Below are 57,671 nucleotides of genomic sequence, written 5' to 3'. Positions count from 1 at the left end.
TCCCGCCGACGTCCGCCAGCTCTTCCGGCTCGTCGAACTCGCCGGTCAACACACTGGCCGGGTGCAAGGTGCCGGCTTCATACAACGCCCACATTTCCTTGGCGTACTTGGTGCGTTTCAACTCCGGTGCAAAACGACCGAAGTAAGACGCCATGTTGCCCACGTCCCGCTCCAACATGTTGAACGCGTGGTTGTTGCCCGCCGCATCCACCGCTTGAGGCAAGTCGATGATGACCGGGCCGGTCGGCGTCAGCAGTACGTTGAACTCGGACAGGTCACCGTGCACCAGGCCGGTACACAGCATCAGCACGATCTGCGAAATCAGAAACGCGTGATATTCGCGCGCCTGGTCCGGCTCCAGCACCACATCGTTCAAACGCGGCGCGGCATCGCCGTACTCGTCGGCCACCAGCTCCATCAGCAGCACGCCTTCGAGGAAGTCATACGGCTTGGGTACTCGCACACCGGCACCGGCCAACCGGAACAACGCCGCCACTTCGGCATTCTGCCAGGCGTCTTCGGTTTCTTTCTTGCCGAACTTGGAGCCCTTGGCCATCGCTCGAGCCTGCCGGCTGTTGCGCACCTTACGGCCTTCCTGATACTCGGCCGCCTGACGAAAACTGCGTTTATTCGCCTCCTTGTAGACCTTGGCACAACGCAGCTCGTTGCCGCAGCGCACCACATAAACAGCTGCTTCTTTACCACTCATGAGTGGGCGCAGCACCTCGTCGACCAGACCGTCCTCGATCAGGGGTTCAATGCGTTTTGGAGTCTTCATCAGCTTTTATTGTGGGTCCTTTATTACCAAACACGCGAAAGTCATTCGTTATACGGCAATCCACTCATTCGCGGGAGGGGTTGCCGACCTATGAACGTTCCCATGAACATCAAGAAGCACACAATGTGCCGGATTAATCAGACACAACTCATCGACCGCTCAGGATCATAGCTGAGCCTGCGCCACTTGTTTACGAAGGGCTACAAGGGCATTTGCGACAGAATCTGACACGTAGATCCCTACCCTTCGCCGGATTTTTCTCAACAGGCCTCAATTTCCACGTTCCTCAGCCGAAGTCATTAGAGAGAAAAGGAATTGTCCGACAATCGCCCCGACAATGATAACGAGGGCGCACTCAAGGATCGGGGTATCTAACGTTTTCGGCTGCCAATAATCCGCGAGTCATCTGCACTGCGTGGGCCTACAAGAAAAAACTGGAGCGCGGATGAACATCAAACAGAAGTTGACCTGGGCGTTTGCAATCATCGCCTGCTTGCCCGTGGTGCTGGTCGCCACCCTCGTGGTGCTGAACTTGCGCAGCGATGCCAAGGATAATTTTGTCGATGGCAGCGGCCGCGAGATTCGTCAGGTCAGCAATGCCATGCAGCTGTTCTTTGACGGCATCAGCCAGAACGTCGATTACCTGGCCACCCAACCGCTGATCAAGAACTCCGACGACAGCCTCAAGACCTACATGAGCGCCAACGCCGAGAGTATTCCCCAAGGCGAGTCGGACAAAAAGGTTTTCGCCCTCCTTCAGGACCTGGGCAACAGCCACCCGGCCTACGCCTACGCCATCCTAGGTACGGCGGCGGGCGGTTACGTGTCCTGGCCGGACGATGCGAAGCTGAGCAATTACGATCCGCGCCAGCGCCCGTGGTACAAAGCCGCGCAGGCCAAACCCGGCAAACCGTTTCGCACCGAGGCCTATTACTGGGCTCAGGATGACGCGACTTACGTCAGCACCGTGCGCACCATCGACAACAAACTGGGCACCAACGGCGGCGTGGTCAGCATTGATGTGACGCTCAAACAGCTCACCGAAATCGTCAAACAGATCAAACTCGGCGAAACCGGCTACCTGATGCTGGTGGAAAACACCGGCACAGTACTGGTCGATCCGAAGCAACCAGCAAACAACTTCAAAGCCCTGACCAGTCTCGGCGACGGTTACGCGCAACTGGCCAAGGCCGGCAAAGGCCTGGTAGAAGTCGAGCTCAATGGCGAGCGCTACATGGCCAACGTCTGGCCGTCGGAACAACTGAGCTGGACCTTTATCGGCCTGATCAAGCAGACCGACGTGATGAGCTCGGCCACTCAACTGACTTGGCTGATCGCGATCATCGCGGCGGTACTGGCGGTGTTCTTCGCCATTGTCGGCGCCAGTTTCGCCAGCCTGATCGTGCGACCGATCCGTAGCGTGGCCAGTGGTCTGGAAGGCATCGCCCAAGGTGAAGGCGACCTGACCAAGAACCTGCAAATCCGTGGCAGCGACGAAACAGCTCAACTGGCCAACTGGTTCAACCAGTTTCTGGCGGCAATTCGCAACCTGATTCAAAGCATCGGCGGCGCCGCGACCAAGATCCTCGCCACCTCCCAGAGCTCGACGCAGGTGTCCAGCGACATGGCCGAAGCCGCCGGGCGCCAGCGTGAAGCAGTGGATATGGTGTCCACGGCGTTCCACGAAATGGTCGCCACCGCCAACGAAGTCGCGCGCTCCTGCAGCCAGGCCGCCGAGTCGGCCGACAGCGGTCAGCGCCAGGCGCGCGAAGGTCAGCAGCAGATCGATGCCGCAGTGAGCAGTGTTGATCGCTTGAGCCAGGAAATCGAACAGTCGGCGCAATCGATGCAACAGCTTGAGCGCGATAGCAACGACATTCAGTCGATCCTCGGGACCATTCGTTCCATCGCTGAACAAACCAACCTGCTGGCCCTGAACGCCGCCATCGAAGCGGCCCGGGCCGGTGAACAGGGTCGTGGTTTTGCGGTAGTGGCGGATGAAGTTCGCGCCCTGGCCAAACGGACGGCCGATTCCACGGCGGAAATCGACGGGCTGCTGGGCAACCTGGCCAAGCGCACCAGCCAGGTGACGCAGCAGATGCATGCGAGCCTGGAAGTGTCGCAGCAATCGGTGACCCGCATCGGCGAAGCGCGCAGCAGCTTCGGGCAAATTCGTGAATCGGTGGATGTGATTCGCGACATGAACACTCAAATCGCCACGGCGGCGGAGCAACAGCATCAAGTGGCAGAAGACATCAATCGCCACATCAGCCAGATTCATGGCGATGCGCAGTTGGTGGCGGAACTTGCGAACTCGGCGCGCCTGGATTCGCAGAGCCTGGCCGGGTTGTCGAATGAGCTGGATGGGTTGGTTCGGCGGTTCAGGACCTGAGGTTGCTGATCTAACTGGTCGAAACCGATACCTGTGGCGAGGGAGCTTGCTCCCGCTCGGCTGCGAAGCAGTCGTAAACCGGCAAACGCGGACTATCTAATGCACCGCGTTGGTTGAATTGGGACCGCTTCGCGCTCCAGCGGGAGCAAGCTCCCTCGCCACAATTACTGCTTGAACAATTCGCCGGGGGTAAACCCGAACAACCCCTTGAACGCCGCAATAAACGCCGACGTCGAGTCATACCCACAAGACAGCGCGGCATTGGTCACGCTGTTCCCCTCCTCCAGCAAACTCAGCGACGACAGCAGCCGCATGCGCTGGCGCCAACCGCGGAAACTCAACCCGGTTTCACGCTGGAACAAGCGCATCAAGGTTTTCTCCGACGTGCCCAAACGCTCGGCCCATTCCTGCAAGGTCGCATTGCGCTCAGGGCTGTCGATCAGCTCGTTGCACAAGCCCAACAAACGTTCATGCCGGGGCAGCGGCAGGGAAAACTCCACCTCGGGCAGACTCGCTAACTGATCCAGCAGCACGCCCACCAATCGCGCCTCCTGGCTGTCGCCCTGTGGATATTCCACGGGAAGCAGGCAAAAGCGTTTGATCAGCTCCCGGGCCAATGGCGTGACTTCCAGCACCCGGCAACGCCCGTCCGCCCATTGGCAGTCCTCGCGGCGCACGTACAGGCTGCGCATCTCGGCACGCATCGACGTCACGACCTGATGCTCGAGATCCGCCGGAATCCAGATCCCCCACTGCGGCGGCGCAAAGAAGCTGCCTTCGGCGGTATGCACACCGAGAACGCCGCTGATGGCGTAGGAAAACTGCACCCAATCGTGACGATGCGGCGGCGTCCATGAACCGGCGTTCAGACTTTCCGCCCGCGCATACAACGGACGCGGCAACGTCGTTAGCGCCGGGATCGTGCGTTCGAGGGAAAGTTGTCCGTTAGTCGGCATTGATTGGCCTTATGTCGCAAGACGGCTAATGGAGCCGACGTTAGGCTAAGTCATCAATTCTTACAAACGTATTCGGTGCCCATCATGCATGCCTTCAAACACCTTAAACGCGTGGTCACCGACTGGTTCTTGTGCGGCATGCTGATCGCCACGCTGCTGGCGTATTTTTTCCCGACCTTCGGCGCCACCGGCGGCGGGATGCACGCGGAGTACGTGATCAACGTCGGCGTGTTTCTGGTGTTCTTCCTCCATGGGGTCAACCTCTCCAGCGAGCAGATCCGCCACGGGCTGAAGAACCGGAAGCTGCACGTGATGGTTCAGGCCTTCACCTTTGCGGTGTTTCCGTTGATCTGGCTGCTGAGCGACAAACTGCTGGGTTCGCACATCCCCTCACTGCTGATGCTCGGCTTCCTCTACCTCTGCGCCCTGCCCTCGACCATTTCCTCGTCCGTGGCGCTCACCGGCAGCGCGGGCGGCAACGTACCGGCAGCAATTCTCAACGCGAGCCTGTCCAGCGTGCTGGGGATTTTTCTGACACCGTTGCTGGTGAGTTTCGTGGTCGGCAACGGCGCTGGCGGCATCGATCTGGGCTCAACCCTGCTCGACCTGTGCGCCATGCTGCTATTGCCGCTGGTGCTCGGGCAATTGCTGCGACCGTTACTGGGCAAGTTTTTCGCTCGGCACAAACGCTACACCAACATCGCCGACAAACTGGTGATCCTGCTGCTGGTGTACTCGGCGTTCTGCAACTCGATGGTCTCGGGGATGTGGCAGCAACAGGGCAACAGCGTGATTCTGACTGCACTGATGGGCAGTGCGATTTTGCTGGCAATCATCCTGTGGATGACCACCCGCACCGCTCGCGCGCTGAAGTTCAGCCCTGCCGATGAGATTGCCGCGGTGTTCTGCGCCAGCAAGAAATCCCTGGCGGCCGGCGCACCGATGGCGGCGCTGATCTTCGGTGCCAACCCCGGCCTTGGCCTGATTCTGCTGCCGATCATGATCTATCACCCGTTGCAACTGATCGTCTGCTCGGTGATGGCCGAGGGTTACGCCAACCGCAACCGGGAACTGGCCGCGCATCAACGCGCGGCAGTGCTCAACCCCCAGTAATCCGCAATCAGCAATCAGCGCTCGATAATCGCCGTCACGCCCTGACCGCCGGCGGCGCAGATCGAGATCAACCCTCGGCCCTTGCCCGCCGCGTCCAGCAGCTTCGCCAGGTTGGCGACGATGCGCGCACCGGTGGCGGCAAACGGATGCCCGGCGGCCAGTGAGCTGCCCTTGACGTTGAGCCGGCTGCGGTCGATGGAGCCCAACGGTGCGTCGAGCCCGAGGCGGGTTTTGCAGAACTCCGGATCTTCCCAGGCCTTCAACGTACACAGCACTTGCGCGGCAAACGCTTCATGGATTTCGTAGTAATCGAAGTCCTGCAAGGTCAGGCCATTGCGCGCCAGTAACCGCGGCACGGCATAAGCCGGCGCCATCAGCAGGCCCTCGGCACCGTTGACAAAATCCACCGCCGCCGCTTCGCCGTCACGCCAATAGGCGAGGATCGGCAAGCCGCGCTCTTTCGCCCATTCTTCACTGCCCAGCAGCACCACCGACGCGCCATCGGTGAGTGGCGTGGAATTGCCCGCGGTCAGGGTGCCCTTGGCGCTTTTCTCGAAGGCCGGTTTCAGTGAGGCGAGTTTTTCCAGGGTCAGGTCCGGGCGCAGGTTGTTGTCCCGGGTCAGGCCGAGGAACGGCGTCATCAAATCGTTGTGCCAGCCTTCGGCGTAGGACGCGGCCAGTTTCTGATGGCTTTGCTGGGTCAGCTGATCCTGCTCGTCACGCGGGATGCTCCAGGTTTGGGCCATCATTTCACAGTGTTCGCCCATCGACCGGCCGGTGCGCGGCTCGCCGATGCTTGGAAAGTCGGGCATCAAGTGGCGGGGACGCAGTTGCAGGAAAGTTTTCAGTTTGTCGGCGGTGCTTCGGGCGCGGTTGGCTTGCAAGAGGATCTTGCGCAGGCTTTCGTTGACACCGATCGGCACGTCCGAGGCTGTGTCGACGCCGCCGGCAATGCCACATTCGATCTGACCCAGGGCGATTTTGTTCGCCACCAGCAACGTCGCCTCCAGCCCCGTGCCGCAGGCTTGCTGGATGTCATAGGCCGGCGTCATCGGCGACAACCGCGAGCCGAGCACGCATTCGCGGGTCAGGCCGTAATCACGCAAATACTTGAGCAGCGCTCCAGCCGCCACTTCACCCATGCGCACACCGTGCAGGTTATAGCGCTCGATCAAGCCTTCCAGCGCTGCGGTGAACATCGCCTGGTTACTGGCAGTGGCGTACGGCCCGTTGGACCGGGCAAAGGGGATACGGTTACCACCGATAATCGCGACGCGGCGCAGCTGAGTCATGAAAAAGCTCTCCTTCCTGATATTCAATTGTGAACACATACCCCTGTGGGAGCGCTCCCCGAAAGTCCCATTACAAACTAACCTGCAATGATCAAGCGTAGGCCGTATCTCGTGGGTCGAACGACTAATTGCCATTCCTGATCCACACTTTTAACCCCAGCTGCTGGAGCGTGATCCATGTCTGACCGCTATATCGACTTCGCCAATTCGTCCATCGGCCATCGCGTGGTCGGTGCCCTGGGTCTGCCGTCGCCGGTACGACTGGAACGCTGGCAAGCAGGCCGGCTGCGGCCTATCGAGGGAGCGCTGTTGATTGGCGGTGGCCCGCTGACAGAAAAGGTCAGCAGCCTCGCCAACCGCCTGACCGACACGATTTACAGCTACGGCGCCGATCCGACCCTGGCCACCGCGTGGATTCCCGGCCACGGCCAGAAACTCAAAGCCGTGGTGTACGACGCCAGTGACCTGGTGCAGGTCGATCAGCTGAAACAGCTGCGCGAGTTCTTCCAGCCGCTGATGAAAAACCTCGATCATCATGCGCACCTGGTGATTCTTGGCCGGGCGCCAGAGACCTTGAGCGACCCGTTCGCCGCCAGTGCCCAACGCGCCCTTGAAGGTTTCAGCCGTTCGCTGGCCAAGGAACTGCGCAGCGGCGGCACGTTGCAGCTGATCTATGTCGGCGAAGGTGCCGAAGATCAACTGGAAGGCCCATTGCGGTTTTTCCTCTCGCCCAAAAGCGCGTTCATTTCCGGACAAGTCATTCGCCTGAAAGCGTGTGAGGTGCAGGTGACGGACTGGAGTCGCCCCTTGTCAGGGCGCAAGGCTCTGGTGACGGGCGCGGCGCGCGGCATCGGCGCTTCGATCGCCGAAACCCTGGCCCGCGACGGCGCCGAGGTGATCCTGCTCGACGTGCCACCAGCCAAAGCCGATCTCGAAGCCTTGGCCGCACGCCTCGGCGGGTGCGGCATCACGTTGGATATCTGCGCCGAAGACGCCGCCACGCAACTGATCGAACATCTGCCCGACGGCATCGACATCGTGGTCCACAACGCAGGCATCACCCGGGACAAAACCCTGGCCAACATGACCCCGGAATTCTGGGACGCGGTGCTGGCGGTCAACCTCAACGCGCCGCAAGTACTGACCAAGGCGCTGCTCGACAGCGGCACCTTGCGCGACAACGGCCGAGTGATCCTGCTGGCGTCCATCAGCGGCATCGCCGGCAATCGCGGGCAAACCAATTACGCGGCGAGCAAGGCTGGATTGATCGGCCTGGCCCAGGCCTGGGCGCCGCTGCTGAGTGAGCGCGGCATCAGCATCAATGCCGTGGCGCCAGGGTTCATCGAAACCCAGATGACCGCGCACCTGCCCTTCGGCCTGCGCGAAGCCGGGCGACGCATGAGTTCATTGGGCCAGGGCGGCCTGCCGCAAGATGTCGCCGAAGCCGTGGCCTGGCTGGCACAACCGGGCACCGGAGCGTTTACCGGGCAAGCGTTGCGCGTCTGCGGGCAAAGCGTTTTGGGAGCCTGACCATGACCACCGACTGGCACACTCTCCATAGCGAACCGGGCCTGCAAACGCTGTATGTGAAGGCGGCAACGCGCCGCAAAATCACCGGCACCACTCTGCCTGACCTGGGTTATCACTGCTGGGTCAATGTCGATCCGAAACGCCTGGAGGCTTATCGAAAAGTCTGTGGTTTCGCCGACAACGGGCTGCTACCACCGACGTATCCACACATCCTGGCGTTTGCCTTGCAGATGCAATTGCTTACCGCCAAAGCATTTCCGTTCCCGCTGTTGGGGCTGATTCACTTGAGCAATCGCATCCGCATCTTGCGCCCCATGGGCGGTGTGCACCGGGTGCGGGTCAGCGTGAACGTGCAGAACCTGCAACCTCATGCCAAGGGGGCGACGTTCGATTTGGTGACGACGCTCGACGATCAGTTGGGCGTGCTGTGGGAGGCGGAAAGCAAGATGCTCTGTCGCGGCGTCAAACTGGAAGGCGAGCCGGTCGAGGAAGCGTTTGCATCGACGCTGTCGCTGACCGAAGTGGCTCACTGGAAAGCACCCGCGGACATTGGCCGGCGGTACGCCAAGGTGTCCGGAGACTACAACCCGATCCACCTGAGTACGATCAGCGCGAAACTCTTCGGTTTCCCTAGTGCCATCGCCCATGGCCTGTGGAACAAGGCGCGTACGCTGGCAGCCCTGAGCGATCATTTGCCGACGGCAAACGTCGAGATTGCGGTGCAGTTCAGGAAACCGGTGCGCCTACCCAGTGAAGTGACGCTGATGTCCAGTGCGGCGGGGTCCAGCGGGGATTTTCAGTTGATGGGTGCGGGGGAGATTGAGCATATGGCGGGGCAGTGGAGGCCTGTTGCCTGATGGTTCGGTCTGATCGTTCCCACGCTCTGCGTGGGAATGCAGCCCGGGACGCTCCGCGTCCCAAGAGCCGAACGCAGAGCGTCCGTAGAGGCGTTCCCACGCAGAGCGTGGGAACGATCAAAAATCCTCATACCGCTCTTCATCTGGGGATTGGCGAGGGGGCCGACTCAGGAACTGACCACCCCTGGAAACAAATTATTCAACGTCTCCAACAACCGCACGTGATAAATCGGCTTGCGAAACAAATCCAGCACCTGCAACCGCAACATATCACTCACATCATCCATATCCGCATGCCCCGACGTCACAATCACCGGTAAATGCTGGCGAGCCGTATGCTCACGCAACCGCTTGATCAACGACATGCCACTCTCCTCCGGCATCCGCAAATCAGTAATCACCAGCGCAATATCAGGGTGACAAGTCAAATGATGAAGGGCGAGTTTGACCGACGTTGCCGTAAAACAACTAAAGCCCTCGCCCTCCAGCAACTCCGCCAGTTCCAGCAGCGCATCCTCCTCATCGTCGACCAGAAGCAGCTGTTGGCGTAGCAGCGCGGGAGCATTCATAAATAAACACCTGCAATGGACTAAGCGTTGACGTTAGAACCGCCCTGGCAGGTTAGCAAGCTGTCGGCATCAAGGAGCAGGAGGCACTAGCGAATCCCGGAGCACGGTAAAAATATCGGTTACCGCTCCCGAAATAGGTTCCATGAACACCACCAATGCAACCGCTGCCATACCCGCAATAATCGCGTATTCGATGCCCGAGGCACCTTCCGTATCTTTGGCCAGGTATTTGAACAAAATGATTTCGGATTTGATCTTCTGAACCACTTTAGTAAAGGGCATGACGTGTCTCCTATGACAGGAGGGTGTTGCACGGCCGCAACATGATTCCCCTATGCCAGCATCAGCATTGTCGGCAAACCCTAGACCAACAACTGTAAGAACCTATTAATACTTAAGTAATAACCGGTTCACTGGCGTCATAAAACAGTGCTTTTGGCTTCAGTCCGTTACTTTTGTCAGATATTTATCGCCCTGTAATGGCTTTTTGCTCTACCTGCGCTACCGTCAAATAGCGAAATAGTTCGATGTTCATAGCTGCCTGATTGCGAAGTCATCTCATTAGAAGTCTTGGGGGCGTTACGCAGCAGGAAAGGGAGAGCCGTCATGAACAGCCGCGTCACCATGGGCCTGGCCGGGCTGTTTCTGGTAGGCGCCATCATTGCCGGTTACTGGGGGCTGGCGCTGAGTCGCCAACCGGCACCCGAATCCGTCGCGCAATCCGGCACGTCATCGGCCCCGATATTGGCACCGGCAGACGACCCGACTCGCCAGCCAGTGGTTGTGCTGCTGCGTGACATCGCGCCGTTCGAGCAAATCAGCGCCGCCGACGTGACTCTGGAGAAACTCCGTACCGCCCCGGCCGGCAGCCTGTCCCGTCTCGATCAAGCCATTGGCCGTACGCCCTGGCGCACGCTGACTGCCGGCAGCTGGCTCAATGATGAAAGTTTCGAAACCGGCGGTGCGCTGGCGCGAATGATCCGCCCCGATGAGCGTGCCCTCGCCGTGGCGGCGGATGACGTGGTCAATGTCGGTGGTCAACTGAGCCCCGGCGACTATGTCGACGTCTTGCTGTTTCTGCGCATGGACACCAACAACCTCCAGCAATCGGCCCAGGTCGTGGTCCCGGCGTTGCGGGTGCTGGGTGTCGGCGACCAGTTGGGGCTGATGAACGATGGCCTGCCTGCCAACCCGGCGCGCAGTCACGAAGAACGACTCAAGCAAGAACAACTGCGCGCCAGCGCTCGCACCGTTTTGCTTGCCGTCCCCGAACCCCTCTTGAGTCGCCTGATGCTCGCGGCTCAGGTCGGGGTTTTGCGCCTGGCCGTGCGCAGCGCCGAGGAAAAACGTCTGAACCAATACTGGGCTGGCAACCGCGATTCAAAGGCGAGCCTGGCCAGTGCCAATCGCGAACTGGTGCAGTTCAGTCAACTGGCCCTGGCCGGCACACCCAAACCCGCCACCGGCGGCGCAGCACCGCGCAAGACGAGCGTGGAAGTCATCCGCGGCAATGAAGTCACCCAACAAACGCCCTGAATCGAGCGAGGACGCTTCTCCATGCGCAGACGTTTCACGCAGTACTTGCTCGACAACGGCTGCTTCGATACATGCGGTGGGTTATTGCAATGAGCCAGCCCCAGAACCTGAGTCAGACGTTCCTCGCGATCACGCGCAACAGCACCGACTTCGAGTGGCTGCAAGGTGCGCTTGCCCCTTTGGGCCGAGTGATCAGCGCCGGTGGCGGCAACCTCGATGAACTCTTGACGCTGGTGGACGTGACCTTCGCCAGCCTGGTGTTCGTGGGTCTGGACCGGGAGCATGTGGTGGCCCAGAGCGCGTTGATCGAGGGTGCCCTGGAAGCCAAACCGATGCTGGCAATCGTTGCCTTGGGCGACGGCCTGGACAACCAACTCGTGCTCAATGCCATGCGCGCCGGTGCGCGGGACTTCGTTTCTTACGGTTCACGTTCCAGTGAAGTTGCCGGCCTGGTGCGACGCCTGAGCAAACGCCTGCCGACCGTGACGCCGAATATGCAACAGAGTCAACAGGGTGGCCTGACCGTGCTTTACGGTGCGCAGAGCAATGCCGACGGCGCCTTGCTCGCCAACCACCTGGCGCACGTGGTGCAAAAGAGCGGACAGCAGACATTGTTGCTGGACCTGGGGCTGCCACGTGGCGACAGCCTTGCGTTGCTGGGGCTGGAGAGCTCATTTCATTTTGGCGATGCGTTGCGCCATCTGCGGCGCCTGGACGCGACGCTGATCGACAGTGCCTTCACCACGTGTGACGCCGGGCTGCGGATTCTCGCCTACGCCAGCAACGACGAACCGCTGGAACAGACCAGTGCCGCCGAGCTGTACATGCTGCTCAGCGCCTTGCGCCAGCATTTCCAGCACATCGTGGTGAACCTCACTGGCCAGTCGGACAGCGAAGCGTTGCGTACCTTCGTCAGCCATTGCGACAAGTTGCTGTGGTACACCGATCAGAATGTGCTCGACTGCCGACGCAACCTTGAGGTGCTCGGCCGCTGGCGCGAAAAAGGCCTCAAACTCGAACACGCCAGGTTGCTGGTTGACCGCTATCTGCGCAATGTCGCGCCAGACTCCGATACCTTGAGCAAAAGCTTTGGCATGGAGGTTATGGCGGTCCTTGCCTACAGCCCGGAAGTACGGCTCAACGCCAAGAATCAGGGGGTGAGCCTGTTCGAGCTGGCCCCGCGCGAAAACCTGACCCAAAGCCTGCGTGCCCTCGGCGAACGACTGGCCAAACGCTCCGAAGACCTGGACAAACCCAAGGCTGGCTGGTTCGACCGATTGAGGGGCACGCCATGAGCGGGGAAAAACTTTTCGGCGCCCCCTCCCACGGGCCGGCCGGCAATACCGACCATGAAGGCCTGAAACTGGTACTGCACCGCTACATCATCGACGCCATCGAAGAGTCCGGGAAAAACCTGCTGGAAGGTTCGCGGCAAATGCTGTCGCAGTTCGTCATCGACAAAGTCGCCGAGTACATCGCCCGTCTGCACCTGGCGATTTCCCGTTATGAGATGGAGCGACTGGCTGAGGAAATCGTCGACGAGCTCACCGGTTTCGGCCCCCTGGAGGTACTGCTGCGTGACTCGACGGTGACCGAAATTCTGGTCAACGGCCCGCACCGGGTGTTCGTCGAACGCGAAGGTGTGTTGCACCTGAGTGACCTGCGATTCATCGACGACCACCACGTCGAACGGGTGATGCAACGGATTCTCGCGCCCCTGGGCCGACGGCTCGACGAGTCTTCACCGATGGTCGATGCGCGTTTGCCCGATGGTAGCCGGGTCAATGCAATCATCCCGCCCATTGCCCTCGATGGCCCGTGCCTGTCGATTCGAAAATTCCGCAAGGACATGCTCAAAAGCTCCGATCTGATGGCGATGCAAACCATCGATCAAGCGATCTTTGAGTTTATTCAGGAGGCCGTGGGCAAGCGCTGCAACATCCTTGTCAGCGGCGGTACCGGCACCGGCAAGACCACGTTGCTGAACATTCTCAGCCAGTTGATCGCCCCTCACGAACGCCTGGTCACCATCGAAGACGTCGCCGAGCTGCAACTGGGCCATCCTCATGTGGTACGCCTGGAAACCCGACCGCCGAATGCCGAAGGCCACGGCGAAGTGAAGGCCAGCGACCTGATTCGCAACGCGCTGCGGATGCGCCCGGACCGGATCATCCTCGGCGAGATTCGCGGCGTCGAAGTGGTCGACGTGCTCACGGCGATGAACACCGGGCATGACGGTTCCATGAGCACCGTGCACGCCAACAATGCCCAGGATGCGCTGTTGCGCCTGGAGACCCTGGTGGGCCTGACCGGACGCACCATCGCTGAGCGCACGCTGCGGCAAATGATCTGTGCGGCGCTGGACGTGGTGATCCAGTTGACGCGCCTGCCCGATGGCCGCCGCTGCGTCAGTGAAGTGGTGGAGGTCGTGGGTATTCGTGATGACGTGTATGTGACCAATACGCTGTTCCGCTTCGACCGACGCACCGGTTTCGGTTTTCTGCGCGAAGCGGTCAACCCCGCCGGCGAAAAGCTGCGTCGCGAATCGGCGCTCTCTCCCTTATCGCACTAAGGATCACGGCATGCTCAAACCGGCGCTGCTCATCCTGATTTGCCTGGCATTGCTGGGTTTATCGATCCGTTTGTTCTACAACGGCCTGCGCCAGACCGGCATCGATCGAACCCTCGGTCGCTTGATGCAGGGACAACCGCAACTGGCGGTGGCGAAATCATCCTGGGCTGGCCTGGAACGGGCCTTTCTACGCGCCGGCCTCGGTCGTCCCACCGAGCGCCTGAGGTTGTGGCTGTTGCTCTGGGCCGTGGGCATTTTGCTGGGGTTTGCCCTCGCAAGCTGGATCGGTTTGCTGGCGTTGTTGCTGATGCCACCTCTGGCTCTGCGGCTGTACATCAGTTGGTGCTACCAGCGCCGGCTCAAGCGCATGATCGAACAACTGCCGCCGTTGCTCGATCACACCGTGCGAAGTCTGAAGTCCGGACGCACCCTGGCCGATGCGGTGCTGGTCGCCATCGACGCCGCCGAAGACCCACTGAAGAACGCCATGGGCCGGGTTCAGCGCAATGTGCACCTGGGCGTCAGCCTGCCTGACGCTGTCACGGACTTCGCCGAACTGTACGAGAAAGACGAGTTTCGATTGTTTGCGCTGGGCCTGAAGGTCAATCACCGCTACGGCGGTAATGCCAGTGAGCTGTTTGAGAACCTGATTAAAATGGTCCGTGAACGCGACCAGGCTGCGCGCCAACTGCGCGCCATGACGGGCGAAACCCGCATCACGGCGATGGTGCTGGCCCTGATGCCTGTGGGGCTCGCCGGCTACTTCTTGCTGTCCAATCCGAAATACCTGCTCGCCATGTGGAACAGCAGCTCGGGGCAAATGATGCTCGCGACCGCGTTTGGCCTGCAGGTTGTGGGTTGCCTGGCGCTGTGGCGCATGTTGCGCAGCGTATGAAAATAGCCCTGCTGATCAGCGCACTGTTGTTTCTCGGGGCCACGCTGTTGCTGCTCAGTGGGCTGCTGGACCAACATCGGCGTGCTCGCCAAGTGGCTCAACGACTGGACGGCAAACCGCTGAACGACCATCGCGTCAGTCACTGGTTGCAAGCGCTGGGCAACAGCCGCATCGGTCAGCGCTCGGTCAAACTGGACAACGAAACCCAAATGCTGCTCAACCGCCTCGGCTGGCGCAGCGCCCGGCAACGCTCGCTGTTCGCTGCCTGCCAGATCGGCATACCGGTGCTTGCGTTGGTCCTGAGCCTGTTGATCCAGAGCGTGTTCTTCCCGCAGGTGAACAACCACTGGATCACCCCGGCCTTCGCCACCGCCCTCGGTTACTTGCTGCCCAAACGCTTGCTGGCCGCCGCCGCGTACCGTCGGCAAAGACAACTGGCGATCGAGATTTCGACCTTCATTCCGCTGCTGCGCATCCTGTTCGAATCCGGCATGGCGGTGGAGCAGTCGCTGCGAGTACTGAGCATCGAAGGCAAACAGTTACTGCCGGCCCTGACCCATGAGCTGCGCCTGATACTGACCCGGGTCGATTCCGGCCTGGAGCTGGGCGAAGAACTGAACAAGGCCACCCAGTTACTGGCGGTGGACGAATTCACCGACACCTGCGTGATACTTCAGCAATTGATCCACCAGGGCGGCGGCGCCATGAAATCACTGCTGGGACTCAAAATGCTGCTCGATGACCGGCGCCTGACACGCTTGCAGGAATACATCTCCAAGATGTCCGCGAAAATGTCCGTGGTGATGATGTTGTTTCTCTTCCCGGCGCTGCTGATCGTACTCGCCGGCCCCAGCTTCACCGCATTGGCCCGGGCCTTTGGTCGTTGAAAGCTCACTGTGGCGAGGGGGCTTGCCCCCGTTGGGCTGCGAAGCGGCCCAAAAATCTTTGGTGTACTAAAGATCTTGTGAGTGCTACGCACTCAAACGGGGGCAAGCCCCCTCGCCACAGATCGCTCCTACAGGGGATCAGCTGTGTGGCGCGGGTTTTGGTATGGCCACGTTATCCAGCATCCGATTCACCGCCAGTTCTGCCAGCATGACGATTTGTTGAATCGCCATCGCCGTGTGCCGGTGCGGCCCTTCCAGATACCCCGCAAAATCACCCGCCATCACACTGGCCTGGGCCAACGATTCACAGGTGTGGGCTAGCAGGTCTTCGTCTTTGATATCCGGCGCGACCATATACATCGTGCTCGGCTTGCGGGCCGCGGGGGATTTGAGGGCGGAGGGGTTGAGGTAGTGATCAAGCGCGCGGTTAGCGGCGTCGTGGAGTTTTTTCGAATCGAGGGATTCGTAGGGGGAAACGTCGTCGGTTTCTGGGGGATTTGGGGTTGCTTTGAACATGGTGACACCTCCGGGATGAAATGGAGCCACTTCCAAATTGCCGCGACGCAATTTGGGGTGGCAGCTGTACGCGGGTTCGCGGACCGATCCCAGAGGCATATCTCGGCATACCCGAAGGTATCCCGCGCACAGTCGCCATGACACGAAACGACAGACACCCAAAAGTGTTGTGGTTTGGTGGAGCGATTATGCCTCAAGAATCGAGCCGCGACGCCCGGACGCTGAATTGTCAGCGACGGACAAAGGCTAGAGACGCAGCGTCCGACGGGCAACCTGAAAAACATGTGGGAAGGTTCTGATGTTTTTACTGATCGATAAACATCGTTGCCTCTGAGGCCGCCTTCGCGAGCAAGCCTCGCTCCTACAGGGAATTGCGTTGGTGAACGTGCTTTTCGTAGGAGCGAGGCTTGCCCGCGAAGAGGCCCTTCGGCAGCTCCACAATAGAGCGGCGTACACCCGAAATTCAGTGCGCAGTAAGCCGCCGCACACCAGCATTACCAGGCGACAACGCCAACGCCACTTGCGTGCGGTTATGCATATGCGTCAACCGCAACACCTGCGATACATAAAGCTTCACCGTGTTCTCGGTAATCCCCAATTCACAAGCGATCTGATAATTGGTCTGCCCCTTGCCCACCAACCGCGCCACCTCCAGCTGCCGCGGCGACAGCTGATTGAAAACCGCCGGCATCTCCACCCGCTCCGCCTCACTGAATGCACCGCCAGCCGAATCCGGCAAAGGCACAGAGGATGGCCCCCGACGAACCTTGTCCAGATCCTGATACAGCTCGTCGATCGACTCACAAAGGTACTGCAGCTTCTGACTTAAATGCCCCAACTGCAGGTTTTTCTGCCGCTCTTGCAAGACCACTTCCTGGCGCTGCAAACCTTCGAGCAACTCATCCAGATCAATCGGTTTCTGATAGTAGTCGGCGAACCCGGCGCGCAAGGCCTTGATCACGTCCTGCTTGTCTGCGCGGCCGGTGAGCATGATCGCCTCGAACGCCCGATGCTTTCCGGACAGCCGTTGCAGCGCCTGGACAAGCTGAATGCCATCCATGTCAGGCATCCGCAAATCACAGAGCACCAGACCGATATCCTCGTATTCACTGAAACGCTCGATCGCCTGCTTGCCGGACTGGCAAGGAACACAGCGATAACCATTGCGCTCGATGAACTCGCAAAGTTCTTCGACAATCAATGGTTCGTCATCGACCACAAGGACTTTTATTGCCGAGATAAGCTTGTTCACGTGTCACTCCATGCCAAGTATGGCTTGACCGTTCCTGTCCCCACTACCCACAGGCTGTACAACAACTGTTTTGAAAGTAGACGCACTTTCCAACTATGTATATAGAACGAGTGGCGCCCGGCGACTAATACATCCAGACCAGCGTGAGCAACATGCCCACCAATACGAACGGCGCAAAGGGCTGTTTTTTTGACGTTCCCGGTCCCAGGTAACGAAGTCGATCCCTAAGCCCCTGCCCCATATACAGCCAGAGTCTTGGCGCCAGCAGCAGCCAGAATGCACTGGCCAATCCGGCGCCGATGAAACCGCCGAGCAGGTGCATACCGTCCGTCGCAAGGCCCAGCGTCGCCATCAGTTTCACGTCGCCCGCCCCCAGACGTTTCAATGCATAACCGGGCAAGGTGAAGGCCAGTGCCAACAACAAAGCCCAGCCGCCCTGCACCGCCTCGGCCCCCAACCATGTGGTGCCCGTCCACAACAGATACGCCAGCGCCAATACACCCGCGCCAAGGGTCAGGCCATTGGCGATGTGCCGCTCTCGGACATCCTGTGCTGCGCAAAGCGTCAGCCAGATAAGTAGGACAAAGTTCTGCATCCGGTAAAAAACGTCCGTTTTGGCTGAATGATTCTATGCTGATACTACGTCGTGATGGTCAGGGTAGACGCACTCATGAAAACAGGCCTCCCCCGCAAACAAAAAGGTGCCGTGGCGATTGAGTTCGCTTTGGTGTTCATCATCTTTTTCGCCGTGTTTTATGGGCTGGTCAGTTACAGCCTGCCGTTGTTGCTGATGCAATCGTTCAATCAATCGACGGCCGAAGCGGTGCGCCGCAGTGTGGCGCTGGACCCGAGCACCGCCAATTACGACACCGCCGTGCGAACCGTTGCCACCAACGAACTGACCCGGCAACTGGCCTGGATTCCTGCCGCGCTGAACTTCAATGTGGCCACCGACGCCAGTGCCACCTACATCGGTGGCGTGCTGACGGTCACCATCAATTACCCCACCAGTAAACTGAATCAGGTCCTGCCGTTTCTGGTGCTGCCGGGGATCGGCTCGGTGCCCAATCTGCCGGCGACCCTTACCGCCCGCTCGAGCCTGCAATTTTGAGTTCCGGGGACAAGCTCTTCGGGCGCCTGCTCAATCGCCAACCGCAGCAGCCCTCGACCAGTGCTGACCCTGCGAGCGTGCAACGTGTCGGTTTGCAGCTGCATCTGGATGACGAAGGCCGAGTGACTCAGCTGAACGGCCCGCTGCGGCATCTGCTGGCGCAACAAATGCCCGGCGCGCAGACACCGCATCTGCTCGATTACCTCATGCCCCATAGCGGCCTGTCGGTCGAAGGCACGCCTGCCGAGTGGCAGGGACAAAGCCTGGACCTGGATTTTTTCAGCCTCGGCGAACAACCGCTGCATCTGCGTGGCTGGGTGCAGCCGTTGGGCGAAAACTGGCTGTTGCAGTTGATCGACATCGGCGACCTGCTGCTCGAACGTCGACAAGCACGCAGCCGTGAACAATGCCAGTTACTCGCGGCGCAGGTCAGTGAACAGTTGCGCCTGTGCAGCCTGACGCGCTTGCCCGAGGTGCTGGCGGAGCAACTGCAAGGTCTGGCCCAGCGCTTTCAGATCCCCTGCATCGCCATGGCTTTGCTCGATGAACAGGCCGAGGGTTGGCTGATTCACCAGCATTACGCAGCCTTCGATGCGCCACTGTTGTGGGAAATCAATCAACGTCTGGGTACCGGCCTCGACAGTTTGAATGGCTCCGCCCCTCAGCCGCTGATTCCCAGCGAACACCCCCGCCTGCAAGGCATCTTCGGCAATGCCGAAGGGTTCGCGGTGCCTTACCACAATGCCCAGGGCGTGGTGGCCTGGCTGCTCTGTGGTTTTTACCCGGTGCAACAGCGTGCCCCGGATCTGAGCGAGCGCGACTGGTTGCAACTCACCGCCGCCCTGGCCGGCCCGCTGCTTGAGCGCTTGCACGAGCATCAGCACCATCTGCAACTGGAGCGGCTGGAGTCTCTGCAAGCCTTGCTCGGCACCGGCTGGTGGGAGGTCTTCAGTGACAACGCCGAGGTGCAATTGGCGCCATCGCTGGCCGGTACGCTCAACCTTGCGAGCACGCGTTTTCCGCTGCACGACTGGCTCGACCAGATCCACCCCGCCGACCGTGAAGAGCTGACGATTCGCCTGCAAACCTTGCAGGATGAAGGCGCACCGTTGCTGCTGTGCGTACGCCTGCATCGTCCCGACGCGGCACAAACGCCGATCTGGTATCGGCTGCAAGGTCAGGCCCTGGGCATCGGCAGAAACCGGCGGCTGGTGGGTTTCATGCTCGACATCAGCGACATCAAGAATCAGGAGCAGAACGCCGCTGCCGCCCATGCCCGGCTGGACAATCTGATTGCCAGTTCGCCGGCGGTGATCTACGTACAGCGCTATGTCGAAGGTGCGCTGCAACCGACATTTTTCAGCGACAGCCTGTTGCCGCTGCTCGGTTGGTCGCTCGCCGATTGCGCCGCCGGCGCGTTGGTGGAACGGGTCCACCCCGAGGACCGTGACGGTTATTTCGAGCGCACCCGGCAACTGTTGCGCGAGGGTTCGGTGCGAGCCCGTTATCGGCTGCGCGACAGTCGCGGCGATTATCACTGGCTGTTGGACGAAGCCAAACTGCTGCGCGATGACCTCGGGCTGCCGGTGGAAGCTGTGGGCCTGTGGCTGGATGTCACCGAAGCGACCCTGGCCGCCGAGCAAGTAAAACAGAGTGAAGAGCGCTATCGGATCCTGGTGGAAGATTCCCCGGCGATGATCTGCCGCTACCTTCCAGACCTGACACTGACCTTCGGCAACCGCCCGCTGGCGACCTACCTGGAATGCCAACCCGAGCAACTGCCGGGGGTGAACCTGGGCAGCTGGATGTCGCCGGAACAGCGCGAAGCGTTCCTCCAGCGGCTCAGTCGACTGAGCCCGGAGTTCCCGGTCAGTACCGCGGAAATCAACCTGCAACTGCCGGGACGGGAACATGCGTGGTGGGTCTGGTCGGATCGCGGGGTGTTCAACGAGCAGGGTCGCTTGCTTGAGATTCAAGCCGTGGGCCGTGACAACACCGAAGTCCGGCGCGCCCAACAACAGCTCACCCAGAGCGCGAAAATGGCCACTCTCGGCGAAATGGCCACCGGGCTGGCCCATGAAATCAATCAGCCGCTGAACGTGATGCGCATGGCCATCGTCAATGTGCTCAAGCGCCTGAGCAATGGTGACGCGCAAATCGATTACCTGACAGACAAGCTCAACCGCATCGACGCTCAAGTCCAGCGTGCCGCACGGGTGGTGGATCACATGCGGGTATTCGGTCGGCGTTCGGAGATCGAGCAACACCCGTTCAATCCGGCTCAAGCCATCGAGGGCACGCTGTCACTGCTGTCCGAAGGCATGCGCGGCAAAGGGGTCGAGCTGCGGGTCAGCGAGACCGGATTCGAGGTGCAGGTACGCGGTTACGTCGATCAGCTGGAACAGGTGCTGATCAATCTGATGGTCAATGCGCGGGATGCATTGTTGGGCAAGCGCGAGGCCGACCGGGAGTTCAAACCGTGGATTTCGGTGTACGCCGAACGTGATGAACACTCAGTGCGACTGTGGGTCGAGGACAACGGCGGCGGCATCGATCCACGGCTGCTGGAGCGGATTTTCGAACCGTTCTTCACCACCAAACCGGTGGGCATCGGCACCGGGCTCGGGTTGTCGGTGAGTTACGGCATCGTCGAAAACATGGGCGGTAAGTTGAGTGTAAGAAACTCGACCGAGGGCGCGCGGTTTTGTATCGAGTTGCCGATTGTCACAGGTGATCAGATCACCAGCGTCGCGCGTCCCGAGTGACAGCTGAGGTTGGCGCCGACGTCGACCTTGTTCAAATCGATCCCAAGGCTTACCAGTAAGGTGTTGATCAAGCTGTCGAGCAACGGGCTGAGCACGCTGTTGATCGCGCTGACCAGCAAAGTGGTCACATTGCTCAGGATCGCCCCCAGACCGCTGACGAGACTGCCCGACGGGCCATACATGTCCACGTGAATATTAAGCGGGGTATTGAGCAGACTGCTGACGATGCTGCTGGTGGTAAACGAGTAGTAGAACGGCGGCTGATTGATTTCCGGCAGGCTGCTGGCGGGTGGTGCGGAGTACACGTGGGAAATGTTGGCGTTCGCCGCCACGCTAGTGTCGGCAACGATATCGATGCCGCCACCGACGCCGGGCACACGCGGATCGCAAGTGATCGGTAAGAACAGAAGCCTGCGACAGGTTTTGATCCCGATATCGATCACCTTCAACGGCTGCACCGTGACCGTCGGCGGTGTGGTGTTGCTGCCGAACATGCTGGCCGCATCGATCCGGCCGATTTTCAGGTTCACCAGCGACGTACTGGTGCTGGTGGTCAGGGTTTTGTTGGTGTTACTGACGCAGCTGTAGGCCGTGACGTAACTGCTGGCGCTGGCGACCTCCAGTGCCACGTCGAGCCGTATTGGCCCCGGCAACACCTTGATGTCGGGCGTCTGGCAGGGCACGCTCAAGGCACAGGTCAGTGAGTTGAGCACCGCCACCAGATTGAGATTGAGCAACGCATTGAGGGTGTTGGTCAGCGGTCCTGCCAGATCGGTTACCGCATTGACCAGCGCCACGATGGCGTCGAGTGCCGGCAAGTCGATCGACAGCAATGTGCGAACCTGCGCGGTTCTCACGTAAATCCGGTCAGGTCCCAATGGGTTCAGTGCAGCCTTTTTCGGATTGCCGATCGCTGAGAGTTGCGGCGGCTCCAGGACCTGCACCCGAGCCGTGATCTGCGCCAGCCCCGCCAGATTGATCGGCAGCGTCGCCACCAGACCGTTTTCCTTGTTGGCCAGTTGCACGATGCCTTCGATCAGGTTGAACACGCTCACGTTAGTCGCCAACGCCGACATGTTGCTGCCATTCTCGACGTGCAACAAATTGCCCAGCACCACGGTCGTGGAGCCTGCGGCAGCCTTGAGTGCTTGCAGACCGACGATGGTCGCCGTCGCACCGAGAGTGCCGCTTGGGTCCAGCACATTGACGGCAGTCTGGATCAACTGGCTGACGGCCACCGAAGTGCCCAACACCTGGCTATACCCTGCGGCGTTGAGGCCGAGGTCGACCTTCAGTCGATCGAGGTAACCGAGCAGGCTGATGTTGGTGCTCACCAAACCGTTCCAGCCCGCCACGGAGAGGTTCAGATTGCCGCCCAGCAAACCACCGAACAGTCCATTGAGGGTGGCCGACTTGCTGGTATCGATAGTCAGCACCGTACTGCGAATGGTCAGCGATGCCAGCGCAGGTGGCAACGCTGCGACGGCGGTCGCGGTCAGGTTGAGGGTCGCACCGGCTGGAGGACCGCCGAACAGGGCGCCGATGCCGCCGGCGATACTTTGCTGGATCGAATGGCTGACGCTCACCCGAATGGCTTCGCTGCTGCTCGGATCAGCCGTAAAAACCCGAAGATTATTGGCGTCCAGACTCAAGGTGCCACAGGCTACCGCCAAGCTGCGGCTGGAGTCAGGAAGGGAGAAGTCGTTGCGGTTTGCACTGGCGGTGGCATAGGCGGTAGCGGTGGCACCCACGGCGCAATCACCGTTACGCGTGGCAGCCTCCAGCGCGGCCATATCCGCCACCCGTTGCAAGCTGCGTTTTTCCAGGTACAGGCGGCCGCTATCGACCACGACCAGCAAGAACACCAAGGCCATGCCCAGGGTCAGCACCGCCATCAAACCAATCGCTCCCCGTTGCCGGGCCGGGCTACGAAACTGCAAGCAGGGAGACATGGCGCACTCCTTTGCCGGCGCACTGGCGAGGGTTACCTCCATTGGTGAGAAGCAGTGTAGACAAGGGTTGGCCAGATTGCTGGCAACTCGCCATCCAAGACAACAAAAACTCAATGTCGGAGGGCAATGCTGTTCACAAAAGAGAGCCTTGAATCAGAGAAACCTGTGGCGAGGGAGCTTGCTCCCGCTTGAGTGCGTAGCGCTCACAAAAATCGGCAGTGGTTGTCAGATTTTTGGGGCTGCTACGCAGCCCAACGCGAGCAAGCTCGCTCGCCACAGGTCCGCTGCCACAACGGATCTGTGGTGTCGGTTTAGCGCGGTGGATAGTTCGCCAATATCCGCCCGACCGTCTCGTGGATTTTATTGCTACGATCCTGCGGGTTCGGTGTGCGACTGAGCGTCTGCTCGTCGCTGCCGCGCCACACCAGTTTGCCGTCCTTGCCATCGAGCAGGTCGATCTGGATGGTCGCCACCTTGTAGCTGATGTTGCGTGTTTCGTTGTACATCGGCCCGCCCCAGTAGCCGTACCATGGGCCACCATAACCACCGCCATAGTGAGTGGTCACCTGCTGCTGACGATCTTCGACGATCAGGTAGGCCTGCACCCTCAGATCCGAACTGGCGCCGGCGGCGGCCGGACGCAAGCCGCGCTGATCCAGCTGATCGGCAACGGACTGGCGGATGCGTTGTTCGGTCAGGTCACTCTTGATCCGTGGATCATCGGGACGGTATTGCACGGCGGGCTCTTTCCAGCTCCAGCTACGATAGGCGGCAAAGTCGCGGCTGGCATCGAAGTCATGATTGACCTGGTTGGCGGCGCAGGCAGTGAGCAGCGCGGCGATGGCCAGTAAAGCGAAACGGCGGAACATGATTTTTCTCCGGTAGAAGACATGCACCTGCGGGAGGCTTCCTGTACGGGAAGCTAACTAGGAGGATACGCCGACATAGCCTTTTCGACAGCTTCGCGTATGGCATCGGCACGCTCGCTCTGTCTGCCCTGGCTGCTGGTTTCGGCACTGGCACTCCATACCGGCTGGCCAGTGCTCGCGTCGAACAGTTCGACACGCACCACCACCACTTGTACCTGATAAGTGCGGATGACCGGCACCGTGTTGTACATGCCGTAACCGCTGCCGTAGCGGTTATAACCGCCGCCGTAATAACCCCCGCCGTAACCATAGTCGTCCTGCACCTGACGCAAGCGGGTTTCCAGATGCAAATCGGCGCTGACCAACAGGTCCGCCGGGCGGTTGTCGTGCAGTGGGCGCAAGCCGCGTTGATCCAAGGCATTACTGACCGCTTCGGCCACCTGCGCCGAGTCGGCCCAGGCCGTGCCCGGTGGCAGGCGTCCGTTGAGCCAGGCCCAGCTGCGATAGCGGCCGTAATCGCGTGGCGGCGCCGGGTAGGCGCTGCGATCGAAGGTGGTGGCGGCCTGAGGCGGTGCCGGTGGCAGGGGATTGGAGGTCGCGACATAAGGGTTGCTGCCCTGACAAGCCGCCAACCCGAGACAGATCACCAGTAACCCTGAACGACTTTTCATTTCGCGCTCCGCTCAGATCGGCCGACAGATCCAGTGCAGGTAGCGCCCAAGCCCGGCGAAACTTGGGTGACGGCGGTGGGCCAGTTCCATTTCCAGCAAGTCCGGCAGTTCGACACGGGCCTGGAATTCCACTGGCATGTAGTCATAAAAAACCCGCACCCCACTCTGGGTTTCGACCTGCCACATGCTCTCAAGTTGCGCCGCCAGTTCCCGTGGATCCAGTGGCTGCTGCGGCGTCAGGCTTTGCTTTTCGCCGGCCATGTCGTTCTTGCGCATCTTGCGGAAATGACCCTTTAGCAAGTTGCGGTAGATCAACGCATCGCGGTTGTAGAACGCCAGGGACAACCAGCCGTCCGGTTTCGTCAACTGATGCAGTACCGGTAAAATCGCATGGGGTTCGGCCAGCCATTCCAGCACGGCGTGGCATAGCACCAGGTCGCAGGGTTCAGTGAGCTGACCGAGCAGATCCTGCCACGGCGCCTGGATGAACGTCGCGGTCTGCCCCGCTTCGGCGAAGCGCTGGCGGGCGCCTTCAAGCATCGGTTCGGCAGGTTCGGCGAGGGTCACCTGGTGACCGCGCTCGGCCAGCCACAACGACATGTGGCCCAGGCCGGCGCCGATGTCCAGTACACGCAGCGGTCGGTCCGGCAGGGCTTCGGCCAGGTCGGCCTGCAGCACCGCGAGCCGGATCGCACCTTTGGCGCCACCGTAGATTTTTTCGGCGAAACGGGTCGCCAACTGATCGAAATGACGGTCGCCCATCAGCTGAACCGCCGTTCGCTGTCCGCGAGTTTGCTACGCACCACTTCATTCATGTCCAACCCCAACTCGCTGCACAGCAGCAGTAGATACAACACGATGTCGCCGACTTCCTGCCCGACATGGGCGAGCTTGTCTGCCGGCAACTGGCGTGACTGGTCTTCGGTCAGCCACTGGAAAATCTCCACCAGCTCGGACATTTCCACGCTCGCGGCCATGGCCAGGTTTTTCGGGCTGTGAAATTGCCGCCAGTCATTGCGATCGCGAATGGCGTGCAGGCGTTCGGTCAGTTCAACAAGGTTCATCGGGCTCTCCTGAAGGCGTATAGCTTCAGGGGGATGGCGGGTGAAGGCAAGTAGCAGCGTTGTGCCTGCGCACTTTGCGCCATACTCCAAAAGATCGCAGCCTTCGGCAGCTCCTACGGGAACTCGGTAACACGATCAATAGCCCAACGGTCGGATCCGGCAACCACGCCACCACTCCATCAGGACGTACACATGCAGGTAGAAAGCTTTTTCGAATGGCTCGGCCAGATAATCGGTTCGGCCATCCGGTTCATCATCGATGCCCTCAGTGGTCTGTTCAATCTGTTGAGCAACGCCGGCAGCAATTTTGTCGAAGGGTTGGCCCAGGCGCTGGGCATGGACACTTCGATCATCAGCATCATCACGCTGATCATCGGGCTGATGTTGCTGTGGGCAGCGATCCGCGCCTTCATGAACGCGTCGATCATCATGGGGATTATCTGGTTGCTGCTGGGATTGTGGTTGCTGAGCTGGATTGTTCATTAAGGCAACCCACCATCAATGTGGGAGCGGGCTTGTGTGGCGAGGGGGCTTGCCCCCGTTGGGGCGCGAAGCGCACCTGAATCCAGCTGACCACGATCTTGGATTAGAAAGCGGTGACCGGTTTTACGACTGCTTCGCAGTCGAACGGGGGCAAGCCCCCTCGCCACACAAGCCCGCTCCCACATTGGATCTGTGATGTTTTGTAGATTGCGTTCACTTGGCTGAACACAATCTGTCGCTACAATGCAGGCGCCCCCAAGGAGCCTGCATGCCCAACCTGATTGCCGACTGGCGCGACCGTCCGACCCATCGTCGAGTCTGGGCGCTCGCCGCCCCGATGATTCTCTCGAACATTTCCGTACCGCTGGTAGCGCTGGTCGACAGTACCGTCATCGGCCACCTGCCCCATGCTCATCAACTCGGCGCTGTCGCGGTGGGCGCCAGTCTGTATACCTTTCTTGCCTGGGCCATGGGCTTTCTGCGCATGGGCTCCACCGGGTTCGCCGCCCAGGCTGCCGGGCGCGGGGATGGCGCAGCGTTGCGGCAAATTTTGCTCCAGGGTCTGTTGTTGGCCATGGGCCTGGCCATCGTGTTGGGCGCAGTGGGCGTGCCGTTGAGCGGGGTCGCGTTGCACTTCATGCAACCGTCGGCCGAGCTGGATCAGCTCACCCGCGAGTTCTTCCACACGCGGCTGTTTGGCTTGCCGGCGGCGCTGGCAAGCTACGCGCTGGTGGGCTGGTTCCTCGGCACCCAGAACGCTCGGGCTCCGCTGGCGATTCTGCTGAGCACCAATCTGGTCAACATCGCGCTGAACCTGTGGTTCGTGCTCGGTCTGGAGTGGGGCGTGGTCGGCGCGGCCCGGGCCTCGGTGATCGCCGAGTGGACCGGCGCGCTGATCGGCCTGTTCATGACCCGCAAGGCTCTGCGCGCCTATCCCGGCCATATCGCCTGGGCAGCGCTGGCGTTGTGGCAGAGCTGGCGCCCATTGCTGGCGGTCAATCGCGACATCTTCATTCGCAGCCTGGCATTGCAGTCAGTGTTTTTCCTGATCACCGTGCAAGGCGCGCGGCTGGGCGATGCCACGGTCGCCGCCAACGCGTTGCTGCTCAACGGTCTGCTGCTGACCGCCCACGCGCTGGACGGTCTGGCTCATGCCGTAGAAGCCCTGTGTGGACACGCCATCGGTGCTCGCGACCGAGAAGCCCTGCGTCGGTCATTGGTGGTGGCGTGCGGTTGGTCGTTGCTGGCGAGTGTGGGGTTTGCCTTGCTGTTTCTGTTCGCCGGGCACCTGTTCATCCAGATGCAGACGGACATCCAGAGCGTGCGCGATACCGCATTCCTATACCTGCCTTACCTCGCGGTGCTGCCGCTGATTGCCGTCTGGAGCTACCTGCTCGACGGTCTGTTCATCGGCGCCACCCGCGCCCGGGAAATGCGCAACGGTATGCTGCTGACGGTGATCCTGCTGCTGCCCTTCGCCTGGGCGCTGCAAGGCTTGGGCAACCATGGACTGTGGATAACCTTCCTGTTGTTCATGTTGCTGCGCAGCCTGACCCTTGGTGCATTCGCCTGGTACTTGCGCAAGCACGATAGCTGGTTCAAAGGATAACGAGGGCCGGCCTTCACGTTCAGGGTTGATCGTTTTGCCACCGGTTGCGCAGGCTATCGAGACGCTCCTGCTGGCTGGCTCCCGACAATGGCTGCCCGGCCACTGCGTCGGGATGCTGCAAGCGCAGCCATAACCAGTCATCGAGCACCGCACGTTCGCTGAAACCCAGCGCCAGCCCTTCCTGCAAGTAAGCCCACAAGCTGTTGTAGCCGGTGTCAGTGGATCGGCTCCAGCGCCAGGCGTGTTGTTCCAGCAGGCAGGTTTGCAAGGTGTCTCGCTGACGCAGGCTGAGGTTTTCTTCAATGGCCAGCGGCCGGACGGCAAGCCGCGGATTGAACAACTGCTGCCAGCCCTGACAGCCTATCGCCCGGTCGGCCCAGGTGCCACCGAACCAGCGCAACTGATCGATCGGACCGAGCCAGCGACTCAACTCCTGCGCATCGCAGGCATCGAAAAAATAACTCGCCGTGTGTGGATTGTAGTAACTCAACAAGGCCCGGTGATGCAGACCCAGCGTGACCGTGAGCATGCGTCGCAAATGCTCCAGCAACTGCGATGGCGTTGCTTCACTGGCTAGCAGCAATCCGCTCCAGATGTGTGGCGCACTTTGACATAACTCGGTCAGTGCCGGGCATTCGCGAAGGTCGACCAATACCGGGCCGTACTCACGCAACGGGTGAAACTCAGTGCCTTCGAACAGGCGGAACCATCGGGCATGAGCAAACTGTTGCCGCAAATTCGCACCGGCCTGAGGCTCGCCCGGAACATCGAGCAACAACCATTGCGCAGTCGAGTCGGACGCCAGAGCGGCGATCATGCCGCACCGCTCTGGCCAAACTGCGTCGCCGCCCGACAGGTGCAGAAGGACTGCGTGCAATGACTGAAACTGCCGCCGCCGGGCAGCAGGCACAGGAGCACCAAGGGTTCGCTGGATTGCAGCATGCCCAGCAAGCCGTCGAGCGCCAGGTTCGCATCGGTCACCAAGGAAGGTTGCAGGTCGGGTATGACTGGCTCTGTGCTCGACGCTGCGCCGGGAAGAAATCCGCTGATCAAGGGTTGATCCGGATCGCCTTCGATAAAGCTCACCAGCACCTGCGCGCCTTCGCACAACGGCAGACTGCCCGCGTCTCCCAACTCGGGAGCCAACGGCAACCAGCAGTGGCTGGGCGCTGCGCCTTCTCCCTGATAAAGCCAGTCAAACTGCACCGCTACCGGTCTGGACAGATCCGGTTGAGACTCATCGACCTCGACTACCCACGCCCGTTGCAGGCTGTGCATCCTGGGTTTCATGACCGAATGATCTGTCACGAAAGGCACTTCCTGCACAACGGCGCGCAGTTGATTGCTATAGGGAAACCCTGGCTCCTGCCCCCCTTGATGCTCGACATGGGTCAGTAGCCAGAGACGATTGCAGTCCACAGACGGGTGGCCGGACAGCGGCATCAGTTGACCGCTGCGCAGCGTCGCCAGATTCGTCTGGCCTTCGGCGATCTGACCGCAGCCGTGAAGCTTGAACTGATGCACACCTGGCCGTTCGCTCTCACCCTCAAAGACGCTCTCTTCGCCACGACTGAACTGCCCCAGGCCATCACCGAAAACCAGACAGTGTCCTGCGCGTGCGCAGTGTTCGAAATGGTAATGAAGGCGTTCCTGGGCACACAGACGCTGGAGAAACTGCAGGTCTGATTCCCGGTACTGCGTGCAGAAATCACGGGGCGGGTAATCGCCGCTCAGGTCGAAGCGACGCCCCTTACCGGCAATGCCGTGCTCCTTGAGTACTTGAGCGAGAATCTCCGGCACCGAGCGCTGGCTGAAGATTCGCTGATTGAAGCGCTGGCCCAGACACGCCAGCCTGGGGCCGAGACGCACACGACATAGCCCGGGCTCACCGCCATGGCCAAGCTGAACGAGGCCAAGCAGCTGCCCGTGAATACCCTGCCCCTGGGGCCCGAAGTGCAAAAAGGCCGAACGATACAGCAGGCTCGCAAGGTCCAGCGTCGGGTCATCGTTCAGCAGATCCACGTCGAACACAAAGGGCTCGCTGATGGCTTCACTACCGGTAAAGGCCAAGACCTCAAAGGGGTCGGGAAGACCCGCTATATCCAGACGAAATGACGGCTCGTTGACTGGATCGAACATCGGCGATTCTCTACAGGAGGGGCGGCCGGGGATTCTCGCTGAGAGACATGGCCGAGTAGAGTGCCGAAATACAACTTAGGAAATGACCTACGTGAAAAGAAGACCACATCGCTTGGATAGCCCGGTCTGTGGTTCATTTCACTTGAAAAAAGAGAAGCCCCGCACCAGGTCATCTGAAATTTCCTCACTGTACGGAGAATTTTCAGACAACCCGATGAGAACGGAGCCTTACCTCAAGAAGACAGGTAAGACGAGCGGGTCAGGCCCAGACGCAAGGCATCGAGGAACTGGGTGCGCTCGGCGGCGCTGATGCGGGCACTGGCGCACTTGTCGCGGTAGTGGGTCATCAGCTCTTCCGGCGACAAGTGCACGTAACGCAGCATGTCTTCGATGGTGTCGTGGGTTTCGATACCGGCGTGGTACACGCTGCCATCGGCGTTCTGGTAGATGTTCACCGAGTCGGTGTCACCGAACAGGTTATGCATGTCGCCGAGAATTTCCTGGTAGGCACCCACCAGGAAGATCCCCAGCAGATAGTCTTCACCTTCGTTCAGACCGTGTACCGGCAAGCTGGTCTCGATGCTCTGCTCATCGACGTATTGCTTGATCTTGCCGTCGGAATCGCAGGTCAGGTCTTGCAGCACCGCACGGCGCAGCGGCTCTTCGTCGAGACGGTGCAACGGCAAAATCGGCAGGACCTGGCCGATGGCCCAGGTGTCCGGCAGACTCTGGAATACCGAGAAGTTGCAGATGTACTTGTCAGCCAGCTTGTCGTTGAGCTCATCGAGCACCTGACGGTGGGAACGCTGACGGGCCTTCAACGAGTTGTGCAGGCGACGGCAAACGGCGAAGTAGCATTGCTCGGCCAGGGCTTTTTGCGCCAGGGTCAGCTTGCCATCGGCGTATTGCGTGGCCACGTCGCTCATGTAGTGCGTGGCGCGCCAGTAGGTCTCGGTGACCATTTCGATGTCGGTCGGGCCGAGCAGGTCAACCAGCCACTGCACAGTTTCCGGCAGCTCTTCCTTGTTATCGATCTTTGGCACGTCGTCGTTGTGTTTCTCGACGTCGGTTACCTGAACCACCAGCATGGCGTGGTGAGCAGTCAGGGAACGGCCGCTTTCAGAGAAGATGTTCGGGTGCGGCAGGCTCTGCGCGTCGCAGAACTCCTTGAGCATTCCGACCACGACACCGGCGTAATCGTCCATGTCGTAGTTGATCGAACTGGCGTTACGCGAGTGCGTACCGTCGTAGTCCACGCCCAAACCGCCACCGACGTCGATGTGATCCACCGGCAGGCCGAGGTTACGCAGCTCGCCGTAATAACGGATCGCTTCCTTGAAGCCGTGCTGGTAGTCCGCCAGGTTGGCGATCTGCGAACCCATATGGAAGTGCAGCAGGCGAATGCCCTGATCCAGGCCGGCAGCGCGGAAACGCTCGACCACCGACAGCAGTTGCGCCGCCGACAGGCCGAACTTGGATTTTTCACCGCCGGTGTCTGCCCACTTGCTCGACGCCAGGGACGACAGACGCACGCGCAGGCCGACCTGCGGCTTGACCTTTAGCGCCGCTGCTTCTTCGATCACCAGACCGACTTCGGATTCTTTCTCGATCACGATGAACACGTTATGACCGAGCTTCTGGCCCATCAGCGCCAGACGGATGAACTCGCGGTCCTTGTAACCGTTGCAGACGATGGTGCCACCCTTCGGTGCCAACGCCAGAACAGCGAGCAACTCAGGCTTGGAGCCGGCTTCCAGACCGATCGATACGTCCTGGGTGGCGATGATGTTTTCGATCACCGCTTCCTGCTGGTTGACCTTGATCGGGTACAACGCCGTGTACTTGCTCTGGTATTCCAGACGCTCGATGTTGGCGTCGAATGCACCGGTGAGCTGACGCACGCGGTCTTGCAGGATGTCAGGGAAACGCACCAGCAACGGCAACGACAAACCACTTTTGCGCAGTTGGTCGACTTGCTCGAAGAGGTCGATAGGCGAACTGGTCGGACCGTTCGGACGAACTTCGACGCGACCGGCGTCATTGATCGCGAAATACCCGGCCCCCCAATGGCGAATCCCGTAAACACTGCGGCTGTCCGCAACTGTCCATTGGCTGCCATCGTCTTTGCGTGTGCGTCGTACGGACATCGAAGTCCCCTATAAAGAAGTCATAGAGCGTCGCCTGGGTTCAGGCCGGCGCAGTCTAAAGAATGAAAATGACGGTTCGTCAACGAGGGGGTAGACCTCGCTGACCGCAGTGAGTTTAGAAACCGGTCATGAACAGGCTCTGTGAAAACCATGGAGACGACGCCAGACCAGGATGAACAGGGCTGGATCAAGCCGCGGGTGGTTTTCACAGAGGCTGCTAGCCGCCGGACTTCTTCGCCTTGAAACCGTGTTTGATCAGCTCGGCCAAGAGTAGCTCGACATGATCGCCCTGGATTTCGATGATCCCGTCTTTCAACGCCCCACCGGTCCCGCATCGTTTCTTCAACGTAGTGGCCAGATCCTTGAGCGCGTCTTCGGCCAACGGCACACCGGTGATGGTGGTCACCGTCTTGCCGCCACGGCCCTTGCTTTCGCGACGCACGCGAGCGATGCCGTCGCCGGCCGGGATAACGGTTTGTTTGCAGATGCAGGCATCCACCGGTTTACTGCAATCCGGGCAATGACGACCTGCGTCGGTGGAAAATACCAGGCCACCAAGGGCGGCGAAGGATGCGGCTTTTTTGGCCACCGGCAATCCTCTTGGGAGGACAAAGACTGGTCGTGGCAGGTGCCATCGACCGCGAAGCCCCACTCAGGCAGGGGCAGCGCTACTGAAACGGAAAACCCAGTGTAGGAGCTGACGAGTGCAACGAGGCTGCGATCTTTTGATTTTGACTCAAAAGCAAAGTCAAAAGATCGCAGCCTGCGGCAGCGCCTACAACAAGCATTACCGGTTCAGCGTGAAAAGGTCGCGCAGTGTAACGGCAAAAACGCCGATTGCTAAGAGCCAATCGGCGCCAATTTATAGCTCTTTTGCGACGTTATGCCCTTGGGCACGAAGATAGCGCTGCAAGGCCGCCAGAGAGTCCGGGCAATAAGGCTTCTGCGTGATTTCCAGCAGGACCTGATCGATCGGGATGAAGCGCGCTTCAAGCACTTCTTCCGGCTGCAGGATCAATGGGCCGTCCCACACCGCCGAAAACGCCGAACACCAGAGTCGGTTGCCGGCGTCCTCAAAGAAAAAGTGATCATGGGCGGTCAGTTCCACACCGCTCACGCCCAGCTCTTCTTCCAGCTCACGGGCCGCCGATTCGGCGTAAGTCTCGGTGGCCAACACCATGCCGCCGGCCGCCACGTCCCAGTAACCGGGGTAGATCGCTTTGCTCAATGTGCGCCGGTGTACGCACAACTCACCGGCGGAATTGAACAGCATGATGTAGGTGCCACGCCCGATCAGCTCGCGTTCACGCAACTCGGAGCGGACCAGGGCGCCGAGCAGGTTGTCCTGCTCGTCGACCCAGGCGATCTGTTCGGCATCGGAGGCCGCGCGATGGGCGGCCTCACGCATGTCATCGACGGAGCTATCGGCCATGACTCAGCCCTGATTGAGCAGTTGACGCAAATCGATCACCGCGGCGTTGGCCCGGGAGATGTAATTGGCCATGACCAGCGAGTGGTTGGCCAGCACACCAAAGCCGCTGCCGTTGAGGATCATCGGACTCCAGACCGGCTCTTGCGAAGCTTCCAGCTCACGAATGATCTGGCGCACGCTGACCGTGGCGTTCTTCTTCGCCAGCACATCGGCGAAATCGACTTCGATGGCACGCAGCAGATGGGACAACGCCCAGGCCTGACCGCGGGCTTCGTAGAACACGTTATCGATCTGCAGCCACGGGGTTTCGACGACTTCTTCGTCAACCTGCGGCACCTGACCGAGCGCCGGGACTTCAGTCTTCAGTGCGGTGTTGAGCTTGACCCGGCCAACACTGGCCGACAGCCGTTGCGACAGCGAACCCAGACGGGTTCCCACATCACCCAGCCAGTTGTTCAGGTTGTCGGCGCGGGCATAGAACAGCGCACTTTTCTGATCAGGACCCGACAGACGTGCCTGATAGCGGCTCAGGGAGTTGATGCCCTCCTGGTACTCGGACTCACTGGAGGGCAGCACCCAGCTCTTGTTGTCGAAGTTGAAACGCGGCTCGGCCTTGGCCAGGTCGGCGTCTTCGGCGGACTGCGACTGGGAACGGGCGAAGTCTTTACGCAGCGCACGACTCAGGTCGCGGACCTGGACCAGCACGCCATATTCCCAACTCGGCATGTTGTCCATCCACAGACCCGGCGGGAAACGGTCGTTGGAAATATAACCACCCGGTTTGGTCAGCAAAGTACCGGCAACGGTCTTGAGGGTTTCCACCGTGGTGTACCCGACCACCATCTGCTTGCCTTCTTTCTCGGCCGCCACCTGGGCATTCTGCTGAACCGGGAACAGCGCCGGCTCCTGGCTCCAGTACCAGCCCAGCGCGATCGCCACCAACAGGTAAAGAACAATCAGAGTAGCCAGCGCCCGGCTGAACAACAGGCCGCCAAAATAACTGCGGGTGGCCGATTTCGGTTCAGCGGCACGCTCAGGCGCGCTGCCTGTGCGGTTCTTCCAGTCCAGCATGGCGGTATCCTTTCAATCACTTGAGTTCATCGGTTCGACCACAACCCTACGCCATCGTGCGTCATTTGCCGCGCATTAAATCCTGCGCGTCACAGCGAGCCACACAATGACTGCAATCGAGCTGCCACTATAAATGAAGCACAGCGCTGAGCCTATGCGACCAGTCGGTCAGAAACTGAATGAAGTCGCTTTGCAGATTATTGACGTACGACACTCATGCAATCGAAAAGAGGTGCTAGCATAGAGCCACCAGTCGATCTCAGCATGCACCCTAACTAGTAGTCAGGATATGACCGAGCCAGAAGACCCCAGCCGTGAGCGCCTCAAGCACCACTTTGCCCAGCGGGTAATTCATCAGGCACGTCAGATTCTTGAGATATGGCAACGCCTGCAGCGCAACGAATGGTCCACCACCGACTTGTCGGAGTTGAGCGAAGCCAATCTGCGCCTGCTGCGCTTTGCCGAACGTTTCGAACAACCGGAACATACCCAGCTGGCACGCCACATCGGCCAGTCGCTGGAAGCGGTGGACGCCAACCGCGGACGCCTGAGCAGCGGACTGATCACTGACCTCAATCGTCTGATGCAGCGCCTGTCCCGCACCGGCCTGCGTCATGGCGATCAGCTCGAACAAACCTTTCTGCCGCCGCTGCGCAAGCCGATCTACGTGATGCTGCAAGATCACGACCGGGCCGAACGGCTGGCCAAACAACTAGAATTCTTCGGGCTCAGCGCTCAATCCCTCGACAGTGTCGCCGCGTTCCGCTCCTCGATGGTCGAGCGGTTGCCGGCGGCGATTGTCATGGACGTCGACTTCAGTGGCGCCGGTATCGGCCTGAAACTGGCGGCCGAAGCCCAGGAAGGCCTCGACCAGCCCTTGCCGCTGTTGTTTTTCAGCCTGCACGAAACCGATACCCCGACCCGCCTCGCCGCTGTGCGCGCCGGTGGCCAGGAGTTCCTCACCGGCACCCTCGAAGCCTCGAGCCTGCTGGAAAAGATCGAAGTCCTGACCTGCGTCGCCCAGTACGAACCTTATAAAGTGCTGATCATCGACGACTCCCGCGCCCAGGCCTTGCACACAGAACGCCTGCTCAATAGTGCCGGGATCGTCACGCGGACTCTGATCGAACCGATCCAGGCCATGGCCGAACTGGCGGATTTCCAGCCGGACCTGATCATCCTCGACATGTACATGCCGGCCTGCACCGGTACTGAACTGGCCAAGGTGATCCGGCATAACGACCGCTATGTCAGCGTGCCGATCATTTATCTGTCAGCCGAAGACGATCTGGACAAACAGCTCGACGCCATGAGCGAGGGCGGCGACGACTTCCTGACCAAACCGATCAAGCCACGACACCTGATCACCACCGTGCGCAACCGCGCGGCGCGTGCGCGCAATCTGAAAGCGCGGATGGTGCGTGACAGCCTGACCGGTTTGTACAACCACACCCATATTCTGCAATTGCTCGAAGACTGTTCATTCCGCGCCCGTCGCGAAAGCAAGCCGCTGAGCTTTGCGATGCTCGACATCGACCACTTCAAACGGGTCAACGACAGCCACGGCCATCCCATGGGCGACCGGGTGATCAAGAGTCTGGCGCTGTTTCTCAAGCAGCGGTTGCGCAAGACCGACTTCATCGGCCGTTACGGCGGTGAAGAGTTCGCCATCGTCATGCCGGACACAGATATCGAATCGGCCTGCAAGGTCCTCGATGAAATCCGTCAGCGCTTTGCCGAAATTCACTACCCCGCTCAGCCGCAGGACCTCTGGTGCACATTCAGTGCCGGTGTCGTCGAATTGCGCGAAGACTCTGACAGCCTGATGATGGCCAGCCAGGCCGACGAGGCGCTGTACCGCGCGAAGAACGCCGGACGTAATCGCGTACAAGCCGCGCGAGAATCAAAGCAAAGTGCCACTTTTTCATCGGAATCGACCCATTCGGTCATAACTCTGTAACAGAAACGCAATAACTTCAGGCACTTACCATTCTGCCGTTGGTAGACCATGATGCGCCTGAAGCTGTTGACCAATCTCAATACCCTCCTTCTGGTCGCCGTGTGCGTGGCCCTTGGCGCCACGCTCTGGTGGTCGCAAAAAGCCCTGGAACGTCCCTATCTATTGATGGAGCGTTATCTGGGCCTGTCTCAGCAGTTTCAAAATGAAGTGGCGCGCAATGTCGAGGATTACCTGGCCAGCGGCGATGCCCTACGCCTGAGCAGCGCCAGCCAGGCCATCGACGCCTTGCAAAAGGAACTCGGTGAGTTGCCACCGGCATTGGCCGACACCTTGCGTCCCAGCCTGTCGAATTTGGCTGAGTTCAGCAAAACCGACCTGCTGGCCGCCGGCAAACTCGCGGGCGACCCGCAAGCACTGCTGCTGCAAGCCGAACGCGAACTCGGCGCCTGCCTGGATCAGCTCAGCCAATACGCCAGCGGTAATGCGGCGTACCTGACGCCTTTGCTGGTCGCCTCCCAGCACCTGGGCAAACTGTCTCTGGCTCGGGACAAACTGGTCAGCAGTGGTCGCAGCGAACTGGCCGCCGATGTCGAACGCGAAGTTGCCAACATCCGCGCTCAAGCCGAGCAACTGGACGCTTTGCCGCTACTTGGCGTGACCGCCAGCACCGAATCGAACACCGATGATTTCGCCGCGATGATGGGTTTGGATAACACCGAGAAAACCATCGCCGAAGATGCCGGCGTCGGCCTCAAGCGGGAACTCAACAGCCTGCTCACCCGCTACCCCTCGGAACTGGCGCGCACTCGCGAACAGATCCAGAAACGCGCCGACCTCAGCACCGCGACGCACTTGAAAATCGCCGCCGTGCAGCAGTCCATCGCCGGGTTGGAACCCGTGGTGCGAGCCCAACACGGGCAGATCCAGAGCGAAGTACGGCTGATGCAAGGGGTGATGATCGGGCTGATCCTGCTGATCGCATTGCTCATCGATACCTTGCAGCGACGCCTGGCCCGAACCTTGACCAACCTCGCCCCGGCGCTGTCGACCTGGGCCGAAGGTGACTTCAGCCGCGACATTCAACTGGGCGCGACCAACCGCGAACTGCATGACATTCAAGCCTCACTCAATCGCTTGCGCGCCTATCTGGTCGACCTGGTCGGCACCATTCGCCTCAACGCCGAGCAAGTCGCCGGCAGCAGCCGAACGTTGGCCGAATTGAGCAATGACCTGCACAGTGGCGCCGAGCATCAGGCCGGCGACACCGCGTTGATCCGCGACTCTCTGGGTGAACTCGAGGCGACGATTCAACAAGTCGCCGGTGATGCCAGCCAGGCTGCCGATGCCAGTCGTCATGCCGGACTGGCGGTGGAGCACGGGCAGAAAGTGATCGGCCTGAGCCTCACCGGGCTGCATGCGCTGGTGGGTGAAGTGCAAGGCAACGCGCAGATGATCGAACATCTGGCCGAAGAGTCGGCGACCATTGGCGGTGTGCTGACGGTAATCCGCTCGATTGCCGACCAGACCAACCTGCTGGCCCTGAACGCCGCCATCGAAGCGGCCCGCGCCGGAGAAATGGGCCGAGGATTTGCGGTAGTGGCCGAAGAAGTTCGCTCACTGGCGCAACGTACCGCCGGGGCGACGGCCGAGATCCAGACCCTGATCGCCGGCCTGCAAACCGCCGCGCGACAATCGGTCGAAGGCATGCGTGCCCAGGTCGAACACGCCGAAGCCACGGCCAATCAGGCCCAGGCAGCCGACGGTGCGCTGGATAAAATCGTCGGGGCGATCCAGACCATTGCCGACACCGCCGTGCGCATCGCCGATGTCACCGCCCAGCAGAGCGGCGCTGTCAGCGAAATCCGCGATCACAGTGAGCGGATTCACCAATTGGGTGGGGATAACTTGCTGCGCATCGGCGAGGGGCGTGAGCAAGGGGAGAATTTGTTAGTGCTGGGCGGGCGGTTGCATACAGCCGTTCAGGCCTTCCGCGTCTGACAGATTCTCTTCCCAACGATCGTTCCCACGCTCTGCGTGGGAACGCCGCAATGGACGCTCTGCGTCCGCTGTTGGAACGCAGAGCGTCCCCAGCTGCATTCCCACGTAGAGCGTGGGAACGATCATGCCTCCTGCATACCCTTCCGACGTCCGCTATCATGCCCACACTTTCGATACGCGAGATTGTCATGCGCCGTTTGCTTTGCCTGCTGTTTTTAGTGCTCGCCCTGCCGGCCTCCGCCGCCGGGTTGCTGGACAGTCGACCCAGCTCCACCCTGGGTTCGATCAACAACAGCGCCGACTTCCTGCCGGTGCGCGAAGCCTTTAAGTTGAGTTTGGTAGAAAGTACGCCGCAATCAATCAAGCTACGCTTCGTCGCCACCGAGGGTTATTACCTCTACCGCCATCGCTTCCAGTTTCACGCCGCCCCGGCCGACATTGGCCTCGGCGCGGCGCAATTGCCCAAGGGCGAACAAAAGCACGATGAGTTCTTCGGCGATGTCGAGGTTTACCACGGCATTCTCGATGTAGAACTGCCACGCACCGACTCACGCGCCTTTACGCTGGTCGTGACCTACCAGGGCTGCGCCGACAAAGGCCTGTGTTATCCGCCTGAGACCGAACGCCTGAATATTGATGGCAGCGGCGTCGCGACCACATCCTGGAGCTGGCGCGAACTGGCGCTGTTTTTTCTTGCAGGTGTTGGCCTGACCTTCACCCCCTGCGTGCTGCCGATGCTGCCGATCCTCTCCGGGGTGGTCCTGCGCGGACAGGTTGGCGGGTTACGTGGCTTCAACCTGTCGCTGGCTTACGTGCTGCCGATGGCCGCTTGTTTCGCCCTGCTCGGTGCGTTGATGGGAATGTTCGGCGCACAGCTCAATCTTCAGGCGCGCTTGCAGTCGGCTTGGGTGCTGGTGCCGTTCGCGATGTTTTTCGCGGTATTTGCCCTGGCCATGTTTGGCGTATTCGAACTGAAACTCCCCCATGCCATCAGCAGTCGCCTGGACCGGATCGCCGGGCGTACCGAAGGCGGCTCATTGTGGGGCGCGGCCGTGCTGGGCGTGGTGTCGAGCCTGCTGGTTTCGCCGTGTGTATCGGCACCACTGGCCGGCGCGCTGCTGTACATCAGCGCCAGCGGCGATGCTCTGGGTGGCGGATTGAAACTGTTCATGCTCGGTCTGGGCATGGGCGCGCCGCTGTTGCTGGTGGCAACCGGCGGCGCAGCCTGGCTACCGAAAAGCGGACCTTGGCTGATCTACGTGAAAAACGCGATTGGGGTGCTGCTGCTCGGGCTGGCGATTGCTTTGCTCAGCCGGGTATTGCCGGGCCAGATCACCTTGCTGTTGATCGGCTTGCTCGCCGGTGGCGTCGGATTGTTTATGGGCGCACTGGAATTCGTCTATAAACCGCCAAGAAAACGCCTGGGGCAATTGCTCGGGATGTTCCTGCTGTTTTATGCCCTGGCCTGTTGGTACGGCGCCTTCAGTGGCCAGACCGATCCGTTCAACCCCATTGGCCAACCACGCAATGTCACCAGCAACGGTCAACCGCCAATCGCCGGCAACTGGCAAACCATTACCACACCAGCCGAACTGGACCGCGTCCTCGCCGAAGCCAAGTCTTCCGGTACACCGCTGCTGCTCGATTGGTACGCCGACTGGTGCATCAGTTGCAAAGTCATCGAACACGAAGTGCTCACCGATGCCAATGTCGTCGAACGCCTCAAAGGTTATCGATTGATCCGTTTCGACATCACCGCCAGCAACGCCGAACAACGCGCCCTGCTCGACCGCTACAAGCTATTCGGTCCTCCGGCGCTGATGTTTTTCGGCAAGGATGGCGTCGAACGTGTCGATGTGCGGGTGATTGGCGAGATCAGCGCGAAAAACTTCGCCGAACGTGTTGCCAAAGCAAATGACCGGATTTAATTACCCGGTCATATATTTCGCGTAAACATCGGCCATCGTGCTGGCTATTGCATAGAACTGGACAGTCACAAAGGCTTTGCGGCATAGTCGCCGGGTTCTGACAATTGCACACAGATGACAAAGGAGCAGCAGATGGCGACCTTATTGGTTTTACACGGCCCCAACCTGAACCTGCTCGGCACCCGGGAACCGGGCGTCTACGGTGCCACCACCCTGGCGCAAATCAACCAGGATCTGGAACAGCGGGCGCGCAATGCCGGCCACCATTTGCTCTATCTGCAAAGCAACGCCGAGTACGAATTGATCGATCGCATCCACGCCGCTCGCGGCGAAGGTGTGGACTTCATTCTGATCAATCCAGCAGCTTTTACGCATACAAGTGTCGCATTACGTGACGCGCTGCTGGCAGTGAGCATCCCATTCATCGAAGTGCATTTGTCTAACGTGCACAAACGCGAACCTTTCCGCCATCACTCTTACTTCTCCGACGTTGCGGTGGGAGTGATCTGCGGCCTTGGCGCCAGCGGTTATCGACTGGCCCTGGAGGCCGCCCTAGAGCAGCTTGAAAGACAGGCAACAGCTTGAACAACAAGCGTTAAACGCCCCCTGACCGACCCTTGGGAGTTGATGATTCATGGATATCCGTAAAGTTAAGAAACTGATCGAATTGCTGGAAGAGTCCGGTATCGACGAGCTCGAGATCAAGGAAGGCGAAGAGTCCGTACGCATCAGCCGTCACAGCAAGACGCCGGCTCAGCAGTACTACGCTCCCGCTCCTATGCATGCTCCGGCACCGGCGCCTGCGCCTGTCGCTGCTGCTCCGGTTGCCGCCGCTGCTCCTGCAGCCCCGGCTGCGCCTGCGCTGAACGGCAACGTTGCCCGTTCGCCGATGGTCGGTACTTTCTATCGCAAATCCTCGCCGTCCTCGCCGTCCTTCGTTGAAGTCGGCCAGACCGTGAAGAAAGGCGACACCCTGTGCATCGTCGAAGCCATGAAGATGATGAACCACATCGAAGCTGAAGCCAGCGGTGTGATCGAATCCATCCTCGTCGAAGACGGCCAGCCGGTTGAGTACGACCAACCGCTGTTCACCATCGTTTGAACCGCGGAGAAACTTTGATGACTGCGAAGTTGGAAAAAGTTCTGATCGCCAACCGCGGTGAGATCGCCCTGCGGATTCTGCGTGCCTGCAAAGAGATGGGCATCAAGACTGTCGCCGTTTACTCCAAGGCCGACAAAGAGCTGATGCACCTGGGCCTGGCAGACGAATCCGTCTGCATCGGCCCGGCCTCGGCCGCGCACTCTTACCTGCACATTCCGGCCATCATCGCCGCCGCTGAAGTGACTGGCGCTACCGCCATCCACCCAGGCTACGGCTTCCTTGCGGAAAACGCCGACTTTGCCGAACAGGTCGAGAACTCCGGCTTCGCGTTCATTGGCCCGAAAGCCGAAACCATTCGCCTGATGGGCGACAAGGTATCGGCCAAGCACGCCATGATTGCAGCCGGCGTGCCGACCGTTCCGGGTTCCGACGGCCCGTTGCCGGAAGACGAAGAAACCGCTCTGGGCATTGGTCGCGAAGTTGGTTATCCAGTGATCATCAAAGCCGCTGGCGGCGGCGGTGGTCGTGGCATGCGCGTGGTGCACAAAGAGGAAGACCTGATCTCCTCGGCGAAACTGACCCGCTCCGAAGCGGGCGCAGCGTTCGGTAACCCGATGGTCTATCTGGAAAAATTCCTGACCAACCCACGTCACGTGGAAGTTCAGGTACTTTCCGACGGCCAGGGCCACGCTATCCATCTGGGTGACCGCGATTGCTCGCTGCAACGTCGCCACCAGAAGGTTCTCGAAGAAGCGCCGGCACCGGGCATCGACGAGAAAGCACGCGCTGAAGTCCTCGCTCGCTGCGTCAAGGCTTGCATCGACATCGGCTACCGTGGCGCCGGCACTTTCGAGTTCCTGTACGAGAACGGCCACTTCTACTTCATCGAGATGAACACTCGTGTCCAGGTAGAGCACCCGGTATCGGAAATGGTCACCGGCATCGACATCGTCAAGGAGATGCTCAGCATCGCCGCTGGCAACAAGCTGTCGTACACCCAGGATGACGTCGTTATCCGCGGTCACGCGCTGGAATGCCGGATCAACGCTGAAGACCCGAAAACCTTCATGCCTAGCCCAGGCACGGTCAAGCATTTCCACGCCCCAGGCGGCAACGGCGTTCGCGTCGATTCGCACCTGTACAGTGGCTATGCCGTTCCGCCGAACTACGATTCGTTGATCGGCAAGCTGATCACCTACGGCGCCACCCGTGACGAAGCCATGGCGCGCATGCGCAATGCGCTGGACGAAATCGTTGTCGACGGGATCAAGACCAACATCCCGCTGCACCGCGACCTGGTCCGCGATGCTGGCTTCTGCGAAGGCGGAGTCAACATCCACTACCTGGAACACAAGCTGGCTGGCGAAAAGCATTAAGCTGTGATCCATACCAACAAAGCCGCTTTCGAGCGGCTTTGTTGTTTCTGATTTCCTGGTGCATACAAAACCCTGTGGCGAGGGGGCTTGCCCCCGTTCGGCTGCGCAGCAGCCGCAGACTGCAACATGAGTTTCATCAGGAAGCTCTGCGGCGCTTTCATAGGGACTGCTTCGCAGCCCAACGGGGGCAAGCCCCCCCCTCGCCACAGGTTGTTCGTTCAATTCAGAACTCAGCCTACCCGGTCGTCTTCTGCCTCGCGCTCGCGTAAACTTGCGCGCTTCTCGCAGCCCGCTAGGCTGCAATCTATATTTTTCAAAGGTGCCCGCCATGCCTTGGCTGCAAGTCCGTCTCGCCATCAGCCCAGAACAAGCCGAAACCTACGAAGACGCTTTCCTTGAAGTGGGCGCCGTGTCGGTGACCTTCATGGACGCCGAAGATCAGCCGATTTTCGAGCCGGAACTCAATACCACCCCGCTGTGGTCGCACACTCACTTGTTGGCCTTGTTCGAAGGCGGCACCGAAGCCGCCAGCGTACTGGCCCACCTCGAATTGCTGACTGGCAGCCCGCTGCCCGAGCATCACAGCGAAGTGATCGAAGACCAGGACTGGGAACGCAGCTGGATGGACGGTTTCCAGCCAATGCGCTTCGGTCAGCGCCTGTGGATCGTCCCGAGCTGGCACGCCGCGCCTGAGCCGGACGCAGTGAACTTGCTGCTGGACCCGGGCCTGGCGTTCGGCACCGGCACTCATCCGACCACCGCACTGTGCCTGGAATGGCTCGACGGTCAGGACCTGAAAGGTTGCAACGTGCTCGACTTCGGTTGCGGTTCGGGGATTCTGGCGATTGCCGCCCTGTTGCTGGGCGCCAAGGAAGCCGTCGGCACCGACATCGACGTGCAGGCGCTGGAGGCTTCCCGCGACAACGCCGGGCGCAACAACATTGCTGACGAACTCTTCCCGCTGTATTTGCCGCAAGACCTGCCGCAGGTTCAGGCCGACGTGCTGGTGGCCAACATTCTTGCCGGCCCGCTGGTTTCGCTGGCGCCGCAGCTGTCCAGCCTGGTCAAGCAGGGTGGTCGTTTGGCGCTTTCAGGCATTCTCGCCGAACAAGGTGAAGAAGTCGCCGCTGCCTACGCACAGGACTTCGATCTGGACCCGATTGCCAATCGCGACGGCTGGGTACGCATTACTGGCCGTCGGCGCTAGAATGAGCGCCTGCATAAACCGGATTACCGCATGACCGACAGCTTCGTCACCCAGTGCCCGCATTGCCAAACCAGCTTCCGCGTCAGCCATACTCAGTTGAGCGTGGCCCGTGGAGTGGTTCGTTGCGGCTCGTGTTTGCAGGTGTTCAACGCCGCCAAGCAGTTACTCGAGCAGCGCGCCGGCAAGGAAACGGTCAAACCGGTTGCAACGGCGCCCGTCGAACCGCCCGTGCAGCGAGCCATCAGCCAAAAACAATGGACGGCTGCAGAAATGGATCTGGACAGCCTGGATCTGGACGAAGAGCTCGCCCGGCTCGAACAACGGGAAATCCAGCCAACAACGGAATTCACCCGGCCCCGCGAAGACAGCCTCAGCGCTCGCCGCGATACCACCGAGCACGACCAGGAGCCCTGGTCCGACAGCCTCTTCAGTGAATCGGCCGCCGATCGTGCAAAAATCGCCGACACGCCCACGCCAGAACCCACGATCGAACCAGGCAAACATTCGCGCACCGAGCCGTCGCTGTCGCTGGAGCCCGCGGATCTGGACGACGAACCCGAGATCCAACAGCTGCGCCTGCACGACCCGCTTGATGCCCCGATCCCCTTTGGCAACCTGTCGGCGACTCCCGATGAAGTCGACGATGACCTGCCCTCGGTCGAACCCCTGCGCAAGCGACGTGAACGCAGCGAACCGGCGCTGCGCGCGGAAGTATTAGAGGATCTGACCGACGATCCGTTGCAACTGGACTGGCAAAAACGTCGCTCCCCCTGGGGCCGGCGCTTTTTCTGGCTGCTGCTGATCCTGCTCGGCGCCGCCGGCCTCGCCGGTCAATACGTCGCCTATCACTTTGACGAACTGGCACGCCAGGACCAGTACCGTCCGTGGTTCCAGCAACTGTGCCCGCACATCGGCTGCACCGTGCCGTCCAAGGTCGACATCGCAAAAGTCAAAAGCAGCAACCTGGTGGTCCGCAGCCACCCGGACTTCAACGGCGCCCTGGTGGTCGATGCCATCATCTATAATCGTGCGCCCTTCTCCCAGCCCTTCCCGCTGTTGGAGTTGCGTTTTGCCGACCTCAACGGCCACCTGATTGCCAGCCGTCGCTTCAAGCCCGGCGAGTACCTCAACGGCGATCTCGAAGGGATGGCGGAAATGCCGCCGCAAACGCCAATCCACATCGCGCTGGACATTCTCGATCCAGGCCCCAAAGCGGTGAACTACAGCCTGAGCTTCCATTCCCCCGAGTGAAACGCTCAAGTGTTACAGGCTTGACGGCATATTTCTGACTTTGATTGCTAGTACCAAACCGCTGGCGATAACAAAATTACTGTTCAGATTTTGTTCAATTCAGCCTTTATCCAGTCATCGAGAGCGGGTATCATGCCAACCCTTTTTCGAACTCTCATGATCCGGCCCCACAACAGGGAAGTCCTATGTCGGCGGTACGCATCGGTCCATATACATTGCACAACGGCTTGATTCTCGCCCCCATGGCGGGTGTCACCGATCAGCCCTTTCGTCAGCTGTGCAAGCGACTGGGCGCGGGCCTTGTAGTCTCGGAAATGGTCACCAGCGACATGAGCTTGTGGAATACCCGCAAATCGCGGATGCGCATGATCCACGAAGGTGATCCCGAGCCTCGCTCGGTACAGATCGCCGGCGGAGATGCGCAGATGCTGGCGGATGCAGCCCGGGCCAACGTCGAACTGGGCGCACAGATTATTGATATCAACATGGGCTGTCCGGCGAAGAAGGTCTGCAACAAGGCCGCCGGTTCCGCCCTGTTGAAAGATGAAGCATTGGTGACCGAGATCCTGCAGGCCGTAGTGGCCGCGGTCGATGTGCCGGTTACCTTGAAGATCCGCACCGGCTGGGACCGGGCGAACAAGAATGGCCTGACCGTGGCGAAGATTGCCGAACAGGCAGGCATTACGGCGTTGGCGGTGCATGGCCGCACCCGTGCCGATCTGTATACCGGGGAAGCCGAGTACGACACCATTGCCGCGATCAAGCAGGCGGTGTCGATTCCGGTCTTCGCCAATGGCGATATCGATTCGCCCGAGAAGGCCCGGTACGTGCTCGACGCGACCGGTGCCGATGGCCTGTTGGTAGGTCGGGCTGCCCAGGGGCAGCCATGGATTTTTCGTGAAATCGACCATTATCTGCGTACCGGCGAAAAACTCCCGGCACCGGAACTGATCGAGGTGGAACGTATTCTGCTTGAGCATCTGGCTGCGCTGCATGCCTTCTATGGCGACGTCATGGGCGTGCGCATAGCTCGCAAGCATGTGGGCTGGTATCTCGCAACCTTGCCGGGCGCCAGGGAGTTTCGCGCCCACTTCAATCGTTTGGAAGATACGGAAGCACAATGCGCCTACGTTCGGGCCTTCTTCGCCGAACGCTACAAGAGCCTGACAGGGGACGGAGAAGGGGTGGCTGCATGACGATGATGACCGAGACTTTAGTGAGTGGAACAACACCCGTGAGCGACAACGTGAATTTGAAACAGCACCTCAATACGCCGAGCGAAGAAGGTCAGACCCTTCGCGGGAGTGTCGAGAAGGCGCTGCACAATTATTTCGCCCACCTTGAGGGCGCTGCCGTCACGGATGTGTACAACCTGGTGCTCTCCGAAGTCGAGGCTCCCCTGCTCGAATGCGTGATGAACTACGTCAAGGGCAACCAGACCAAGGCCAGTGAGCTGCTCGGGCTGAACCGGGGCACCCTGCGCAAGAAACTCAAGCAGTACGATTTGCTGTAAGCATTCAATCAAACCAGAAAGGCGCCCGCGTAAAACCGGTCGCCTTTTTTGCTGACTTCCCTTGCTTTTGATGGAAATTGAAATGACCGACCAGACTACCCGCCTGCCGATCCGCCGCGCCTTGATCAGCGTTTCCGACAAGACCGGGATCCTTGAATTCGCCAAGGAGCTTGAAGCCCTGGGCGTCGAGATCCTCTCCACCGGCGGAACGTTCAAGCTGCTGCGCGACAACGGTGTTGCCGCAGTGGAAGTCGCGGACTACACCGGTTTCGCAGAAATGATGGACGGTCGGGTGAAAACCCTGCACCCGAAAATCCACGGCGGGATCCTCGGTCGTCGCGGTATCGACGACGCCATCATGAACGAGCACGGCATCAAGCCGATCGATCTGGTTGCGGTCAACCTGTACCCGTTCGAAGCCACCATCAACAAGCCAGGCTGCGACCTGCCGACCGCCATCGAAAACATCGACATCGGCGGCCCGACCATGGTCCGCTCGGCAGCCAAGAACCACAAAGACGTGGCCATCGTGGTGAATGCCAGCGATTACGCCAACGTCCTGGAAAGCCTCAAGGCTGGCGGCCTGACCTATGCTCAGCGTTTCGACCTGATGCTCAAGGCCTTCGAACACACCGCCGCCTATGACGGCATGATCGCCAACTACATGGGCACCGTGAACCAGGCGGCTGAAACCCTCTCGACCTCCGGTCGCAGCGAATTCCCGCGCACCTTCAACAGCCAGTTCATCAAGGCCCAGGAAATGCGCTACGGCGAGAACCCGCACCAGAGTGCGGCGTTCTACGTTGAAGCCAAGCCTGCCGAAGTGGGCATTGCTACCGCGACCCAGCTGCAAGGCAAAGAGCTGTCGTTCAACAACGTGGCCGACACCGACGCCGCGCTGGAATGTGTGAAGAGCTTCGTCAAACCGGCCTGCGTGATCGTCAAGCATGCCAACCCGTGCGGCGTGGCCGTGAGCCCGGACGCTGAAGGCGGCATCCGTCAGGCCTACGAACTGGCCTACGCCACCGACACCGAATCGGCGTTCGGCGGTATCATCGCCTTCAACCGCGAGCTGGATGCTGAAACCGCCAAGGCCATCGTCGAGCGTCAGTTCGTCGAAGTGATCATCGCCCCGTCCGTCAGCGCAGAAGCTCGCGCTATCGTGGCAGCCAAAGCCAACGTGCGCCTGCTAGCCTGCGGCGAGTGGTCGACCGACCGCGTTCCGGCCTGGGACTACAAGCGCGTCAACGGTGGTTTGCTGGTGCAGAGCCGCGATATCGGCATGATTGGCAGCGAAGACCTGAAAGTGGTGACCAAGCGCGCGCCGACCGAACAGGAAATCAATGACCTGATCTTCGCCTGGAAAGTCGCCAAGTACGTTAAATCCAACGCCATCGTCTACGCCAAGAACCGTCAAACCATTGGTGTCGGCGCCGGCCAGATGAGCCGCGTGAACTCCGCGCGTATCGCCGCGATCAAGGCAGAACATGCCGGCCTGCAAGTGCAGGGCGCGGTCATGGCATCGGATGCATTCTTCCCGTTCCGTGACGGCATCGACAACGCGGCCAAGGTCGGCATCACCGCGGTGATCCAGCCAGGTGGCTCGATGCGTGACAACGAAGTGATTGCTGCTGCTGATGAAGCCGGCATCGCCATGGTATTCACCGGCATGCGCCACTTCCGTCACTGATTTGTTTGCTTGATCGTACCCACGCTCTGCGTGGGCACGCAGCCCGGGACGCTCCGCGTCCCTCGGACGCGGAGCGTCCGTTGAGGCATTCCCACGCGGAGCGTGGGAACGATCGGCCCCCACAGAATTAGCGTCATCCGAGGTTTTTGAAATGAATGTTTTGATCATTGGCAGCGGTGGCCGTGAACACGCCCTGGCCTGGAAAGTGGCTCAGGATCCGCGCGTGCAGAAAGTTTTCGTTGCCCCGGGCAACGCCGGCACCGCCATTGAAGCCAAGTGCGAGAACGTCGCTATCGACGTGTTGGCGCTTGAACAACTGGCTGACTTTGCCGAGAAGAACGTGTCCCTGACCATCGTCGGCCCGGAAGTGCCGCTGGTCGCCGGTGTTGTCGATCTGTTCCGCTCCCGTGGCCTGGATTGCTTCGGCCCGACCGCGGGCGCTGCTCAGCTGGAAGGCTCGAAAGCCTTCACCAAGGACTTCCTGGCGCGCCACAAGATCCCGACCGCCGACTACCAGAACTTCACCGAGATCGAGCCAGCCCTGGCTTATCTGCGTGAAAAAGGCGCACCTATCGTGATCAAGGCCGATGGCCTGGCCGCCGGTAAAGGCGTGATCGTGGCCATGACCCTGGGCGAAGCCGAAGACGCGGTGCGCGACATGCTCGCCGGCAACGCATTTGGCGACGCCGGTTCACGCGTGGTGATCGAAGAGTTCCTGGACGGCGAAGAAGCCAGCTTCATCGTCATGGTCGACGGCAAGAACGTATTGCCGATGGCCACCAGCCAGGACCACAAACGTGTCGGCGACGGCGATACCGGCCCGAACACCGGCGGCATGGGCGCTTACTCCCCGGCCCCGGTCGTCACGGCCGAAGTCCATCAGCGGGTCATGGACCTGGTGATCTGGCCGACCGTGCGGGGCATGGCCGAGGAAGGTAACGTCTACACCGGCTTCCTCTATGCCGGCCTGATGATCGACAAGGCTGGTAACCCAAAAGTCATCGAGTTCAACTGCCGTTTCGGCGATCCTGAGACCCAACCGGTGATGCTGCGTTTGCAGTCGAGCCTGGTGTTGCTGGTCGAAGCGGCCCTGGCGCAAGCGCTGGACAAGGTCGAAGCACAATGGGATCCACGTCCGAGCGTCGGTATTGTATTGGCCGCTGGCGGTTACCCGGGTGACTACGCCAAAGGCGTTGCCATCAACGGCCTGGATGCAGCCGCGACACTGGAAGGCAAAGTCTTCCATGCCGGTACTGCGCTCAAGGACGGTCAGGTGGTGACCGCCGGTGGTCGGGTGCTGTGCGCAACCGCCATGGGCACCAGCGTCGATGCAGCCCAGCAGCAGGCTTACAAACTGGCGGCTAAAATCGACTGGGAAGGCTGCTTCTACCGTAAGGACATTGGCTACCGCGCCATTGCCCGCGAGCGTGGCGAGAATCAGGAATAAGCCATCCATCCGGCCAGGCAAGGGCTTGCGGCCCTTGCCTGACTATTCCGGTGCCGCGCATAGTTATACTTTGGCATTAATCTACGAAGGGATTTCGCCGTGCGCTGGCTCAGGATTGCCATAGGCTTCACCGTCACTCTGCTGACCTTGCTCTGCATGCTCCCGGCCCAGGCCGCGCAAGGCAGTGGCTGGGCGGTATTGCTCGACGAACAGGGCGACCTGCAGCTGAGCGACATCCGCTCCAGCCGCTACACCAACCAATTCAGCCCCATTGAACTTGATCACCTCACCGCGGCCGCACCCGATGGCGCGCTATGGCTGCGTTTCAAGCTCGCGCCCGGCAAGCATGAACAGTTGCTGCGAGTGTTCGCACCGGACCTGGTGCACCTCAATCTGTATGTGCTCGACGGCGACCAGTTGATCGATCAATTGAATACCGGTACCGCGCAGCTCCAGGCTAAGCCCCCCCTCCCCAGCAGCGACTTCATGTTGCCGCTGCCACAAAGTGACAAAACCCTCGATGTCTACCTGCGACTGGTCTCCGAACACCAGTTCCGGCCTTACATCACGCTGCAATCGGCAGTCATGACCGCAGCCACTCAGTACCAGACGCTGATATACGGCTTGCTCTTTGGCTGCCTCGGGATGCTGATCCTGCACAACCTGACCCGTTACCTCTACACCCGCTCGCGCAGCAGCCTCTGGCTGGCAGCATGCGAAGGGCTGCTGATGCTCAGCCTGGTGTTGCTGCTGAACCTGGCCCGGCCATGGTTACCGAACTGGTCCTTCGTGCAAACACCCGGTGCCTACCTCGCCTTGCTGATGACCGCGCCTTGCGGCCTGATGTTCGCCTACCGTTTCTTCGCCCCGCTCGGTCCTCACCCGTTGAACAAGCTGCTGCTGGGGGACATTCTGTTCATCATGGTCTGCGGCCTGCTGTTGCTGTTCGTCAACACACTGCCGCTGAACCTGATTACGTATGGGCTGGTTGCTCTGGCCGGTCTGAGCATGTTGTTCGTCAGCGCCCATCACTGGCAAAAAGGTTATCGCCCGGCGCGTCTGTTCGTGGCGGCCATGGTGGTGTTCAACCTCGGCACATTGATTATTCTGCCGGCACTGCAGGGGCTGACCCTGGTCGCGCCACAAAGCCTGATCATTATTCTGCTGGTGTTTATCTGTATCAGTGGCCTGTTGATGAGTATTGCCTTGGGCGAGCGTCAGCGCAGCATCACCGAAGACCGTTTCAGCGTCAGTCGCGACCTGGCCGCCAGCAACGCCGAAATCAACGCCAAAGCCGAATTTCTGGCGAAGATCAGCCACGAAATCCGCACCCCGATGAATGGTGTGCTGGGCATGACCGAATTGCTGCTGGGCACACCGCTGTCGGTCAAGCAACGCGACTATGTACAGACCATCCATAGCGCCGGCAACGAGCTGCTGACACTGATCAACGAAATTCTCGACATCTCCAAACTCGAGTCCGGGCAGATCGAACTGGACGACGTGCAGTTCGACCTCAACGCCCTGATCGAAGATTGCCTGAGCATCTTCCGCGCCAAGGCTGAACAGCAGAACGTCGAGCTGATCAGCTTTATCCAGCCGCAGGTACCACGCGTCATCAGCGGAGACCCGACGCGCCTGCGCCAGACCCTGCTGAGCCTGCTGGAAAACGCCCTGAAGAAAACCGATGAAGGCGAGATCCTGATCGTTGTCGCCCTGGATGAACGCAGCGCCAAACCGCGGCTGCGCATCGCTGTGCAAGACAGCGGCCAGCCCATGGAGGCGGAAGAGCGCGACGCGTTGATGCATGCCGAACTGCACAGCAAACACTTCCTCTCGGCCACCAGCCTGGGGGGCAATCTTGGACTGGTTATCGCCCGTCAGCTGATCCGTTTGATGCAAGGCGAGTTCGGCATCAAGAGCGGCGCCAACCAGGGCAGCACTTTGTGGCTGACCCTGCCGCTGGACCCAGACCGTCTCGAACATCCGACCTCGGACCTGGACGGTCCGCTGCAAGGCGCACGCGTACTGGTCGTGGACGACAACGACACTTGTCGCAAGGTACTGGTGCAGCAGTGCAGCGCCTGGGGCCTGAATGTCAGTGCCGTGCCGTCCGGCAAGGAGGCCTTGGCGCTACTGCGCACCAAGGCCCACTTGCGCGATTACTTCGACGTGGTCCTGCTGGACCAGAACATGCCCGGCATGACCGGCATGCAACTGGCCGCCAAGATCAAGGAAGACCCGAGCCTGAACCATGACATTCTGCTGATCATGCTCACCGGCATCAGCAACGCCCCGAGCAAAATCATCGCGCGCAACTGCGGGATCAAGCGAATTCTCGCCAAACCGGTGGCCGGCTATACACTCAAGACTACGCTGGCGGACGAGCTGAACCAGCGCAATAAAGGCCTCTCCGTCTCGCAGCAGCTGCCCACCGGCCCTACCCTTCCGGTCAAGGTGCCCAGCGATTTCCGCATTCTGGTGGCCGAAGACAACAGCATCTCGACCAAGGTCATACGTGGCATGCTGGGCAAACTCAACCTGCAACCGGACACCGCCAGCAATGGCGAAGAAGCCCTTTTGGCGATGAAAGCCCAGCGCTACGACCTGGTGCTGATGGACTGTGAAATGCCGATCCTCGACGGTTTCTCCGCCACCCAGCAACTGCGTGCCTGGGAAGTCGGCAACCAGCGGATTCGCACCCCCGTGGTGGCGTTGACCGCACACATCCTCGCCGAGCACAAAGAGCGCGCGCGCCAGGCGGGCATGGACGGGCACATGGCCAAACCGGTCGAGCTGTCACAACTGCGCGACCTGATCGAGCATTGGGTTGCCCAACGTGATCAGCAGAATCGTACGGCTTCGACGTTCTGACGATGCAGTCCGGTGCCCGAAAGTGGTTTCAACAATCGGGCAGGACGTATCACTCCCCCATATCGACCTTCTCGACCACAAGCACCACGTTGTCCGCCAATCGATTCCCGAGCTTGTGGGTAATCGCCTCGCGGGATAACGCGTAGAGGGTTTCGGACAGATTCGCCCGTGCGTATCGTACGCACACCTGACCTTCTACTTCATCGACCTCAAAACGCTGCGACCACGGATTCAGGGTCAGCGCCTGCCTGGTCTTGAATTCGAGATAAATGCTGCTGATCGAGGTCGGGCTTTGCCCCACAATCGCCAGCAGGCGCACAGCCTTGAGCGGTAAACAAGGCCCTTGCATCTCCTCTTCGCAACGCTCCTCGGGCCATATCTGGATGGCAGGGACATAACACGGCAATTGCGCCGCATACGCCAGAAACCCGCCAAGAGCATGATCTTCACCACCGCTATTTGCCATTGCAGCCAAGGCCCATTCAAGCGCGGAAGAGGCGTTTAGCCCGTTGAGAGAAAAGTCCTGGCGAAACTTAAAGTTGCGGATCCAGAAATCATCCAGCACCGCAACATAAGCGTCATACCAGTTTTCAACTTTCATGCTTTCGATTTTTTTGTTGGCAACCAATTGCGCCAGCAGACTTGAATGTACGACATCATCATAAGCCGATATTTTTTCAATATCCGACAAAGCAACAACGGCGTTACCCACCGTCAACAAGCTGTATAACTGAGCCATAACAAACCCTCATTGAAAAAAGGACGACCGAGAAGCGGCCGCCCTTTTAAAACATTCGATCAGATGTCGTAATCTTCGATCTTGGTTTTCGCATTCAAACCAAGTTTTGCACGAATCGTGTCGCGGGTTTGCTCGACGATATAAGGCACTTTCCTGAAGACAGAGTCACCGCGATACAGCTTCACCTCGCGGGAGTCCCAATCCATGAACAGCACTTGCTTTGCGGTGTTCTTGCGGATGAAACGAACAGTACCCAATGCCATGGTGACTTCACCGTTGACTTCGGTGCAGGTGCCGGCCGCCATACCGCCCACACCGTGTTCCAGCATGTTGCGCTCATACAGGGTCAACGCGGTTTCACGTTTTTTCAATGCGGTGATTGCATCGCCCGCCACCTTCAGCATCAGGACGGAGGCCGAGCCAGGCACGGCAAGCCCGGCAACCACACTGCCAAGGATCTCCAGCACCAATTGATCCATCCGTACGGTGTTACCGCCGATGTTCATGTCGTTGTAGTACTTACTGGTCGGCAGCCAGCCTGCATGGGTCATGACTTCCAGGAACTGGTAATACCATTCCTTGCCCTGATACTCGTACGGGAACTTTTTGTTTGCGACCAGACTTGCGAATAGAAAAGCGTGTTGAACATCTTCCCGATTTTGTTCACTCAGGTTGCCGGTAAAGGACAAGATGCCCTCACCCACAATGGAACCTTTGCCGGGTTCATTGACAACCGGTATCGAAAAACTGCGAGGGCGCATAACTTCAGCGCCGTCCAGCTCATAATTTTCCAAACGATGAATACATTCGGCTACAGCGCAATCCTCGACACTATGAACATTCATTACCAATTCCTTATTAATTAAAACAGGCTCCTCTTGAACCCGCCAAACAACAATAACCAAAGACAGAAGAAACGCCAAACAAGAACATGTAACCTGTTGATATCAACATTTCGTCAACTAACAAACTTCAACCTCAACAACTTACATTTACCCCCCCCGGTTCCTCACGCCATCCCCCCAAACATTAAAGCGACTGATAGACTCCGTTCTGCCCATCTGCCGCTACGAGCCGAAATCATGCTCCACGTGTTGTTCAGCGTTTACCTGAAGATGCTGGTGCTCTACAGCCCGTTCTTCGTGTTGTCCTGCTTCATCAGCCTGACCCGCGGTTATTCGCGCAAGGAGCAGCGACGCCTGGCCTGGAAAGTAGCGGTCGCCACGCTGGTTTCCAGCGTTTTGCTATACCTGTTCGGGCGGGTCATATTCAATGTCTTCGGCATTACCGTAGACGCGTTCCGTATCGGTGCCGGCAGCGTGCTGTTCATCTCGGCACTCGGCATGGCTCAAGGCAAGTCAGCGGTGCAGACCGACAACGTGCAACAGGACGTGACCATCGTCCCGCTGACCATCCCCCTGACGGTCGGCCCCGGTACCATCGGAGCTCTGCTGGTCATGGGCGTGAGTCAGCCCCACTGGGACGACAAGCTGACCGCCATCCTCAGCATTGCGCTGGCCAGTTTCACCGTCGGCGTGGTGCTTTATCTGTCCAGCCGAATAGAACGGATTCTTGGCGATCAAGGCCTGCAGATTGTCAGCCGGTTGATGGGATTGTTCGTTTGTGCGCTGGCGGCACAGATTATTTTTACCGGGGTGAAGGGCTATCTGGTTCCCTGAACCGACAGGCAAAAAGGCAGCAAGTTGTATCAACCTGCTGCCTTTTTTCGGCCAGGACGTAATCGCAGACAACTGCCGGTGATTAAACCACCAGACTCGTTTCCAACTCAGCAATCGACACGCTCAGCAGCTCTTTGAGCGTTGCACTGTCATGCGTGCTCTGCCGAGCGACCAACCTCTGCACCAATGTTGAAACGCTATAAGGTCGATGCCCTTCGAACCCGAGCAAGACTTCGCCTCGCAAGTTGACATCCGTCGCATACACCTCACGAAAGATCACATTGTGCCCGCTGTCCGGATCAATGATCACCAAGTGTTCCTGGACGATGCTCAGCAACAACTTTTCAGGGGCATCCAGCTCCCAGATCAACTTGCCGGGAATCGGCGCCGCGCTGCCCAGCGAATGCCGGCAGTCGAGGATGACCGATTCGAGCCTCAGCCAGGCCGCCTTTGACAGTTGGTAACTCACCGCGCCTTGCCCCATGCGCAGGATCAGGGTCGTGACATCGTCCGGTATCAGCGGCAGGACATCGCCGATCTTCATCTGGCCTTCAATGACCAATACCTCGGCATCGCGCTGGACATAACTGAGTGGTCCCGCATGCCCCATGCCCGGGTAAGTCAGCAGTAATCCGTCCTTGTCTTCATGAAGCAACACGTTGGTTTGTTGTTGCGTTCCCAGCAGCTCAAAGGACTCCGGAATCGCAGCCTTTGCCACCCGAATCACACGCTCGGTCCCGGCGACGAACCACATCAGGCTACCGGGTTCCTCCACCGACAGCAGCGCAGTATGAGGCTGGCTGTCCACCAGTTGTTTGAGGCCCTCGTGCATTCGGCCATCCTGAGCAATGACCCACTCACGAGTGACACCGGTAATCCATGCCGGTTCTTGATCACGCAGCTCGACCATCACGCCGTCGAACGTTGTGCCTCGCAGTCCCGCCACTTCTACCGTCAGCTCGACAAACTGCCAGGGCGCCCACTCACGCTGCGCGGCGGGTAACGCGTCCGCCAAGAGCAATCGCGCCCCCTGACCGAATGCGGGCTCCAGTTTCTGCGGATCGATAAATGCCTGACGATAGACCTCGCCGCTCGAGACATCGAACAACCAGGCCGCCTCGCTATCCGGGGTTACGCTCAGTAAACGCACCTCCTTTCCATGTCCGAGATCAGCCAGCAGCAACCGATTGCCGACGTACCAGGCGCACAAACTCGCGTCGCCACTGAAGTTGGTCAAGCCGACAAGGGCAAAACGCTCGGCCGCGTGTTGCCGGGCAAGCGGTTCCAATGCGGACCACCAATGCACACGATCCTTGAGCCACGGTTCACTCAAGCCTCCCAACTCAAGGTATCCCTGGCCAGTCACGTTGAAGAACAGACCATCAGACGTCAGCGCCACGTTCCCACCTTCAACAGTCACGACATTCTCCAGCTTCTCGGGCTGCACCCACGTATGGGACCACTGTCCTTTGCCCCCCACCACGGTGCGCGACTTGCGGCATAGCAGCTGTTCTAGTCTGTCGTAGATGACAAATACATCGCCCTCGTCCATCGGTGTGAGCAGCGTCAGATCAGTCATGTTGCTGATTGAGTCGGCCCATCCGCGGCCATGATGAAGTCTTGAGGAGGGACGAATGATCAAGTGGTCACTGTCACGAACCCAGGCCATGTCCCGTGTGTTCGCTTCGAACTTCCAGCAAACCGAAACAAAGGGGGCCGGCTGCCAGTCGACGGTGACAAAGGTGCTTTCGCCAGTGACTGGCGTAAAGGGGTAATAGCTGCCCAGTACCTGCGACCAGTCAGTCAGTGTGTCGCTGGCACTGAAGACCGATTCCAGCGTCCGATCCATGTCGCGGGTGACCGAGCTCAGCAACAATTGCCCATCATGGATCATGTAGGCCAGTACATCGCTGGCCTGATCCTCGCGAGCGACTTCCTGTATGACGTGAATCACCCCCCGGGCATCTGCCTCGATGTGCTTGATGGTGGCTTCCGTATTTTTAAGCAGCAACCGATAACGATGAGTGAGCAGCCCGGTGACCACCTCGACTTGCCAGATCTCGTAATTCTGCGGTTCGTAGAAATAGGCGTAGCCACCAGCCACCACTCCCAGCAGCGCTTCATCAGCGGCCAGTACCTCCTCGTTACGGATGTACAGGAAGCGCTCCTCCTTCGCGTCATACCAAGCGGTGGTATATCGGGGTTCATCCGGCTTCTCGAAGGGAATCAGATAGTGATGAACCGGCGTATACGGCATCACCAGACGATGCTCTTGAGCCAATACTTTGAAATGCTCCTGCAGCGTCTGTCGATCCATGCCTGGTGGCACATCCTGCTCGACAAGGGTGAGGGTCTGTTTGCCGCGCTCAACCTGGAACACTTGATTGTCCGTGATCCGGACCAGGATTTCGTGACGACCTTTTCCTGCGAATTCCACCTGAACGTCACC

At 59.9% G+C, this 57,671-nt stretch carries 49 protein-coding genes and 1 pseudogene (2 of these 50 only partly in view); 28 read left to right on the top strand and 22 right to left on the bottom strand.

Annotated features, from left to right (window positions below):
• Nucleotides 1-778 carry the 5' portion of a PA4780 family RIO1-like protein kinase gene (locus tag ACZ9IM_RS26715; protein WP_007907116.1) on the bottom strand. 116 nt of this gene lie to the left of the window's left edge, so the window shows 778 of its 894 coding nt (coding positions 1-778); its start codon is at nucleotides 776-778; its stop codon lies beyond the left edge, outside the window.
• Nucleotides 779-1,223: 445 nt separating this feature from the next.
• On the opposite strand from ACZ9IM_RS26715, the pseudogene ACZ9IM_RS26710 reads away from it, so the two are divergent.
• Nucleotides 1,224-2,312 (top strand): annotated as a pseudogene (locus tag ACZ9IM_RS26710) (cache domain-containing protein); the annotation flags it as partial.
• A 90-nt stretch (nucleotides 2,313-2,402) separates the two neighbouring features.
• Nucleotides 2,403-3,170, top strand: a complete 768-nt coding sequence (locus tag ACZ9IM_RS26705; protein WP_371858212.1) for a methyl-accepting chemotaxis protein — start codon at nucleotides 2,403-2,405, stop codon at nucleotides 3,168-3,170.
• A 164-nt stretch (nucleotides 3,171-3,334) separates the two neighbouring features.
• Here ACZ9IM_RS26705 and ACZ9IM_RS26700 read toward each other — a convergent pair whose 3' ends face one another.
• Nucleotides 3,335-4,126 carry an AraC family transcriptional regulator gene (locus ACZ9IM_RS26700; RefSeq protein ID WP_427627000.1) on the bottom strand — a complete coding sequence of 264 codons (792 nt, stop codon included), beginning with the start codon at nucleotides 4,124-4,126 and terminating at the stop codon, nucleotides 3,335-3,337.
• An 84-nt stretch (nucleotides 4,127-4,210) separates the two neighbouring features.
• Here ACZ9IM_RS26700 and ACZ9IM_RS26695 point away from each other — a divergent pair, with 84 nt between their 5' ends.
• On the top strand, nucleotides 4,211-5,239 hold the full coding sequence (locus ACZ9IM_RS26695) for a bile acid:sodium symporter family protein (protein WP_427627002.1): 1,029 nt from the start codon (nucleotides 4,211-4,213) through the stop codon (nucleotides 5,237-5,239).
• Nucleotides 5,240-5,253: 14 nt separating this feature from the next.
• On the opposite strand, the gene ACZ9IM_RS26690 is transcribed toward ACZ9IM_RS26695, so the two are convergent.
• A complete protein-coding gene (locus tag ACZ9IM_RS26690) occupies nucleotides 5,254-6,531 on the bottom strand; it encodes an acetyl-CoA C-acetyltransferase (protein ID WP_008069695.1) in 1,278 nt (425 codons plus the stop codon).
• 177 nt (nucleotides 6,532-6,708) lie between these two features.
• On the opposite strand from ACZ9IM_RS26690, the gene ACZ9IM_RS26685 reads away from it, so the two are divergent.
• Both ACZ9IM_RS26685 and ACZ9IM_RS26680 read left to right on the top strand, forming a co-directional pair.
• Nucleotides 6,709-8,061, top strand: a complete 1,353-nt coding sequence (locus ACZ9IM_RS26685) for a 3-oxoacyl-ACP reductase (RefSeq protein WP_476225426.1) — start codon at nucleotides 6,709-6,711, stop codon at nucleotides 8,059-8,061.
• 2 nt (nucleotides 8,062-8,063) lie between these two features.
• A complete protein-coding gene (locus ACZ9IM_RS26680) occupies nucleotides 8,064-8,918 on the top strand; it encodes a MaoC family dehydratase (protein ID WP_476225424.1) in 855 nt (284 codons plus the stop codon).
• 167 nt (nucleotides 8,919-9,085) lie between these two features.
• Here ACZ9IM_RS26680 and ACZ9IM_RS26675 read toward each other — a convergent pair whose 3' ends face one another.
• Together ACZ9IM_RS26675 and ACZ9IM_RS26670 are read right to left on the bottom strand one after the other, a co-directional pair.
• Entirely contained in the window at nucleotides 9,086-9,487 is a 402-nt protein-coding gene (locus ACZ9IM_RS26675; protein WP_427627008.1) for a response regulator, read from the bottom strand.
• Nucleotides 9,488-9,556: 69 nt separating this feature from the next.
• Nucleotides 9,557-9,769, bottom strand: coding sequence for a Flp family type IVb pilin (locus ACZ9IM_RS26670; RefSeq protein WP_427627010.1), 213 nt, complete (start codon nucleotides 9,767-9,769; stop codon nucleotides 9,557-9,559).
• Between the two features lie 324 nt (nucleotides 9,770-10,093).
• Between ACZ9IM_RS26670 and cpaB the strand changes: the two genes are divergently transcribed.
• The 5 genes from cpaB (at nucleotide 10,094) to ACZ9IM_RS26645 (ending at nucleotide 15,377) form a co-directional block, all read left to right on the top strand.
• A complete protein-coding gene (cpaB, locus tag ACZ9IM_RS26665; protein WP_476225423.1) occupies nucleotides 10,094-11,023 on the top strand; it encodes a Flp pilus assembly protein CpaB in 930 nt (309 codons plus the stop codon).
• A gap of 89 nt (nucleotides 11,024-11,112) precedes the next feature.
• Entirely contained in the window at nucleotides 11,113-12,318 is a 1,206-nt protein-coding gene (locus tag ACZ9IM_RS26660; RefSeq protein ID WP_427627014.1) for a CpaE/TadZ family protein, read from the top strand.
• A complete protein-coding gene (locus ACZ9IM_RS26655) occupies nucleotides 12,315-13,595 on the top strand; it encodes a CpaF family protein (RefSeq protein WP_476225422.1) in 1,281 nt (426 codons plus the stop codon). The genes ACZ9IM_RS26660 and ACZ9IM_RS26655 overlap by 4 nt, the downstream gene beginning before the upstream one ends.
• Before the next feature lie 10 nt (nucleotides 13,596-13,605).
• Nucleotides 13,606-14,490, top strand: coding sequence for a type II secretion system F family protein (locus ACZ9IM_RS26650; protein ID WP_476225421.1), 885 nt, complete (start codon nucleotides 13,606-13,608; stop codon nucleotides 14,488-14,490).
• On the top strand, nucleotides 14,487-15,377 hold the full coding sequence (locus ACZ9IM_RS26645) for a type II secretion system F family protein (RefSeq protein ID WP_427627019.1): 891 nt from the start codon (nucleotides 14,487-14,489) through the stop codon (nucleotides 15,375-15,377). The genes ACZ9IM_RS26650 and ACZ9IM_RS26645 overlap by 4 nt, the downstream gene beginning before the upstream one ends.
• A gap of 138 nt (nucleotides 15,378-15,515) precedes the next feature.
• On the opposite strand, the gene ACZ9IM_RS26640 is transcribed toward ACZ9IM_RS26645, so the two are convergent.
• The 3 genes from ACZ9IM_RS26640 to ACZ9IM_RS26630 all read right to left on the bottom strand — a co-directional run bounded on the left by ACZ9IM_RS26640 (nucleotide 15,516) and on the right by ACZ9IM_RS26630 (nucleotide 17,740).
• Complete coding sequence (locus ACZ9IM_RS26640) at nucleotides 15,516-15,893, bottom strand: DUF6124 family protein (RefSeq protein ID WP_427627021.1); 378 nt, start codon at nucleotides 15,891-15,893, stop codon at nucleotides 15,516-15,518.
• 463 nt (nucleotides 15,894-16,356) lie between these two features.
• Nucleotides 16,357-17,145 (bottom strand): response regulator, encoded by a 789-nt coding sequence (locus tag ACZ9IM_RS26635; RefSeq protein ID WP_427627023.1) that lies wholly within the window; start codon nucleotides 17,143-17,145, stop codon nucleotides 16,357-16,359.
• Between the two features lie 124 nt (nucleotides 17,146-17,269).
• Nucleotides 17,270-17,740, bottom strand: a complete 471-nt coding sequence (locus ACZ9IM_RS26630; protein ID WP_476225419.1) for a prepilin peptidase — start codon at nucleotides 17,738-17,740, stop codon at nucleotides 17,270-17,272.
• Between the two features lie 75 nt (nucleotides 17,741-17,815).
• On the opposite strand from ACZ9IM_RS26630, the gene ACZ9IM_RS26625 reads away from it, so the two are divergent.
• Both ACZ9IM_RS26625 and ACZ9IM_RS26620 read left to right on the top strand, forming a co-directional pair.
• Nucleotides 17,816-18,256: a TadE/TadG family type IV pilus assembly protein gene (locus ACZ9IM_RS26625; RefSeq protein WP_429432136.1), complete on the top strand. Its 441-nt coding sequence runs from the start codon at nucleotides 17,816-17,818 to the stop codon at nucleotides 18,254-18,256.
• A complete protein-coding gene (locus tag ACZ9IM_RS26620; RefSeq protein WP_476225417.1) occupies nucleotides 18,253-21,021 on the top strand; it encodes an ATP-binding protein in 2,769 nt (922 codons plus the stop codon). Before ACZ9IM_RS26625 ends, ACZ9IM_RS26620 begins: the two co-directional genes overlap by 4 nt.
• Here ACZ9IM_RS26620 and ACZ9IM_RS26615 read toward each other — a convergent pair.
• From ACZ9IM_RS26615 to ACZ9IM_RS26595, 5 genes are all read right to left on the bottom strand, one after another.
• Nucleotides 20,991-22,973 (bottom strand): pilus assembly protein TadG-related protein, encoded by a 1,983-nt coding sequence (locus tag ACZ9IM_RS26615; protein ID WP_476225416.1) that lies wholly within the window; start codon nucleotides 22,971-22,973, stop codon nucleotides 20,991-20,993. The two genes, ACZ9IM_RS26620 and ACZ9IM_RS26615, sit on opposite strands and share 31 nt — an antisense overlap.
• Nucleotides 22,974-23,284: 311 nt before the next feature.
• Nucleotides 23,285-23,842, bottom strand: coding sequence for a DUF4136 domain-containing protein (locus tag ACZ9IM_RS26610; protein WP_476225415.1), 558 nt, complete (start codon nucleotides 23,840-23,842; stop codon nucleotides 23,285-23,287).
• Nucleotides 23,843-23,895: 53 nt separating this feature from the next.
• Complete coding sequence (locus ACZ9IM_RS26605) at nucleotides 23,896-24,513, bottom strand: DUF4136 domain-containing protein (RefSeq protein ID WP_476225414.1); 618 nt, start codon at nucleotides 24,511-24,513, stop codon at nucleotides 23,896-23,898.
• Between the two features lie 12 nt (nucleotides 24,514-24,525).
• Entirely contained in the window at nucleotides 24,526-25,275 is a 750-nt protein-coding gene (locus ACZ9IM_RS26600) for a methyltransferase domain-containing protein (protein ID WP_476225413.1), read from the bottom strand.
• Entirely contained in the window at nucleotides 25,275-25,577 is a 303-nt protein-coding gene (locus tag ACZ9IM_RS26595; protein WP_095634107.1) for a MazG-like family protein, read from the bottom strand. Before ACZ9IM_RS26595 ends, ACZ9IM_RS26600 begins: the two co-directional genes overlap by 1 nt.
• A 192-nt stretch (nucleotides 25,578-25,769) precedes the next feature.
• Here ACZ9IM_RS26595 and ACZ9IM_RS26590 point away from each other — a divergent pair, with 192 nt between their 5' ends.
• Entirely contained in the window at nucleotides 25,770-26,063 is a 294-nt protein-coding gene (locus ACZ9IM_RS26590; RefSeq protein ID WP_063341672.1) for a hypothetical protein, read from the top strand.
• Nucleotides 26,064-26,328: 265 nt separating this feature from the next.
• The gene (locus ACZ9IM_RS26585) at nucleotides 26,329-27,669 is read left to right on the top strand and encodes an MATE family efflux transporter (RefSeq protein WP_427627040.1); all 1,341 of its coding nucleotides are present in this window, start codon (nucleotides 26,329-26,331) and stop codon (nucleotides 27,667-27,669) included.
• Between the two features lie 19 nt (nucleotides 27,670-27,688).
• Here the strand turns inward: ACZ9IM_RS26585 and ACZ9IM_RS26580 are convergent, their stop codons facing one another.
• The 6 genes from ACZ9IM_RS26580 to ACZ9IM_RS26555 all read right to left on the bottom strand — a co-directional run bounded on the left by ACZ9IM_RS26580 (nucleotide 27,689) and on the right by ACZ9IM_RS26555 (nucleotide 34,458).
• The gene (locus ACZ9IM_RS26580) at nucleotides 27,689-28,486 is read right to left on the bottom strand and encodes a DUF4123 domain-containing protein (protein ID WP_427627042.1); all 798 of its coding nucleotides are present in this window, start codon (nucleotides 28,484-28,486) and stop codon (nucleotides 27,689-27,691) included.
• Complete coding sequence (locus ACZ9IM_RS26575; RefSeq protein WP_476225411.1) at nucleotides 28,483-29,808, bottom strand: type VI secretion system Vgr family protein; 1,326 nt, start codon at nucleotides 29,806-29,808, stop codon at nucleotides 28,483-28,485. The genes ACZ9IM_RS26580 and ACZ9IM_RS26575 overlap by 4 nt, the downstream gene beginning before the upstream one ends.
• A 233-nt stretch (nucleotides 29,809-30,041) precedes the next feature.
• Complete coding sequence (gene speA / locus ACZ9IM_RS26570; RefSeq protein WP_447788174.1) at nucleotides 30,042-31,955, bottom strand: arginine decarboxylase; 1,914 nt, start codon at nucleotides 31,953-31,955, stop codon at nucleotides 30,042-30,044.
• Between the two features lie 217 nt (nucleotides 31,956-32,172).
• Nucleotides 32,173-32,544, bottom strand: coding sequence for a translation initiation factor Sui1 (locus tag ACZ9IM_RS26565; protein ID WP_033059567.1), 372 nt, complete (start codon nucleotides 32,542-32,544; stop codon nucleotides 32,173-32,175).
• 273 nt (nucleotides 32,545-32,817) lie between these two features.
• Nucleotides 32,818-33,387: an NUDIX hydrolase gene (locus ACZ9IM_RS26560; protein WP_476225410.1), complete on the bottom strand. Its 570-nt coding sequence runs from the start codon at nucleotides 33,385-33,387 to the stop codon at nucleotides 32,818-32,820.
• Between the two features lie 3 nt (nucleotides 33,388-33,390).
• Nucleotides 33,391-34,458 (bottom strand): DUF2333 family protein, encoded by a 1,068-nt coding sequence (locus tag ACZ9IM_RS26555; protein ID WP_008011254.1) that lies wholly within the window; start codon nucleotides 34,456-34,458, stop codon nucleotides 33,391-33,393.
• Nucleotides 34,459-34,747: 289 nt separating this feature from the next.
• On the opposite strand from ACZ9IM_RS26555, the gene gcbA reads away from it, so the two are divergent.
• The 13 genes from gcbA (at nucleotide 34,748) to ACZ9IM_RS26490 (ending at nucleotide 52,804) form a co-directional block, all read left to right on the top strand.
• Complete coding sequence (gcbA, locus tag ACZ9IM_RS26550) at nucleotides 34,748-36,418, top strand: diguanylate cyclase GcbA (RefSeq protein WP_427627921.1); 1,671 nt, start codon at nucleotides 34,748-34,750, stop codon at nucleotides 36,416-36,418.
• Nucleotides 36,419-36,466: 48 nt separating this feature from the next.
• Complete coding sequence (locus ACZ9IM_RS26545; protein ID WP_476225409.1) at nucleotides 36,467-38,416, top strand: methyl-accepting chemotaxis protein; 1,950 nt, start codon at nucleotides 36,467-36,469, stop codon at nucleotides 38,414-38,416.
• Nucleotides 38,417-38,604: 188 nt separating this feature from the next.
• Nucleotides 38,605-40,344 (top strand): protein-disulfide reductase DsbD, encoded by a 1,740-nt coding sequence (locus ACZ9IM_RS26540; RefSeq protein ID WP_476225408.1) that lies wholly within the window; start codon nucleotides 38,605-38,607, stop codon nucleotides 40,342-40,344.
• A 132-nt stretch (nucleotides 40,345-40,476) separates the two neighbouring features.
• Nucleotides 40,477-40,929: a type II 3-dehydroquinate dehydratase gene (gene aroQ, locus ACZ9IM_RS26535; protein WP_007937215.1), complete on the top strand. Its 453-nt coding sequence runs from the start codon at nucleotides 40,477-40,479 to the stop codon at nucleotides 40,927-40,929.
• 49 nt (nucleotides 40,930-40,978) lie between these two features.
• On the top strand, nucleotides 40,979-41,446 hold the full coding sequence (gene accB / locus ACZ9IM_RS26530) for an acetyl-CoA carboxylase biotin carboxyl carrier protein (RefSeq protein WP_008069033.1): 468 nt from the start codon (nucleotides 40,979-40,981) through the stop codon (nucleotides 41,444-41,446).
• 17 nt (nucleotides 41,447-41,463) lie between these two features.
• Complete coding sequence (gene accC, locus ACZ9IM_RS26525) at nucleotides 41,464-42,822, top strand: acetyl-CoA carboxylase biotin carboxylase subunit (protein ID WP_008069032.1); 1,359 nt, start codon at nucleotides 41,464-41,466, stop codon at nucleotides 42,820-42,822.
• A 328-nt stretch (nucleotides 42,823-43,150) separates the two neighbouring features.
• Entirely contained in the window at nucleotides 43,151-44,029 is an 879-nt protein-coding gene (gene prmA, locus ACZ9IM_RS26520) for a 50S ribosomal protein L11 methyltransferase (RefSeq protein WP_427627926.1), read from the top strand.
• A gap of 30 nt (nucleotides 44,030-44,059) precedes the next feature.
• Nucleotides 44,060-45,280 carry a DUF3426 domain-containing protein gene (locus tag ACZ9IM_RS26515; RefSeq protein WP_476225407.1) on the top strand — a complete coding sequence of 407 codons (1,221 nt, stop codon included), beginning with the start codon at nucleotides 44,060-44,062 and terminating at the stop codon, nucleotides 45,278-45,280.
• A 185-nt stretch (nucleotides 45,281-45,465) separates the two neighbouring features.
• Nucleotides 45,466-46,476: a tRNA dihydrouridine synthase DusB gene (gene dusB / locus ACZ9IM_RS26510; RefSeq protein ID WP_007907421.1), complete on the top strand. Its 1,011-nt coding sequence runs from the start codon at nucleotides 45,466-45,468 to the stop codon at nucleotides 46,474-46,476.
• Nucleotides 46,473-46,793 (top strand): DNA-binding transcriptional regulator Fis, encoded by a 321-nt coding sequence (fis, locus tag ACZ9IM_RS26505; protein WP_007907419.1) that lies wholly within the window; start codon nucleotides 46,473-46,475, stop codon nucleotides 46,791-46,793. The genes dusB and fis overlap by 4 nt, the downstream gene beginning before the upstream one ends.
• An 82-nt stretch (nucleotides 46,794-46,875) precedes the next feature.
• Nucleotides 46,876-48,483, top strand: coding sequence for a bifunctional phosphoribosylaminoimidazolecarboxamide formyltransferase/IMP cyclohydrolase (gene purH / locus ACZ9IM_RS26500; protein WP_427627931.1), 1,608 nt, complete (start codon nucleotides 46,876-46,878; stop codon nucleotides 48,481-48,483).
• Between the two features lie 151 nt (nucleotides 48,484-48,634).
• The gene (gene purD, locus ACZ9IM_RS26495; protein WP_123500880.1) at nucleotides 48,635-49,930 is read left to right on the top strand and encodes a phosphoribosylamine--glycine ligase; all 1,296 of its coding nucleotides are present in this window, start codon (nucleotides 48,635-48,637) and stop codon (nucleotides 49,928-49,930) included.
• Between the two features lie 99 nt (nucleotides 49,931-50,029).
• Entirely contained in the window at nucleotides 50,030-52,804 is a 2,775-nt protein-coding gene (locus ACZ9IM_RS26490) for a hybrid sensor histidine kinase/response regulator (protein WP_476225405.1), read from the top strand.
• Nucleotides 52,805-52,853: 49 nt separating this feature from the next.
• Here the strand turns inward: ACZ9IM_RS26490 and ACZ9IM_RS26485 are convergent, their stop codons facing one another.
• Together ACZ9IM_RS26485 and ACZ9IM_RS26480 are read right to left on the bottom strand one after the other, a co-directional pair.
• Complete coding sequence (locus tag ACZ9IM_RS26485; protein WP_476225404.1) at nucleotides 52,854-53,543, bottom strand: hypothetical protein; 690 nt, start codon at nucleotides 53,541-53,543, stop codon at nucleotides 52,854-52,856.
• A 59-nt stretch (nucleotides 53,544-53,602) separates the two neighbouring features.
• Complete coding sequence (locus tag ACZ9IM_RS26480; protein ID WP_427627938.1) at nucleotides 53,603-54,388, bottom strand: hypothetical protein; 786 nt, start codon at nucleotides 54,386-54,388, stop codon at nucleotides 53,603-53,605.
• A 237-nt stretch (nucleotides 54,389-54,625) separates the two neighbouring features.
• Here ACZ9IM_RS26480 and ACZ9IM_RS26475 point away from each other — a divergent pair, with 237 nt between their 5' ends.
• Nucleotides 54,626-55,222 (top strand): MarC family protein, encoded by a 597-nt coding sequence (locus ACZ9IM_RS26475; RefSeq protein ID WP_476225403.1) that lies wholly within the window; start codon nucleotides 54,626-54,628, stop codon nucleotides 55,220-55,222.
• An 82-nt stretch (nucleotides 55,223-55,304) separates the two neighbouring features.
• On the opposite strand, the gene ACZ9IM_RS26470 is transcribed toward ACZ9IM_RS26475, so the two are convergent.
• Nucleotides 55,305-57,671, bottom strand: the end of a protein-coding gene (locus ACZ9IM_RS26470) for a TcdA/TcdB pore-forming domain-containing protein (protein WP_476225402.1). It continues 4,713 nt past the right edge of the window; the window shows 2,367 of its 7,080 coding nt (coding positions 4,714-7,080); the start codon falls outside the window, past its right edge; its stop codon occupies nucleotides 55,305-55,307.

This window comes from Pseudomonas sp. TE12508, from assembly GCF_056279485.1.
The sequence above is the reverse complement of the archived record's forward strand: the minus strand, read 5'-3'. Positions and strand labels throughout refer to the sequence as shown.

Bases quoted from the DNA above. Each gene is read 5' to 3' on its own strand.
- ACZ9IM_RS26650 (WP_476225421.1), top strand. From the start codon at position 13,606: ATGCTCAAACCGGCGCTGCTCATCCTGATTTGCCTGGCATTGCTGGGT.
- purD (WP_123500880.1), top strand. From the start codon at position 48,635: ATGAATGTTTTGATCATTGGCAGCGGTGGCCGTGAACACGCCCTGGCC.
- cpaB (WP_476225423.1), top strand. From the start codon at position 10,094: ATGAACAGCCGCGTCACCATGGGCCTGGCCGGGCTGTTTCTGGTAGGC.
- aroQ (WP_007937215.1), top strand. From the start codon at position 40,477: ATGGCGACCTTATTGGTTTTACACGGCCCCAACCTGAACCTGCTCGGC.
- ACZ9IM_RS26575 (WP_476225411.1), bottom strand. From the start codon at position 29,808: ATGTTCGATCCAGTCAACGAGCCGTCATTTCGTCTGGATATAGCGGGT.
- ACZ9IM_RS26540 (WP_476225408.1), top strand. From the start codon at position 38,605: ATGCGCCGTTTGCTTTGCCTGCTGTTTTTAGTGCTCGCCCTGCCGGCC.
- ACZ9IM_RS26680 (WP_476225424.1), top strand. From the start codon at position 8,064: ATGACCACCGACTGGCACACTCTCCATAGCGAACCGGGCCTGCAAACG.
- fis (WP_007907419.1), top strand. From the start codon at position 46,473: ATGACGATGATGACCGAGACTTTAGTGAGTGGAACAACACCCGTGAGC.
- ACZ9IM_RS26685 (WP_476225426.1), top strand. From the start codon at position 6,709: ATGTCTGACCGCTATATCGACTTCGCCAATTCGTCCATCGGCCATCGC.
- ACZ9IM_RS26655 (WP_476225422.1), top strand. From the start codon at position 12,315: ATGAGCGGGGAAAAACTTTTCGGCGCCCCCTCCCACGGGCCGGCCGGC.
- ACZ9IM_RS26595 (WP_095634107.1), bottom strand. From the start codon at position 25,577: ATGAACCTTGTTGAACTGACCGAACGCCTGCACGCCATTCGCGATCGC.
- ACZ9IM_RS26580 (WP_427627042.1), bottom strand. From the start codon at position 28,486: ATGATCGCCGCTCTGGCGTCCGACTCGACTGCGCAATGGTTGTTGCTC.
- prmA (WP_427627926.1), top strand. From the start codon at position 43,151: ATGCCTTGGCTGCAAGTCCGTCTCGCCATCAGCCCAGAACAAGCCGAA.
- purH (WP_427627931.1), top strand. From the start codon at position 46,876: ATGACCGACCAGACTACCCGCCTGCCGATCCGCCGCGCCTTGATCAGC.
- ACZ9IM_RS26545 (WP_476225409.1), top strand. From the start codon at position 36,467: ATGATGCGCCTGAAGCTGTTGACCAATCTCAATACCCTCCTTCTGGTC.
- ACZ9IM_RS26600 (WP_476225413.1), bottom strand. From the start codon at position 25,275: ATGGGCGACCGTCATTTCGATCAGTTGGCGACCCGTTTCGCCGAAAAA.
- ACZ9IM_RS26695 (WP_427627002.1), top strand. From the start codon at position 4,211: ATGCATGCCTTCAAACACCTTAAACGCGTGGTCACCGACTGGTTCTTG.
- ACZ9IM_RS26610 (WP_476225415.1), bottom strand. From the start codon at position 23,842: ATGTTCCGCCGTTTCGCTTTACTGGCCATCGCCGCGCTGCTCACTGCC.
- ACZ9IM_RS26690 (WP_008069695.1), bottom strand. From the start codon at position 6,531: ATGACTCAGCTGCGCCGCGTCGCGATTATCGGTGGTAACCGTATCCCC.
- ACZ9IM_RS26585 (WP_427627040.1), top strand. From the start codon at position 26,329: ATGCCCAACCTGATTGCCGACTGGCGCGACCGTCCGACCCATCGTCGA.
- ACZ9IM_RS26475 (WP_476225403.1), top strand. From the start codon at position 54,626: ATGCTCCACGTGTTGTTCAGCGTTTACCTGAAGATGCTGGTGCTCTAC.
- gcbA (WP_427627921.1), top strand. From the start codon at position 34,748: ATGACCGAGCCAGAAGACCCCAGCCGTGAGCGCCTCAAGCACCACTTT.
- ACZ9IM_RS26515 (WP_476225407.1), top strand. From the start codon at position 44,060: ATGACCGACAGCTTCGTCACCCAGTGCCCGCATTGCCAAACCAGCTTC.
- ACZ9IM_RS26625 (WP_429432136.1), top strand. From the start codon at position 17,816: ATGAAAACAGGCCTCCCCCGCAAACAAAAAGGTGCCGTGGCGATTGAG.
- ACZ9IM_RS26555 (WP_008011254.1), bottom strand. From the start codon at position 34,458: ATGCTGGACTGGAAGAACCGCACAGGCAGCGCGCCTGAGCGTGCCGCT.
- ACZ9IM_RS26485 (WP_476225404.1), bottom strand. From the start codon at position 53,543: ATGGCTCAGTTATACAGCTTGTTGACGGTGGGTAACGCCGTTGTTGCT.
- accB (WP_008069033.1), top strand. From the start codon at position 40,979: ATGGATATCCGTAAAGTTAAGAAACTGATCGAATTGCTGGAAGAGTCC.
- ACZ9IM_RS26675 (WP_427627008.1), bottom strand. From the start codon at position 9,487: ATGAATGCTCCCGCGCTGCTACGCCAACAGCTGCTTCTGGTCGACGAT.
- ACZ9IM_RS26605 (WP_476225414.1), bottom strand. From the start codon at position 24,513: ATGAAAAGTCGTTCAGGGTTACTGGTGATCTGTCTCGGGTTGGCGGCT.
- dusB (WP_007907421.1), top strand. From the start codon at position 45,466: ATGTCGGCGGTACGCATCGGTCCATATACATTGCACAACGGCTTGATT.
- ACZ9IM_RS26630 (WP_476225419.1), bottom strand. From the start codon at position 17,740: ATGCAGAACTTTGTCCTACTTATCTGGCTGACGCTTTGCGCAGCACAG.
- accC (WP_008069032.1), top strand. From the start codon at position 41,464: ATGACTGCGAAGTTGGAAAAAGTTCTGATCGCCAACCGCGGTGAGATC.
- ACZ9IM_RS26640 (WP_427627021.1), bottom strand. From the start codon at position 15,893: ATGTTCAAAGCAACCCCAAATCCCCCAGAAACCGACGACGTTTCCCCC.
- ACZ9IM_RS26560 (WP_476225410.1), bottom strand. From the start codon at position 33,387: ATGGCCGATAGCTCCGTCGATGACATGCGTGAGGCCGCCCATCGCGCG.
- ACZ9IM_RS26480 (WP_427627938.1), bottom strand. From the start codon at position 54,388: ATGAATGTTCATAGTGTCGAGGATTGCGCTGTAGCCGAATGTATTCAT.
- ACZ9IM_RS26615 (WP_476225416.1), bottom strand. From the start codon at position 22,973: ATGTCTCCCTGCTTGCAGTTTCGTAGCCCGGCCCGGCAACGGGGAGCG.
- ACZ9IM_RS26645 (WP_427627019.1), top strand. From the start codon at position 14,487: ATGAAAATAGCCCTGCTGATCAGCGCACTGTTGTTTCTCGGGGCCACG.
- ACZ9IM_RS26670 (WP_427627010.1), bottom strand. From the start codon at position 9,769: ATGCCCTTTACTAAAGTGGTTCAGAAGATCAAATCCGAAATCATTTTG.
- ACZ9IM_RS26660 (WP_427627014.1), top strand. From the start codon at position 11,113: ATGAGCCAGCCCCAGAACCTGAGTCAGACGTTCCTCGCGATCACGCGC.
- ACZ9IM_RS26705 (WP_371858212.1), top strand. From the start codon at position 2,403: ATGGCCGAAGCCGCCGGGCGCCAGCGTGAAGCAGTGGATATGGTGTCC.
- speA (WP_447788174.1), bottom strand. From the start codon at position 31,955: ATGTCCGTACGACGCACACGCAAAGACGATGGCAGCCAATGGACAGTT.
- ACZ9IM_RS26700 (WP_427627000.1), bottom strand. From the start codon at position 4,126: ATGCCGACTAACGGACAACTTTCCCTCGAACGCACGATCCCGGCGCTA.
- ACZ9IM_RS26590 (WP_063341672.1), top strand. From the start codon at position 25,770: ATGCAGGTAGAAAGCTTTTTCGAATGGCTCGGCCAGATAATCGGTTCG.